The sequence below is a fragment of the Vreelandella halophila genome (genome assembly GCF_009856365.1).
Classification (GTDB): domain Bacteria; phylum Pseudomonadota; class Gammaproteobacteria; order Pseudomonadales; family Oleiphilaceae; genus Halospina; species Halospina utahensis_B.
The window spans coordinates 57672-115342 of the sequence record NZ_WMEX01000004.1 but is presented as its reverse complement, the minus strand read 5'-3'; the positions used below and the strand labels follow the sequence as shown (position 1 = coordinate 115342).

Below are 57671 nucleotides of genomic sequence, written 5' to 3'. Positions count from 1 at the left end.
CCAGATCGAACCCAGGGCCCTGATCGCCGTCAATGGCTACCAGTACAACGGTAAGGCGATTGATACCCGCGCGCGCGTCGAACAGCTCGCAGGCGCACTCCCCAGCCTCTCCGTTCAGATCCGGATCGACAACCAGCCCGACTGCCCCTGGGACGAGGCCGCCAACACCGTCGGATGGAAGGACGCCCTGATGGCCGAACCCGCCGCCGGGTTTACCCCCATGGCCTTTGACGACCCGCTCTACATCCTCTACTCCTCCGGCACCACCGGCGCGCCCAAGTGCATCGTCCACGGCATCGGCGGCACCCTTCTCCAGCATCTCAAGGAGCTGGGTCTGCACACCGATGTAGGCCCGGACGACGTGGTCTTCTACTACACCACCACCGGCTGGATGATGTGGAACTGGCTCGCCAGCACCCTGTCCCTGGGCGCCACCGCCGTCCTCTACGACGGCTCGCCGATGGCCCCCACGCCGGAGGTCCTCTGGAACCTGGCCGAGGAACACGGCATTACCGTCTTCGGCGCCAGCGCCAAATACTACGCCGCCTGCGGGAAACAGGGCCTGGAACCCGCGGAGACCCACGGCCTGGATCCGCTGAAGGCGATTCTTTCCACCGGCAGCCCTCTGGCCCATGAAAGCTTTGACTACATCTACCGGGACGTGAAACCGGACGTCTGCCTGTCCTCCATCTCCGGCGGCACCGATATTGTCTCCTGCTTCGCCCTCGGCAACCCGACCCTGCCGGTCTACCGGGGCGAACTCCAGTGCCTCGGCCTTGGCATGGACGTAGCCATCTATAACGACGAGGGGCAGCCGGTGGCCGGGCAGAAAGGCGAGCTGGTGTGCCGCGCGCCTTTTCCCTGCATGCCGGTCGGCTTCTGGAACGACCCTGAGGGCGAGCGCTTCCACAGCGCCTACTTCAACCGCTTCCCCAACACCTGGGCCCACGGAGACTTTGGTGAAATCCGCGAACACCCGGCGACAGAGGACACTCCCGCCCAGCGCGGCATGATCATCCACGGCCGGGCGGATGCGGTACTGAACCCGGGTGGGGTACGCATCGGAACCGCCGAGATCTACCGTCAGGTCGAAAAACTGGATGACGTCCTGGAATCCATCGCCGTGGGCCAGCAATGGGGTGACGATCAGCGCGTCGTGCTCTTCGTGCGACTCCGCGAGGACGTGGCGCTCAACGATGAGCTCTGCGAGCGCCTACGACACGTTATCCGGGAGAACACCACACCACGCCATGTGCCGGCGAAAATCATCCAGGTACCGGACATTCCACGCACGCTCAGCGGCAAGATCGTGGAGCTGGCGGTGCGCAACGTGATCCACGGTGAATCCGTGAAGAACCGTGAGGCGCTGGCCAACCCGAACGCGTTGGACCATTTCCGGAATCTGGCGCAACTGCGGGACTAGGCGCCCGCAGGCGGGGCGTGAGTTGTGCTGAGCGCCTCGCGGGTCTTGTCCGCGATACCGATGCCGGCGCCGGCCATGGCCTGGTAGGTTTCGGAAACGCCGGCTCGCTGCAGCGGTGCCGCCTCGTCGTCATGGAAGGTATTGGCAACAATCGGACCGGTGAACCCCATCTTCCGGAGGTTGCGGGCTGCGATCAGTTTCCCCTCCAGGTGTGGCATGGCAAGGATGACCGCCTGCAGGCCCTCCAGGTCCAGCCCCTGCCACAGTTCGATATCCTCGGCGTCCGCGTAGACCACGTTGTGGCCCCGGGTGCACTGGTTTGCCACCTTGTCCGGATCCGCGTCCATGCCCACAACGGTGAGTCCACCTGCACCAACAGCGGTGTACGCCGCCTGCCCGGTGCGCCCCATCCCAACAATCAGGATGTCCGCCTGGCCCAGTGACAGCGGCTGCTGGTCCGGGTGATCACTGGACCGCTCGAACCGCCTCAGCCAGGGCTCCATCCGGTCAAACAGCGGATGCGCGATGCGGTTGAGCGGTGCTGCCACCAGGAAGGAGACCGCGACTGTAATCGCGAGGGGCACCAGCCAGGCCTCAAGCACACTGGCAGCCACAATCAGCCCGAACTCACTGTAGCTCATCAGGCTGAGCGCCCCCAGAAAGGCATTGCGGCTGCGCAGGCGGAAAAGAATGAGCAGGAAGAAGAACAGGATGCCCTTGAGGGGCAGCAACAGCGCCATGCCGAGCGCGAACAGCAGCGCCTGCTGGTCCGGAAGACCCGACATACCGATCTGCAGGAAAAAACCGACCAGAAGGATTTCCTTCAGCCCCCACAGGGAATGGGACAGCTCCTGGGCCCGGGGATGATTCGCCAGCAGGACGCCCATTGCCAGGGCGCCCACCTCCGGACTGAGTCCCACCACCTCAAAGCCATAGCCCCCAACAGCAACCGCCAGGACCACGCCCATCAGAACCAGCAGCTCCTCGTGCCCGGCTACATCCATCAGCCAGTGCATGACCGGGCGCAGAAGCGGCAGTGCCAGCACCACCAGGGCCCAGGGCGAGGGTGTCTGCCCACCGGCCACGCTCAGCACCACAAGAGCAATGAGGTCCTGCAGGATGAGAATGCCGATGGCTACCCGCCCGTGGAAGGAGCGAAGCTCCCCTTTGGCCTCCAGAACCTTGGCCGCCAGCACGGTACTGGAGAATGCCAGGGCGGTTGCCAGCAGCAGCGCATTCGCCGTGCTGATCTCCAGAAGATAGAGGATTCCTGTTCCCAGGATGCCGACACTGATCATGAAATGCAGGATGGCGCCACCCACCACGGCTGGCTCCACCAGATGCCGGATCTTGAGCTTCAGCCCGACCGAGAACAGCAGCATGAGGACGCCGAGATGCGCCACATGATCCAGGAACGGCCCTGCCTGGGGCGGGAGCCCAAATGCCTGCCCCCAAAGGTTGAGCGCAAACCCGGCGGCGAGAAATCCAATCAGAGGCGGCAGACCGACCTGGCGCACCATGAGACCGAAAACAAACGCAAATGAAAGAGAGACAACTTCGATTAACATTGACTAGGCTGTGTCCTGATTATCACGGACGCGGGCTTCGGGTACCGCACTCAAAAGCCGGATTGTAGCATTGATGGCTGGATCATAACGGAGGCATCTCGCATGGAAATCTATCAGGAGTTCACGTTACTGCTGTTGATCGCCGTGGTTGTGGGTTATTTTTCCATGCTCCTGCGCCAGCCACTGCTTATTGCGTACCTGGCGGTCGGCATCATTGTAGGCCCCAGCATACTGGGCATTGTCTCCGCCCACACACAGATTGACCTTCTCGCCCACTGGGGCATCACCATTCTGCTGTTCGTCGTTGGTCTCAAACTGGATCTGAGGATTGTGCGTTCCCTGGGGCCTGTGGCCCTGGCGACGGGACTGGGTCAGCTTGCATTCACCATCCTGATCGGTTTCGGTCTGACGCTTCTGCTCGGCTTTTCCCCGATCGATGCGCTCTATATCGCCATCGCCCTGACCTTTTCCAGCACCATCATCATCGTCAAGCTCCTTTCCGACAAAGGCGAGCTGGAATCCCTGCATGGCCGCATCGCCATGGGCTTCCTGATCGTCCAGGACATCGCGGTTGTTCTCGCCATGCTGGGCCTGAACCTCACCATCCCCACCGCGGATGACCAGCTTATCCCGCCGCTTCAGGGCCTTGGCATCAGCGTGGTGTTCATGGTGGTCGTCCTGCCATTGCTGATGCGGTATGTGATTCCGGGGCTGATGCGCAGCCTGGCCCGCTCCGTCGAGATGCTGATGCTGTTCGCCATCGCGTGGGGGACCATGCTTGCGGCGGGAGCGGACATCCTGGGGCTTTCAAAGGAAGTCGGGGCGTTCATTGCCGGCTTCTCCCTGGCCAACACGGCCGTCAAGGACGTGATCACAAGCCGGCTGACGAGCCTGCGGGACTTCCTGCTCCTGTTCTTTTTCATCTACATGGGTGAACAGCTCAACCTGAGCCTTATTGGAGACAACCTCTTTCCTGCCCTGGTTCTCTCCCTGTTCGTTCTGATCGGCAATCCCCTGATCGTCATGGCCATTATGGGAGGCATGGGGTATCGGCGTCGTACTGGGTTCAAGGCGGGGCTGACCGTGGCTCAGATCAGCGAGTTCTCGATCATCTTCATAACCATGGGGCTGGGCCTCGGCCACATCGGCGATAACGTGCTCGGTGTGGTGACGCTGGTCGGTATCGTGACCATCACGACCTCAACCTACATGATTCTCTACTCCGAACAGCTTTTTGAGCGGGTTCGGGGGTGGCTCTCGCCGTTCGAGCGTACTCTGACCTACCGTGAACTCGACGACTATACACAGGGGCAGGCGGCTCCGATCATCATCATTGGACTGGGACGTCTGGGGCGACGCATTGCCGGTCAACTCATCGAACGCGGGGAAGACGTCATTGGTGTTGATATTGATCCGGGACGGGTCGAACGGGCCCAGACCGAGGGGATACATGCCGTCTTTGGTGACGCGGAGGACATTGAGTTCCTGTCCCATCTGCCGGTCCACACCGCGAAGTGGGTTGTCAGCACACTGCCCCGGCGCGAAGTGAACGAAATTCTGATGCAGGGGCTCGCCCTTTTTGCGAGATCCGGGCGCATCGCCATTGCCAGCTTCCGGGAGGATGACGAAATTAACTGGAAAAACAGGAACGTGGACTTGATTCTTCACCCGTATCGTGAAGCCGCGGAGCAGGCGGTCGCACAAATTACGCCCTGACCGTTCCAGCCAGTCAGCGCCAGAAACGCTGCATCTGAAGAAAGGTAACGGAGGCGGACCAGGTGATCAGCATGAAGCCGATCAGCGCCTCCACGCCAAAAATGAAACGGATGGGGCCAACAGGATAAACCTCCCCATACCCCAAAGTGGTATAGGTCACGGCGGAAAAGTAGATGTAGTCCATCACGCCGGACACATGGCCTCCGGTTACAGAACCCGCACCCTCAATCTGGGCCAGCGTCCAAGAGACCAAACCGAACAGCCAGATCTCAATGACGTGGGCTACAAAAAGCCCCAGAACCATCAGGACCATACATAGGGACTGGTGCAGGCTGGTGCCATCAAAGCGCCGCATGAGCGCCGTAGCGGCCATACAGTGGAGAACGACTGAGGCAATCAGCGCAACGAGTGTTGCAGCGCCAGCGATTGCGTGCGTCTGCGTCAGCATGAGTCCACTTTTCGGATCGTTGTAAACAGAAAAGCCGCACCCCGGAGGGTACGGCTTTCATCATAGCCTGATACGGGCGTTCCGTCAGACCACCTTCTTGAGTTCTTCCTCAAGCTGCGGTACCGCATCAAACAGGTCCGCTACAAGGCCGTAGTCCGCCACCTGGAAAATGGGCGCGTCCTCGTCCTTGTTGATGGCCACAATGAACTTGGAATCGCCCATGCCGGCCAGGTGCTGGATGGCACCGGAAATGCCGACGGCGATGTAGAGGTTCGGGGCCACGATCTTGCCGGTCTGGCCGACCTGCATGTCGTTTGGTACGAACCCAGCGTCGACGGCGGCACGGGACGCGCCGATGGCGGCGCCCAGAACGTCGGCGACAGACTCCAGCATCTTGAAGTTGTCGCCATTCTGCATGCCGCGACCACCGGAGATGACCACGTCGGCAGCTGCCAGATCCGGACGATCGGATTCGGCCAGCTCTTCGCTGACGAACTCGGAAAGGCCGGCGTCGTGCGCTGATTCCACGGATTCAACCGAAGCTGAACCGCCCTCAGCCGCAACCGGGTCAAAGCTGGTGGTCCGAACGGTGATCACCTTGACGCTGTCGCTGGACTGCACAGTCGCAATCGCGTTACCGGCGTAGATCGGGCGAACGAAGGTGTCCTCGGACTGCACACCGATGATGTCGGAAACCTGCGCCACGTCGAGCATGGCGGCAACACGCGGCATGGTGTCCTTGCCAACGGTGCCGGCGGAGGCGAACAGATGGCTGTAGCCCTTGCCCACTTCCGCGATCAGCAGACTGAGATTCTCGGCGAGGTCATGCCCGTAAGCGTCATTGTCGGCAGCGAGCACCTTGTTGACGCCGTCCGCCTTGGCGGCCTGTTCGGCAACACCGCCGATGTCCTTGCCGGCGACCAGGACGTCGATGTCACCACCAGCAGACTTGGCAGCGGCGATAACACTGAGTGTCGACCCGGCCAGCTCACCCTTGTTGTGATCTGCAATAACCAGTGTACTCATTTAAATCACCTTCGCTTCGTTCTTCAGTTTGTCGACCAGCTCCTCAACGCTCTCGACCTTGACACCGGGCTGACGCGGCTGCGGCTCTTCAACCTTGAGTGTCTTGAGCCGCGGCGCAACATCGACGCCCAGATCGGCCGGGCTGATGGTCTCGAGCGGCTTCTTCTTGGCCTTCATGATGTTGGGGAGCGAAGCGTAGCGCGGTTCGTTCAGGCGCAGATCCGTGGTAACCACGGCCGGCAGGTTCAGGGAAACGGTCATCAGGCCGCCGTCGATCTCACGGGTCACCTTGACCTTTTCACCTTCCACCTCGACCTCGGAGGCAAAGGTGCCCTGGGGCATCCCGGCCAGCTGGGCCAGCATCTGGCCAGTCTGGTTGTTATCGGTGTCGATAGACTGTTTGCCCATGATCACCAGGTTCGGCTCTTCCTTGTCCACGACGGCCTTGAGCATCTTGGCCGCATCCAGGGACTGGACATCTTCGTCCGTCTCGACCTGGATGGCGCGGTCAGCGCCCAGTGCCAGCGCGGTGCGCAGCTGCTCCTGGCTGACCTTGGGACCGATGGTCACGGCGACAATCTCGGTGGCAACGCCCTTCTCCTTGAGACGGACCGCTTCCTCAACGGCGATCTCGCAGAATGGGTTCATTGCCATCTTGACGTTGGACAGGTCCACGCCGGTGTTATCCGGCTTGACGCGAACCTTGACGTTGTAGTCAATCACTCGTTTTACAGCGACCAGAACCTTCATAGATTCCTCGTTTCCTGCCATGGGTTTAGAATGTTCATGCGGCGGGCGTCCCCGGCAAAAGCGCCCTAATACTGACGACAAAACCACAGGGGGTCAATAGCTCCAGGGACGGGATGCCATTGCTCAATGTCATTCAAACAAACGTTTGTTTGATTTCCATGATGATATATCCTGTGGCAACGTAAAGCCACAGATTGCCCATTGGAAATCCTGAGGAGACTATCGTGGAACGCGAATCGATGGAGTTTGACGTCCTGATCGTGGGGGCGGGCCCTGCTGGACTCTCGGCTGCCTGCCGTATCCAGCAGCTGGCCAACGAGGCGGAGCAGGAACTGACCGTCTGTGTTGTCGAGAAGGGATCCGAGGTCGGTGCCCACATCATCGCCGGCACCGTTTTCGAGCCGACCAGCCTCAATGAGCTCTTCCCCGACTGGAAGGAGCGCGGTGCCCCGCTGAACACGCCGGTCACCCGGGATGACATCTACTTCCTGCGCGGCGCCGACAGTGCCCGCAAGGCGCCCAACGCCTTTGTGCCAAAGAACATGCACAACCATGGCAACTACATCATCAGCCTGGCCAACCTGTGCCGCTGGCTCGGCGAGCAGGCCGAACAGCTGGGCGTCGAGATCTATCCGGGTTTCCCGGCCGCCGAAGTCCTGTACGAGGATGGCGTGGTCAAGGGCATCCTCACCGGCGAGTTCGGCGTCGACGCCGAGGGCAACCACAAGGACGGCTACATGCCACCCATGGAGCTGCGGGCGAAATACACTCTGTTCAGCGAAGGCTGCCGGGGGCACCTGGGCAAGGACCTGCTGCAGCAGTTCAACCTGGACGAGGGCAAGGACCCGCAGCACTACGGCCTTGGCATCAAGGAGCTGTGGGACATCGACCCGGCCAACCACGAACCCGGGCTGGTGGTGCACACCGCGGGCTGGCCGCTGTCCGAGAGCGGCTCCACCGGGGGTGGGTTCCTGTATCACCTGGAAAACGGCCAGGTCTATGTCGGGCTGATCACCGACCTGTCCTACTCCAACCCCTACGTCTCGCCGTTCGAGGAATTCCAGCGGATGAAGACGCACCCGACCATCAAACAGCACCTGGAAGGCGGCAAGCGGGTATCCTACGGGGCGCGGGCCATCACCAAGGGCGGCTACAACAGTCTGCCCCGGATGCATTTCCCCGGCGGGCTGCTGCTGGGCTGTGACGCGGGCACGCTGAACTCGTCCAAGATCAAGGGCTCGCACACCGCCATGAAGTCCGGGATGCTGGGCGCTGAAGCGGTTTTCGAGGCGATCCAGAAGGGCTCTGAAGGCGGCGACGACCTGACTGCCTTTGCGGAGAAGTTCGAGAACAGCTGGCTCTTCCGGGAACTGTTCGCCGAGCGCAACTTCAGCCCGGCCATGCACAAGTTCGGCACCGTGATCGGTGGCGGCATCGCCTACCTGGAGCAGAACATCCTGCGCCGGCCGCTGCCGATCACCTTCCACGACACCACGCCGGATCACGCGGCGCTTAAGCCGGCCTCTGAGTGTTCGAAGATCGACTACCCGAAGCCGGACAACAAGCTGACCTTCGACCGGCTGTCCTCGGCGTTCATGTCGAACACCAATCACGAGGAAGACCAGCCCTGCCACCTGCAGCTCAAGGATCCGGAGATTCCCATCCGGGATAACCTGCCGACCTACGACGAGCCGGCACAGCGTTACTGCCCGGTGGGCGTGTACGAGGTGGTGGATGCCGAGGACGGCAGCGGCAAGAAGTTCCAGATCAACGCGCAGAACTGCATCCACTGCAAGACCTGCGACATCAAGGACCCGGCCCAGAACATCCAGTGGGTGGTCCCCGAAGGGGGCGGTGGCCCCAACTATCCCAATATGTAAGGGGTAGGTACAAAAAAAGGCGACCCGCGGGTCGCCTTTTTTATGTCCGTTGCACTGAAAACGCTGCTGATTCAGTGCTTGGAGAAAGACTCAGTGCACGTGGCCGTGCTCTTTCTCTTCGTCGGACGGCTCACGCGTATCAACCACCTCAACATCGAAGTGCAGACGCTGGCCGGCGAGCGGATGGTTGGCATCGATGGTCACGGTCTCATCCTCAACGGATACCACGCGTACGATCTGCGGGCCGCCGGGCGTTTCCGCCTGGAACTGCATGCCGGGCTCGACCTTCTCAACGCCCTCAAAAGCGGAGCTCGGGACGGGCTGGACCAGTTCTTCGCGGACTTCGCCGTAAGCGTTCTCCGGATCCAGGGATACCTGGGCTTCGTCACCCTGGGCCTTGTCGGTCAGTGCTTCTTCCAGGCCACTGATGATGTTCTGGGCCCCTTCCAGATAGCTGAGCGGCTCACGCTCGCGGGAAGAATCCAGAACCTCACCCTCGTCGTTCTTGAGGGTGTAGTGGATGCTGACGACACGGGATTCGGTCATGTTGACTCCTTGCGTATAGGACAGAAACGTCGTAATAACAATAGTGCGGTGGATCGAAAGTGTTGCTGAACAGCGGCCTGTACAGAGGGACTTACGACGATCCGGGACGCAAGGGTGCTGCTCAATACAGGCACCCATACTCCATGATAGAAAATAATGGCGGCTTTGAAAACCGTGATCAGCCGATCCGGCCCAGGGAAAAGAAACTGCCCTGACTGACCACCCCGACGTGGGTTGCGCCGTTGATGGCCCGCTCCTCAGCCAGTTCCGTGAGGTGGTAGAAGGCACTGCGCTCGATCCGGGCCTGGAGCCCGCGCCGTACCATCACATAGGGCTGGGGTTCGCCGCTTTTATCATCCGTTCGAACGATCAGCGGGTGCGAGTCACCGATCGGGAAGCGGTCCTCCACATCCGTATGCAGCCAGAGAACGCGCCCACCCCCCTCACCTTCCTGCTCAACGCTGTGTGCGAGGAAGGGAACATCTTCCACCTGGATGCGGTACTTTTCGTGCGGTGTTAGAAGATAGTAGTAACCATCTGATTCACGCCGCATGATGGAGGCGAAAAGTCGGCGCAGCGCCAGCCGTTCAATTTCACGGCCCTGGTAGAACCAGCGGCCATTGCGGTTGATGAACAGTTCCAGGTCGTCCGTGAACGGCGGATCCCACTGATCCACCGGCGGGCCCTTTCCGGTTGTATCGTATTGGGCGACGTGTTCGAATTGTCGGGCCAGTTCCGCCTGGGAATCGGGTTCCCCCATCTGCAGCCCTCCGGCGCAATCAGTGCATGGAACAGGTCCGATACTAGCGGTGCGAGCCCTCCCCTTCAATGACGGACATGACGGAGACGGAGCATGACGGAGCGTTTTTCAGCCACGCAGCTGCTGAGTGAATTCCCGCTTGAGTCGGGGCTTGCCTATCTCAACCACGCGGCCGTGGCACCCTGGCCGCGGCGTGCCAGTGATGCCGTTGCCCGCTTCGCCCATGAGAACAGCCACCTGGGGGCCACTCACTATCCCCAGTGGCTCACGGTTGAGGACCAGCTCAGGCACAACCTGGCCCGGCTGATCAATGCACCGTCCGCGCAGGACATCGCCCTGTGCAAGAACACCTCCGAAGCGCTTTCCATGGTTGCGGCTGGCCTGGACTGGCATGAAGGGGATGAAATCATCATCACGAGCCAGGAATTCCCCTCCAACCGGATTGTGTGGGAGTCTCTTGTGAGCCGTGGCGTCCGCATACGGGTGGCGGATATCGACCGCCAGGACGTCACACCGGAAGGCGCGATTGAGGACCTGATCACTGACAGAACCCGCCTGATGTCGGTCAGCTCAGTCCAGTATGGCACCGGCCTGCGTCTTGACGCCGCCCATCTGGGCGCGCTCTGTGACAGCCATGGCATCCTGTTCTGTCTGGACGCCATCCAGAGTGCCGGTGCCGAGCCGCTGGATGTCCAGGCCGCGGGCGCCCATTTTGCCATGGCGGATGGCCACAAGTGGATGCTGGGACCCGAAGGCCTGGCCTTTTTCTATGTGGCACCGGAATGGCGGGAGTCACTGAAACTCTATGAATACGGTTGGCACATGGTTGCCGACCCCGGCAACTTCGACCGTAAGGACTGGGCCCCGGCTCCGGACGCACGGCGCTTTGAGTGCGGCAGCCCCAATCTGCTCGCAGCCCATGCCCTTGAGGCCAGCACCGGTCTGCTGCTTGAAGTGGGACTGGATCAGGTCAGGAGCCTGATTGACCAGCGCGTGAGCCGCCTGGCGAGCGGTCTGGATCGCATTAAGGGCATTACCCCCGTGACGCCCCGGGAGCCACAGCGCCGGCTTGGCATCTACACCGTACAGGTCGATGGGCTGGACAACCGCCATCTCTGTGACCGGCTGGCCCAGCACCGGGTTATCAGCGCCAGCCGCGGCGGCGGGGTACGGTTCTCGCCCCACTTCTATACCCCTTATGCCGCACTGGAGCAGGCCCTGGACACCCTGGAACGCCTCGTGCGCCAGGGCTGATCAGATGGCGGAACCCTCGCCCTGACGGGGCAGAATGAACTCCACGTCGCTGTTCTGGGTGGCATTCATGAGCGCTCCCACCACATCGGTGATGGAAGCTCCCCGGTAAAGGATCTGGTAGAGCCCCCGCACCAGGGGCATGTAGACGTCCAGCTCGATGGCTTTCTCGTGGACCAGCTCCAGAGTCCGGACCCCCTCTGCCACCTGCCCGAGCTCTGTCACGGCCTCATCCAGAGTGCTGCCCTGCCCGACGGCATAGCCGACCCGGTAATTGCGGCTCAGACTGGAGCTGCACGTCACGATCAGGTCCCCGACGCCGGCCAGCCCCAGGAACGTCATGGGGTTGGCCCCCATGCTCACGGCAAAGCGGCTCATTTCCGCCAGGCTGCGGGTAATCAGCATGGACTTGGTGTTCTCGCCCATACCCCTGGCATCGGCCAGGCCGGAAACCACCGCATAGATGTTCTTGAGTGCGCCGCCAAGCTCAACACCGTACACATCCAGGTTGGCATAGATACGGAAATAGGCGTTCCCCAGGGCCTGCTGGACACGCTCCCGCAGTTCCCGGTCCTCGGAAGCGATCACGGAAGCGGTAATCTCATGCTGGACGAGCTCGCCGGCCAGGTTGGGCCCGCTCAGGACCCCCACCCGGGTGCCGGGCAGCTCTTCCTTCAGTACCTGGCTCATGAGCCGGAAACCGTCGCGCTCAATCCCCTTGGTGAGGCTGACCACCATCTGCTGGTCGCGGAAATGGCCGGCAGCGTTTCGGATCACATCACGGAAGACCTTGCTGGGCAGTGCCACGAACACCAGCTCTGCCTGCTCGATAGCACCACCCATGTCGGTGGTGGGTTCAACCAGGGAGTCCAGCTCGAGTTCCGGGAAATACTGGTGGTTGATGCGGGTGTGGCGGATGGCCTCTGCCTGCTCGGCACTGCGCATCCAGAGTCGGACGGGATGCCCGTTCTCGGCCAGTACCTGGGCCATGGCGGTGCCGAAACTGCCACCACCCAACACAGTGGTCTGAATCGCGTTCTCCATGAAGCGGGCTTATTCGGTTTGTTCAGATGGGTTCAGGGGGCTTCGCATTCCAGGGCACGCACCAGATTCTGGAACTGTTCCTGATTGTGATGGTTCATGCTCATCAGGGTCCGGTGCGCATCCAGGACCTTGTCCCGCACTTCCTGCTCACTGGCGCGCATGAGCGGAATCTCCTCGAGTTCCTGGGGATCCCGTGCCGGTTCGCGCACGATCAGGAAGATGCGGTCGAAACCCATGGAATGGATGATGCGGGTGACGTCAGGGTTGGTGGTGATCAGCGTGGGCAGGAAGTGGCTGCGTTCCTCGGAGGCCATGGCGATTTTGGCCAGCAGCCCGAGTGTGGTGCTGTCGATCACTTCCGTCTCGGTGAGATCCACCACCACAGTCCGGAACTCTGGGTTTCCGAACATGTCATCAATGATCTGGTCCAGCGTTGAGCAAAGATTGAGACGTACTTCTCCGATGAACTTGAGTACGTAAATACCCCGCTCCTGAGCCTGCAGAATCTTGCAATCACTCATCAGCAGCACGTCCGTCGGTCACCGTCACTATGGCAATGTCATCGGGAAGTTCGTCCATTGCCTCGATCTGTAACGACTCACTGAGTCTTTCGACAGTGTGACGTCCAGATTGCACGAGTTCAAGTAACCGTTTTTCCTTCTCGTCCAGACTGGGGGCATCGATCACTTCAAGAATGCCGTCCGAGAACAGGATCAACCGGAAGCCGGGGTTCAGCCGCTCACTGTAATGGGCCCAGTCCGGCTTGTTGAACAGCCCTACAGGGAGGCCGCTGCCCTCAAGGAAGCGTGCGCCATTCCCATCCAGGAGGATCGGCATGGGGAAGTGGCCGCCCACGGAGTAACGCAGTTCACGGGCCTGGGTGTCCACCAGGCCCACAAAGAGGGTCACGTGTTTACCCAGACCGGTTTCCAGCAGTTCATGGTTGACCCTCTGAAGGAACCGCTCCGGATCCAGGATGTCCTCACTGGAGCCGCGCCGCAGATTGCGCTGGAGGCGGTTGGTGAGGTTTTTGAGCAGTACCGTTACGAAGGCGCTGCTGGCCCCGTGCCCGGACACATCGGCGATGTAGACCAGGCTCAGGTGCTCATCAAGCTTCATGTAATCCAGGAAATCACCGCTGAGGTACAACGATGGCTGGATGCAGTGCGTCATGTGTACCCCGGCCATTGACTGGTCCGGGTCGGGGAGCATCTTCATCTGTACCTTGCGCCCGGCACTCTGGTCCGCACGCAGCTCGGAGATCCCCTCGCGCAGGTTCAGATTCTTGCGTTCCAGTTCCTCACGGTAGACCTCGTTGAGTCGGGCCACCCGTATCCGTTCAAAAAGCTTGGCCAGCGCGTCGTCCACGGCATTCTTGTCATCCAGGGGCTTAAGCACCACTTCTGAGGCGCCTGCCCGCATGACTGAAACCACTTCATCCGCTGTGCTGGCACTACTCAGTGCGATCACGGGCGCCTCCACGCCGCCGCTCGTGGCCTCGCGCGCAAGATCGCTGATATGGGCAGCCGGCAGATCGGCAAAGATCAGATCCGGTGGTGTCGCACTCAGACTGGCAACCCCCTCCATCAGGCTTTCACATGCGGTCACGTAATACCCACGGACCTGAAGGTGGCGGCACAGCTCATTGCGGCTGTCAGCCTCCGGATCAATGATGAGAATGTGTTCCGTGCGGGTGGCCATGGGCACCGCTCCCAAAGACAGCGAATATCCCCCCGGCGCGGCGGTACGCGGGCGCGGCTGATGTGCTAGAGTCTGGCCCTGTTGCGCAACTTAGGCAAGCGGAAAGCCCGATGACGCGAAGTGCCCTGGATGACCTGCTCGGTGCCTACGACAAGCTGATCATGGACCCTGTCCATGGTGGCATACGGCTCCACCGCCATGAGGTGGATGTCATTGACCACCGTCTTTTCCAGCGCCTGCGCAACATCTGCCAGAATGACATTCTGAGTCTGGTGTTTCCCGGCGCCACCCACTCACGCTTCCTGCACAGTATTGGCGTGATGCACGTGGGTGACCGGATGTTCCGCGCCATGATGGACGCCTACCTGCGAGAACGCCAGCTCAGCCGCCATCCCGAACTGACATTTGAGCAGCTGGATGCGATCGACTACATGGCCAAGGTCATCCGTCTGGCCTGCCTGCTCCACGACAGTGGTCATTCCAGTTTCTCGCACCAGTTCAACCAGGCCGACCGCATCCAGCAGCTGATGCAGGCTCCGGGGCGCTTTGATCAGCTCTGGGCGGGCATCGATGCCAGCACCTTCTATCCTGAACTGCCAGATGTACTGGAGCACGAGCACTACTCGGTGCGCATTGCCTGGGAAGTGCTCTCGGATATGGACCTGCCGGGACGTTCCGGCATTGAGATCCAGGATGTGCTCGGCGTCATGGAGACCACCGAGCCCGCGCCCAGCGAACGCTTCCAGCAGCACGCCCACACCTTCTGGGCCTTTATCGCCGGCCCGGACGCTCACGCCGGCGCCCTTGAGACGAGCGCGGTCCCACGCCTGGTGATGGATCTGCTGTCCTCGGTGGTCTCTGGCGAGATCGATGCCGACCGCGCCGACTACATGCTGCGGGACGGCTTCCATTCCTCGGTGACCATTGGTGGTTTCAACCTGGATCACCTGCTGAACAACCTGCGCTTCGGCTGGAGCCTGGACTCCCCCTGGCTGGGACTGGCTGTCACCCAGAAAGGGCTGGGGGCACTCGAGGACTTCGTCTATTCCCGCTACCAGATGTACCGCAAGGTCTATGCCCACAAGACGGCGCTGGGCTTTGACTGGCTGCTGCGGGAAGCAATCAACGAAGTGCTTGAGGACAGGGACGTACTTGATTGGGTGGACAAGTGCCTTGGCGACATCCGTAACTTCGCGGACATTACGGACACTTTTTTCTGGGAAGCTTTCCGGCGCAAGGCCCGCGCCAACCCGGCCAGCTGTTCGCGCTGTGTGGTGGACCGGGTCCGTCTGAAGCACGTCGACACCCGGGAGGGGCTGGATCCCGAGGCCATTGAGGCCCACCGTCACTACCTCTCCAGTGCCCTTGAGGCCCCGGTTCAGGAGATTGTGACCTGCACCATGCATGCCCGTTTCTCCCACATTCGCGACCACTTCGACGGCATTCAGGTCCTTGCGCGCGACGCGGTGACCGGTAAGCGCCATCTGGAGCGCATTACGGACATGTCCACCTTCTTCCAGAAGTTCGCTGACAGCACCATCGTCCATTTCTACAGACTGCCCGAGCCTCTACGGGCATGATTGATTCTCCCAATCTCCCCTATTGCCCCACCCCCCCAGCCGCGTTTTTGATCCGCCCCTACTACACCGGCGTATAGGTCGTTGTATGATGGTCGCATCAGCGCAATAGCGGTTACAGAATCCCAAGGTCGGAATATCATGGCACAGGCACGCAATCTCCTTTACAGCTTCCTCAGGTGGTTCGACTCCGAAGCGGGCGCTGAACACATTGATGCCAGCAGCACCCGGCTCAACTGGATCCGGATCATCCCCTTCATTGGCCTGCACCTGGCATGCCTGGGGGTGATCTGGGTCGGCGTGAGTCCCTTTGCCGTCTGGTTCGCCATCGGTTTCTTCGTGCTGCGCATGTTCGCGATAACCGGCTTCTATCACCGGTACTTTGCCCATAAGACTTTCAGTACCAACCGCTTCTGGCAGTTCATCTTCGCGGTGATCGGCAGTAGCGCCGTGCAGCGTGGACCACTCTGGTGGGCCGCCCATCACCGCCATCATCACCAGCACTCGGATACCGACAAGGATCTCCACTCCCCAGAGCAGCAGGGGTTCTGGTGGTCCCACGTGGGCTGGTTTACCTGTGACGCGGCTTTCCTGACTGATTACCGCCGGGTTGGGGATTGGGCCCGCTACCCGGAGCTCCGGTTCCTGAACCGTTTTGACGCCATTGTTCCGCTGGCCTGCGTGGTTGGCATCTACGCGCTGGGTGAGGCTCTGGCCGCCTGGGCTCCGGCCCTTGGCACCAATGGCCCCCAGCTGACGATCTGGGGCTTCTTCATCTCAACCGTGGCGGTCTTCCACGGCACTGTCTCCATCAATTCCCTGGCCCACGTATGGGGCCGGAGGCGCTTCGAGACCTCTGACGACAGCCGCAACAATTTCTGGCTGGCCCTGCTCACCCTCGGCGAGGGCTGGCACAACAATCACCACCGCTGCCCGACATCCGCACGCCAGGGCTTTCGCTGGTGGGAGATCGACATCACCTTCTACCTGCTCTGGCTGATGGAAAAGGCCGGCATCATCCATAACCTGAAACCCATTCCCAAAGCGGTTTATCAGGAGACCCTGGAAAGGGATCGACAGAGGCATGGCCATGACGCTGAGCAGTAAACAGGTCGCGCGCTTCCAGTCGCTGTTCAATCGTGCACCTCCGGACATTGAGGCCCTGATGGAGGAGTGCTACCACGACCGAGTCCTGTTTCGGGACCCACTGGTGGAGCGCCGGGGTACGGAATCACTGGCGCAGTATCTGCGCTCGGCCTATGTCAATGTCACCAGCTGTGAGTTCGATTTCGGTGAGCCGGCAAGCAATGCCCACAGCGTCATGCTGCCCTGGAGTATGACGCTGGAGCACCCCAAACTGGCCCATGGCCGGTCTTTCATCGTCGAAGGGGTGAGCCTCCTGAAGGGGCAGGATGATCTGATCGTCTTCCACCGCGACTACTACGACGCGGGCGAGCTTCTCTACGAGAACATTCCGGTGCTCGGCCGGATCATTCAGTGGATCAGGAGTAGAGCGGTATGAGCAACGAGCACAACACCACCAATCTGACGGTGTGGCTCACCGGCGCTACTTCGGGCATCGGGCTGGCGGTTCTCGCCGAACTTGTCCGTCAGGGGCACCGGGTCATTGCAACCGGGCGCAACCGCGACAGGCTCAATGAGATCGTGGCTGAATACGGTAACGCGGTCACCCCCCTGGCGGGAGACGTGACCAGCCCCCAGGACTGCCGCTACTTCCGCGAACAGCTGCACGCCATGGCGCCCATTGACTGGGCCATTCTCAACGCGGGCACCTGTGAATACATGGATGTGTCGGATTTCGACGCGGAGTTGGTCTCCCGGGTGGTCAACACCAACATTGTCGGCACAGCCCGGGCGATTGAGGCCGTTCTGCCGGTACTCCGGACCAGCCGGAACCGGGAGCGCCACCCCCTGCTGGCAGTGGTCGGCTCCTCCGCCTGGTGGTTCCCGTTCACCCGTGCGGAAGCCTATGGCGCCTCCAAGGCGGGCCTGGCCTACCTTGCGGAATCGCTGCGCGCTGACCTGGCGGGAGAAGGGATCGACGTGTCACTGATCTCCCCCGGATTCGTGCGCACACCGCTTACCGATCAGAATGATTTCTCGATGCCCTTCCTGATGGAGGCGGAGGATGCCGCGCGCATCATGGTTCGGGACCTGACGCGACACAGGCCGGATATCCACTTCCCCAGACGGTTCACGCTGATGCTCAAGCTGTTCGCCTGTCTGCCACGGTCACTGCGGGACCGTATGGCGGCGGCCATGTCCCGTAACGCCAAGGAATCAAACGACTGATCACTTCCATGACTGAACCACAGCGAATTGCCGTCATCGGCAGTGGCATCTCGGGACTTGTCTGCGCCTGGCTGTTGAGCCGCCGGCACGAGGTTCATCTCTACGAGGCCGAGCATCAACTGGGTGGCCACACCAACACCGAACACGTTGAGGCCGACGGCCGGAGCTGGCCGGTGAATACCGGCTTCATCGTCTACAACGACTGGACTTACCCGGGGTTCATCCGGATCATGGATCAGCTGGGCATTGCCTCGGAAACCTCGACCATGAGCTTCAGCGTGCACGGAGGCGCCACGGGTCTCGAGTACAACGGCACCAGCCTGAACGCGCTGTTTGCCCAGCGCCGCAATCTGGTCAATCCATGGTTCCTGGGAATGGTCGGCGAAATCCTGCGCTTCAACCGTCTTACCCGGGACGACCTGGCCAACGACCGGATCGCAGAGACGGAAACACTGGGTCATTACCTGCAGCGCCATGGGTTTTCGCGGTATTTCCGGCAGCATTACATCATTCCCATGGGAGCCGCGATCTGGTCCGCTTCGGAGAGCGATATGGACCGTTTCCCGGTGCGTTTCTTCCTGCGGTTCTTTAACAACCACGGCATGCTGTCCGTCTCCGACAGGCCTGAATGGCGGGTCATCCAGGGCGGCTCCGAGGCCTATATCCCGGCGATGACCGCGCCCCTGGGGCAACGAGTTTACACCAATACGCCGGTTAATACCGTCACCCGGGACGCGGAAGGGGTCACACTGACCTCGAGGCGCGGCAATGAACGTTTTGACCAGGTCATTATCGCCAGCCATGCCGATCAGGCACTGGCTATGCTGTCGGACGCCACGGAAGCGGAAAACACCATCCTGGGCGCACTGCCCTACCAGCCCAATGACGTGGTCCTGCATACAGACCCCTCGGTACTGCCCCGCAGCCGCCGTGCCTGGGCCGCCTGGAACTACCATCTGCCAGAGTCGGCGGATGAGCCGGTTTCCGTCACCTACAACATGAACATCCTGCAGAATTTCCGCGACGCCCCAGAGACTTTCTGCGTGACGCTGAACCGCACGCATGCCATTGACCCCTCCCGCATCATCAAGCGGTTCAGCTATTCGCACCCGCGCTTCACCCTGGAGGGCATCAATGCCCAAAGCCGCTATGAACGGATCGGGGGCCACCATCGTACTCATTATTGTGGTGCCTATTGGTTCAACGGGTTCCACGAGGATGGCGTGCGCAGCGCCCTGCGCGTTTGTGAAGCACTGGGAGAAACACTGGAATGAGTGCTGAGCCTCTCAAGAGCGGATTTCTCGAAGGCAGCATCCGCCACCGGCGAATGATGCCGGTAAGGCATGACTTTGAGTATCCCATGGGGATGTACGCCGTGCGCCTGGACGAATGGGACAGGCTGGAGGGTCTTAACCCCGGCATTTCAACAAGGCGCCCGAACCGGGTCTGGTTCCGGCGCCGCGACTATTTCCAGCCCGGTAACGGATCACTGGACGGGGCCGTACGCCGTCATGTTGAGATTGCCACCGGCAACCGCCCCACCGGGCCGATCGAGCTCATCACCCATCCGCGTTACTGGGGCTGGATCTTCAATCCGGTGAGCTTCTACTTCTGCTACGCCCGGGACGCGGACGCCCAGAGGAACCCGGTGCCCGAGGCCATACTGGCCCAGATCACCAATACGCCCTGGGAGCAACGCCACAGCTACGTGCTTTCGGGCGGCAGTATCACGGAAACAGGTAACGGGTGGCAGAGCCGTCGCTACCGTTTCGCCAAGCAGTTCCATGTCTCACCCTTCAACCCCATGGAACAGGATTACGAATGGCTGTTCGGGTTCCATCCCGAAGCGCTGCGTGTGCACATGACGGTACGTGGCCATGAGGGCCGGGTCTTCGATGCCACACTGGCCACCGACCGTCAGCCCCTCACCCCGGAAGTGGCGGGACGTGCGCTGCGGCGCTTCCCGGCGGAGACCCTGAAAGCCAGCCTTGGCATTCACCTCAACGCCCTCCGGCTCTGGCGTAAGGGGGCGGTCTTCCACGATCACCCCCAGTGGGAGGGTGCCTCCGCCAGCAATCTGGAACCGGCACTGGGCGTGCCAGCCAATGCATCATCGGATCAGTTTGGAACGGTAACATCATGGAAAACCTGAAAATAACAGCACCGCGCTCATCACTGGCGCCCGTCGATCACTGGGCTCGCGTCCTGGTTACGGCAACGCTGCGCAATCTCGAACAGGGTCAGCTGCGCGTGGTTGAAGGCGACCGTGAGAGCTGGTTCGGCAGCGACGACGGTCTACACCATCCGGTGCAGTTGACCGTACACGACGCCTCCGCCTGGCGGGACATGGTCTCCGGTGGCAGCATCGGCGCCGCCGAGGCCTATGTGGCCGGAGATTGGGACTCCCCCGACCTGACGGGTCTTCTGCGCTTCTTTGCCCGTAACAACGACCGCATGAACGGGTTCGAGGACCGGGTCTCCTGGGTAACCCGGCCGGCCCGGCGCTCCCTCCACTGGCTCAACCGCAACACACGCACCGGCGCGCGCAAGAACATCGAGGCACACTACGACCTCGGCAATGACCTCTTCGAGCGCTTCCTCGACCCAACCATGATGTACTCCGCCGCCATCTTCCCCTCTGCGGAAAGTACTCTGGAAGAGGCCTCCCGCTACAAGCTGGACCGGATCTGCCAGAAGCTGGATCTGCGCCCAGGGGACCAGGTGGTGGAAATCGGCACCGGCTGGGGCGGTTTCGCCCTCCACGCGGCACAGCACTATGGCTGCCATGTGACCACCACAACGATCTCCGCCCAGCAGTACGAATGGGCCCGGGAACAGATTGCGGCTCAGGGTCTGGATAACCGCATAACGCTGCTCTACGAGGATTACCGCAACCTTGAAGGGACCTACGATAAACTCGTCTCCATCGAAATGATCGAGGCGGTGGGGCCGCAGTTTCTTGGCGAATACATGGAACAGCTCAGCGCGCTGCTCAAACCGGACGGCCTCGCCCTGATCCAGGCAATCACACTCCCTGAGCAGCGATACGAGCGTGCCCTGAAGAACGTGGACTTCATCCAGCGCTACATTTTCCCGGGCAGCTTCATCCCATCGCTGGGCGCCATACTGGGCGCAGTACGGGACCACTCGGACCTGGTCTTCAGCCATGCAGAGGACATTGGCCTGCATTACGCACGCACCCTCGCCTGCTGGCGGGAGCGCTTTGAGGCCAACCGTGACGCCATCCGCAGCCTCGGGTACTCTGACGCGTTCATCCGCCTGTGGCGGTACTACTTCGCCTATTGCGAGGCTGGATTCGCGGAGCGGCGCATCGGCAACATCCAGCTGCTGATGGGCAAGCCAGACAACCGCCGCTCCTGCATCGTGGCCGCCGGCGACCTCACCGATGGGAGAACCTGAGCATGCGCAGTCTCGCGAACTTCATCCTCTTCCAGCTCGGGTGGTTCGTGGCCGTGCTGTATCCCGGCCAGCTGGCGGCTCTCGCCGGCGTGGCCGTGGTCGCTGCTCACCTGATGTTCATCAGCGCCTTTCCGCAGCGCGAATTCCGCTTCATCCTCATGGCCACCGTGCTCGGCAGCGTATTGGATGTTCTCCACCAGAACCTCGGCATTCTCAGCTTCCCCGGCCACGAAGGCGCCTATGCCAGCGGCATGATTCCGGTATGGCTGGTCATGCTTTGGGCGGTTTTTGCCACCGCCGTGAACCACTGCCTCTACTGGATGCGTCATTACCGGCTGGTACTCTTTGGTCTGCCACCGTTCGCGGGCGCTCTCGCTTACGCTGCGGCTGAAAGCGTCGGCACCATCGAGATCGGTTACGGCCTCTGGGGCATCGTGGCCATCGGCGTTGGCTGGGGGCTGATATACCCTGTGCTGGTGCGTATCAGCCAGTGGCTGGAATCCATTGAGGAAGTGCCTCTCTATGAACAACGCTGGTAACCGCTTTCTGGCCGGATTGCTGCTGGCCGGGATCACGATCACGGCATCGGCGGAGAAGGAAATCCGCTTCAGCGGTAGCGCCGAATCCCTTGATTCCGGGAAAATCGTCTATACCGAGCAGCACCGTCAGACCGGCGAATGCCGTAATGGGTTCTGGGCGCCCCGTGAACACCAAGTGACCTACCGCGACCCGGAGGGTGACATCATCGCCCAGAAAACCCTGGATTATGGTGATACCCCCTCGCGTCCGAGCTTCACGCTGGAAGATCAGCGCTTCGGTGAGCGCATGCAGGTTCGCAACCCGGAAAATGGACGGGTGCGGATCCGCTACCGTGCCAGCAGCGGAGACGAGTCCAGCTATCGCATCAAGGCCCCGGATAATGGCGTGATCGACGCCGGATTTGAGGTTATGGTGCGCCAGAACTGGGAAACCCTGGTCGAGGACGGTGAGGATGTCCGCATCCAGTTCCTGGTTCCCACCAGGGGCAAGTTCTACGCTTTCGATGCCGAACCCGCACAAATGAAGGCCCTGGATGGGGAGCATGTGTTCCGCATCAGCGTGGCGGGCTGGGTCTCCAGCTGGTTCGTGGACCCCCTTCACCTTGCCTTCAACGATAAGCGCCAGCTCACTGATTTCCATGGGCTCACCAACATTCTTCGCAATCCCGAGGACAATCACAGGGCGCACATCCGCTATGAGCATGAAAACACGCCCGGCTGCCACTGAGCCCCTGCACCCGTGGTCGAGCTGTGGTAGGGTATGGCGCCGTTGTACACCGACTTCGCACACATGCAGAAAGACCCGGACCTCATGCGCTTCGTTACCTTTAACGTGAATGGCATCCGCGCACGGATGCACCAGCTCGAGCAGCTCGTGAACGATTACCAGCCCGATGTGATCGGGCTTCAGGAAACAAAGGTTGCGGATGACCAGTTTCCCGCCGCGGAGGTGGAACAGCTGGGGTATCACGTGAACTGGTTCGGCCAGAAAGGCCACTACGGTGTGGCGCTGATGAGCCGGAACGAGCCGGTACGTGTCCAGCGTGGCTACCCGTGGGACGACGACGATGCCCAGCGCCGGCTGATCACGGCGGACATTCCGGTGGGGGATGAAACAGTGACGGTCATCAATGGCTATTTCCCACAGGGGGAAAGCCGGGATCACCCCACCAAGTTCCCCGCCAAGGAGCGGTTCTACCAGGATCTCCAGCGCCTGCTGCGGGAGCAGTATTCACCCGAACACCCGCTGATGGTGATGGGGGATCTCAATATCTCCTCCACCGATCTTGATGTGGGCATTGGTGAGGACAACCGCAAGCGCTGGCTGCGCGAAGGCAAGTGCTCCTTCCTGCCGGAAGAACGGGAATGGCTGCAGCAGGTCAAGAGCTGGGGGCTGAACGATGTCTACCGCCATCTCTACCCCGAGACCGATGACGACTTCAGCTGGTTTGACTACCGCAGCCGTGGGTTTGAGCGGGATCCCAAGCGTGGCCTGCGGATCGACCTGATCCTGGCGACGGATGCCCTGGCCCAGCGCGTGACAGACGGTGGTATTTCCTACAGTATCCGGAGTATGACCAAGCCCTCCGACCACTGTCCGGTATGGGCTGACTTTCGCCGGTAAACCGAGCACTGGGATGGTGCGGCCGCATGAAGCGCAAGACCCGTGATCGGATCCTCGACGCCAGCCTTGAGCTGTTCAACGCGGACGGGGAGTCCAACGTGACCACGCTGCAGATCGCTGACGAGATCGACATCAGCCCGGGCAACCTGTATTACCACTTCAAGAGCAAGAGTGAGATCGTCACCGAGCTCTACGACCGCTATGAACACGAGATCCAGGAGCTGCTTGCGGTACCGGAGGTCGAAATCTCGGTGGACGACCAGTGGCTGTTCCTGCATCTGCTGTTCGAAACCATCGCCCGCTACCGCTTTCTCTACCAGGACCTGGTCAATGTCCTCTCCCGCTACCCGGTCCTGCAGCCGCGCTTCCAGCGCATTGTGAAACAGAAGTACCAGGCCACGCGCCGTATCTGCGCCAGTTTCCGTGAACAGGGCATCCTCTCGGCAAGCGACCGGGAAGTGGAGGCGCTGTGCCACCAGATCGTGCTGACCCTGACCTACTGGCTGAGCTTCGAGATGCTGTCACACCTGAACCAGAAGGATTCGGTGGATCTGGGGCGGGGTGTCTACCAGGTCATGGTTCTGGTCGCCCCCTACCTGCGCGCCGAGGAGCGCGAGGCACTGGAGGCGATGAGCGAGGACTATCTCTAGGCGGGCTCAGTCACCGCGCTGCTGTTCCAGCTCTCTGCGCAGCTTTTCCACCTCGTCCTGCAGGTGCTGTACCTGATGCTCCAGGTCACGGACCCGTCCAGGCGCAGGAATACCCAGCCGATCCAGTGCCTTTGAAACACGTTCGTCAAACACGGATTCCAGCCGGTTCCAGGTACCGGAAGCGCGTTCCCGAACTCCGTCCACACTGTCCTCAACGGCTTTCACCTGCCGGTTGACGACCCCACGGGTGCGTTCCTCAATGTCCTCGCCCTCCTTGACCAGACGCTCGAAGAACCGGCCTGCGTCCTCCTCCGCCTTGGTATAGGCTCCCAGCCCCGCCAGCCAGATCTGGCGGGCGGAATCCTTGATCCGCTCGGCCATCTGCTGCTGTTCATGGCTGGTTTCAGTGCTGGGGTCTTCGTCTTTATTTTCCGCCATGGGCTTGGACTCCGGCGCATGCTTTCTGTGAGAATCCCATTATACCTGAACCCGGGGCCCGGCATGAAACTGAGACAGTATCTGAAGAAACGGATTGTGCCCGAGGCGGTCGACCGTCAGGTGGATCGCATGCGCAAGGTCACCGGCAGCCTTGGCCATGATCCCTGGGGCTTTCAGGAGGACGCCGCCAAGATCGGTATGACACTGGTCCGGCCCATCCACGATTACTGGTTCCGGGTGGACAGCCGGGGTGAAGAGTGCGTACCGGACGAAGGGCCAGTACTGCTGGTGGCCAACCACAGCGGCCAGCTGCCCCTGGATGGCCTCATGATCGGGTACACCCTCGCCAACCGGGCGAGGAACCCCCGCCTGCCCCGCGCCATGATCGAACGCTTCTTCCCCACCGTGCCCTGGCTGGGCAACCTGCTGAACCAGGTAGGGGCCGTTCTCGGTGACCCTGCCAATTGCGCCCGCATGCTGGAAAACGGCGAAGCGGTGATCATCTTCCCGGAGGGCATCCGGGGCTCCGGCAAGCCCTACCGCGAGCGCTACCAGCTCAAGCGCTTTGGCAGCGGCTTCATGCGTCTGGCGATGGAGCACAACGCCACCGTTGTTCCTGTCGGGGTTGTGGGCTGTGAGGAAACCATGCCGGCGTTCGGTAACGTCCGTCCTCTGGCACGCTGGCTCGGTGTCCCCTATGTGCCCGTCGCCGCACCTGTGGTTCTCCCGAGCCGGGTGCTGCTGCGCTTCGGCGAACCCATGCACTTCCAGCCGGACCCGGAAATGACCGAAGAGACCATGGCACGGCATGTGGACAGGGTCCGCAGTGCCATCAGTGATCTGATCGACCAGGGCCTGAGCGAACGGGAGCGGGTGTTTTGAGCGGTTCAGCGGAGAACAGGCCCACCCTGCTGGTTACCGGTGCCGGCGGTGCCCTGGCCCAGCAGGTCATACAGCGCCTGCGGGCGGATTACCGGATCGTTGCCGTGGACTTCCGCGAGGAGGTCTGGCTCGGCCCCGACGTCGCCAGTTACCGGGTGGACTTCCAGAAACGTGGTTTCGAGGATCTATTCCGGCGCTACCGCTTTGACGGCGTTGTCCACCTCGGTCGCATCATGTCCAGCCAGGGGACCCGGATGAGCCGCTACAACGCCAATGTGCTGGGCACCGACCGGCTGCTGTCGCTCAGTGACCGCTATGGCGTACGCCGGGTCATCGTCCTGTCCACCTATCATGTCTACGGTGCCAATGCGTTCAATCCCGCACTGATCGACGAATCCTACCCACTCAAGAGCGCCGGGCTGAGCATGGATCTGGTGGATTCCGTGGAGCTGGAGAACCTGGCCACCATCTATCTCTGGCGGAACCCGGATCTCAACATCACCATCCTGCGGCCGTGCAACATCGTGGGCCCAGGTGTGCGCAACACCATCAGCAATCTCCTGGCCTCGCACAATGCGCCGGTCATGGCCGGTTTCTCGCCCATGATGCAGTTCATCCACAGCGAGGACATGGCTCGCGCGATCGAAACGGCCTACCGCCAGCCGCACACGGGCATCTTCAATGTCGCACCCCAGGACTGGGTGGACTACCGCGATGCACTGGAGGCCTGCGGCTGTCGGCCGATTCCCGTTCCCTCCATCCCCCCGATGCTGCCCCGCACCCTGCTTCGGGCTCTCAATATGAGACGTTTCCCACCCTATCTGATGGATTTTTTCAAGTATCCTGTCATTATTGATGGTCGCCAGTTCGCCCAGCGTTTCCAGTTCGAGCCGGAACGCCGCCTGGAGACGATTTTCCGTTACTATCGCGAGCTTCGGTACCAGTCCTGAACGCCCGCGACTCCGAATGAGCAAAGGGAGTAACAGTTGCTGGAGTTCGGTGTTGTCAGCCACCTTGCGGCGGCGGTGGTCTATAGTGTCCTCGCAGGCTTTACCGCCTGCCGCTACCTGCGTCGGGGTACCGACAGGGCCCTGTTTCTGGCCGCGAGCCTAACCGCACTCTGGGCCATTGCTATCGTGGCGCAGACCCTTTGGGGCTGGCCCGAATTCGCCCTGCGCTATGTTATCGAACTCGCCCGTAACAGCGCCTGGATCCTGGTGCTCTTCGCGCTGATCCGCGATGCCCGGGATCACAGCCTGTTCTCCCGCCGGCTGTTGCTGTTTGCCAGTGGTGCTCTGCTCACGATTCTGGCCGTCCTCATCGTTTCCGCCCTGACAGGATGGGCACTGGATATAAACCTGCTGTCAGCGCGGGCGATGCTGTTCGCACAGCTTGCCATTTCGCTGCTGGGAATCAGCGTGCTGGAACAGATCTGGCGCAATGCCTCGGCCTATGGGCGTTCCAGTATCCGCTATCTGTGCTTCGGCATCACTGGCGTTTTCCTCTATGAATTCCTTCTCTATGCGGATGCACTGCTCTTCAACCGTATGGCCAGCGGACTCTGGGACGCCCGTGGCGCGGTCAACGCCCTGCTGACGCCCCTTTTCGCCGTCAACCTGATCAACGCCCGGCGTCAGCCCGTCCAGCTGCAGCTGTCACGCACCTTTGTCTTTCACGCCGGCACGCTGGTCTTCGCGGGCATCTATCTGCTGATCGTCGCGATCGGGGGCTACTATGTCCGGCTTGCCGGGGGGGAGTGGGGGGAAGGCCTGCAGGTGGTGTTCATCGCTGCCTTCGTGCTCCTGTTTGTGCTGCTGATGGCCTCCAGCTGGTTCCGGGCACGGGTCATGATGTTCGTCAGCCAGAATTTCTTTGACTACAAGTACGATTACCGCGACGAGTGGCTGAAGATGACCGAGACCTTCAGCAACCTCAACGAGGACCCCCCCTTGCCGGAACGGGCCATCCGCACCCTTGCCGGACTTGTCGAAAGTCGCACCGGAGCCCTGTGGCTGCGGGACGATGAAGGCCATTTCTCATTCCAGGCATCCGTGGGGCTGGTGCCGCCCAAACACACACAGATCGACGGAGATGCGGAACTGACGGCATTCTTTCGCGAGCGTGAATGGATCCTGGACATGGACGAATACTCCGTCGATCCCGTGCGCTACAACCTGCTCGAGATTCCCGATGCCATTCTCGGTTTCAACGACCAGTGGCTCATCATTCCTCTCTACCTCGGGCGGGAGCTCTATGGCATCGCCCTCGTTGGCTCTCCCTATACCCGGGTTGAGCTCAACTGGGAGAATTTCGACCTGATCCGCGTGGTGGGCCGCCAGCTGAGCAACTTCCTCGCCCAGGCGGACGCCCAGAGCCGCCTTTCCAGAGCGCTGCAGTTCGAGGCCGTCAACAAGGCTTCCGCGTTCATGGTGCACGACCTCAAGACACTGATCGCCCAACTTTCCCTGCTGGTCAGCAACGCCCCCAAACACCGCGACAACCCCCAGTTCATCGATGACATGATCGCCACCACCGATCACGCCGTAAATAAGATGTCGCGACTTGTCGAACACATCCGTCAACCGGAAACCGCGGAACGGGAAACCGAACTGGATGTTGCCGCCCTCGCTCAGCAGGTGGTGGATCAGCGCGGTAACCAGGAACCCGCGCCGGTCTATGAGGGTCCCTTATCCAATGTGATTGTCCGGGCCGATCCACAGCAGCTGCAGAACGTACTCTCCCATCTGGTGCAGAACGCCCAGGATGCGACGCGCCGGGACGGCGAAGTGAGCCTCACCCTCAAGGCGGGCAGCGGGGCCGCGGTGCTGTTTGTGCAGGATACCGGCGACGGCATGAGTGAAACCTTTATCAGGGACTCGCTCTTCCGTCCTTTCCAGAGCACCAAGGGCCTGACCGGAATGGGTATCGGGGCCTACCAGGCCCAGGAATACGTCAAACAGATCGGGGGCGCCATGGACGTCACCAGCGAACCCGGAGTGGGCTCCTGCTTCACCATCCGGCTGCCCCTGGCCTCGCCTGATGCCCATTCAGAGCCCTAAATGCTGCAGAAATCACGTTAATGATCATTCACTATTGGCATCAGCAGGCAGAAAGCATACGCTCAGCCTGAGGGGCGCTGATCGCGCTGACCGCAGTAAGGAAAATCCATGCAGGGAAATGCCGAAGCACGTCGTCTGCTCATCATAGAAGATGACCCTGGCCTGCAGAGCCAGATGCGGTGGTGTTTTGACGGAAGTACCGAGGTCACCGTCGCAGAGGACCGCGAGGAGGCCATGGCCGCCCTTCGCCGATGTGAACCGCAGGTTGTGACTCTGGATCTGGGACTGCCACCGGATCCCGGTGGCGCCAGCGAAGGCTTCCGTCTTCTAGAGGATATCCTTGGCCTGGCACCTGCCACCAAGGTTATTGTCGTAACCGGGCGCGAAGACCGTGAGAACGCGGTGAGAGCCGTGGGCATGGGCGCCGCGGACTTCTATCAGAAGCCGCTGGACAGCGATATCCTCAACTTTGTCGTCAGCCGCGCTTTCCGCCTCCACGAACTTGAGCGGGAGAACGAACGGCTGGCTGTTGGTCATAATGGCGCCCGCCTCAAGGGCATTATTGCTTCAAGCCCTCAGATGATCGCCACCTGCCGAACGATCGAGAAGATCGCACCTGCGGACGTGACCACACTCATCACCGGTGAAACCGGAACCGGCAAAGAGGTGCTGGCACGTGCACTGCACGATCTCAGCCCCCGGCTCAACAAGCCCTTTGCGGCCATCAACTGCGCGGCCATCCCGGAGAACCTGCTCGAAAGCGAGCTGTTCGGCCATGAGAAAGGCGCCTTCACAGGTGCCAGCCAGAGTAAACAGGGAAAGGTGGAGATGGCACACGGTGGCACGCTCTTCCTGGACGAGATTGGCGATATGCCGCTGTCGCTGCAGGTCAAGATGCTGCGCTTCCTGCAGGAGCGGGTCATCGAGCGTGTTGGTGGCGTGCGTTCCATCCCGGTGGATGTGCGGGTGGTGGCCGCCACTCATCAGGATCTTGAGACCCTGATCCGCAATCAGCAGTTCCGTGAGGATCTCTATTACCGCCTGAGCGAGATCACCGTACCAGTTCCCCCCTTGAGGGCACGTGAAGGCGATGCTGTTCTGATCGCCCAGTCCCTTCTCAGGGAGTTTGCTGGCCAGATGAACCGGACCACCCTGACCTTCTCGGAAGATGCGCTGCGCGCAGTGCGGGCCTATAACTGGCCAGGCAACGTCCGTGAGATGATCAACAAGGTCAAGCGCGCCACCATCATGGCCGAAGGTAAGCGCATCACAGCCGCTGATCTGGAGCTCGACGCCGCGGACGACAGCACCGGTTCCGCCCTGAACCTGCGCCAGGTCCGTGAGGAGGCGGAGCGGCGCGCCATTACCCAGGCACTGCTGTGCGCCGACTACAACATGGCGCAGGCAGCACGGCTTCTGGGCGTTACGCGACCAACACTCTATAACCTCACCGACAAGTACAGCATCGCGACTTCGGTCGCTCAGGGGGTCCAATGAAATCTATCCAGCCATGGCTTCCGCTGGCCCTGCTTCTGGCTCTTCTGGCCGGTTGCAGCAACGACGACCAGATGAGCCAGGAGGAAGTCGAGTTTCTGAGTCATATGGATCAGGCGCAGTTCTTCCGCGAACAGGGTGAGCTCCAGGCCAGCACCCAGGAGGCCCGCAATGCTATGGAGCTGAAGCCGGACCAGTTCGAGCCCTGGTTCCTGGTCATCAGAAACCTGATTACTGCGGGGGATGGAGACACCGCGGAACGCCAGCTTGATGAGCTCGCTGAAAGGATTGATACGGAAGACCCAGAGAACCGGGATCACCTCAACCGCATGGCGCTCGCCCGCGCCCAGGCACGATTGATCCGCGAGGACTGGGACGGTGCTATTGAGGCTCTCGATTCCCTCCGGGAGCCTGAGCGCAACCAGCAGATTACCGCGCACCGGCTCGCTGGCGATGCCCACCGTCAGGCGGGTGATGCCGACGCCGCCCGCAAAGCGTACAAGCGGGCCCTGGATACCAACCCGGGCGCCATCATGGCCCATCTGGGGTTTTCCCGGCTCGCCTGGCAGCAGGGTGATAAAGAGGCCGCCCGGGAACATCTGGCAGCCGCCAGGGAGCAGGACGCCGATGACTCCGAGGTGTGGCTCTGGCGCGCCCGCATCGCCCATCAGGAAGGCCGGTTCGAGGAGGCTGCGGAAGCCTACACCCAGGCCCTTGAGGGCATCGGACGTTACGATGTGATGACCCGTCGCAAATACGAAACCATTTCCCTGCTGATCGACGTGCTGCGTGAGAACGGCAATGCCTCCCAGGCATTCGTCTACGAGGAAATGCTGGCGAATTCCGCTCCGGGAACCATCCGGTCTGGTATGCGGGCTGCCCGCGAGGCCTATGGTGAGGGTAACCTTTCCATTGCTGCCGGCCATCTTGAGGAGGTACTTGCTCAGGCACCAGGTCATGACGACGCCGGCATCCTGCTGGGCATCATCCGGTTCCAGCAGGGTCGTATGGATGATGCCGAGTCACTTCTGTCGGAATACCAGGATAAGGTGGACTCCGGTGAGCTTACCAAGATGCTGGCCGCGGCCCGGATCCAGCTCCAGCGTCCTGAAGAAGCGCGCCGGATGCTGGAGGAGCTGGATCCCGAAGGCAACGACCCCGGAGTGGTCGCACTGATCGGCGTCGCCGCGCTCAGCAGCGGTGAGGACCAGCTCGGTCGTGCCATGATTGAGCAATCCCTGGCGATGGCGCCGGACAACACCGACCTGCGGGTACGGTTTGCCCGATACCTCGCCTCCGAGGGCAACAATCAGGAGGCGCGGACACAGCTTGAAACCGCCATTGAGCGCGCACCGGATGCGGAACAGCCACGGGCGTTTCTTGCCCGCTTCCTGGCTGAGCAAGGCGAGCACGAAGCCGCCCGGAAGGTAGTGGACCAGTGGCGCGGTGATCAGCCTGACAGTGTCCTTGCCCAAAACCTGGCTGGCGACATAGCACAGCTCCGCGGGGATTCGGACGCGGCGCGGCAACATTATCAGGAGGCCATCGGAATGGATGAGTCTCCCGCCAGCCACCATGCCCTGGGTGCACTCCATGCCCGGGATGGCAACGCGAAGCCTGCCCTGGAGCACCTGCGTCGGGCTGTTGAGCTCGCCCCGGACAGCCCACGCTACCTTCGGGATCTTGTGTCCGTTGCCGCGAATCACGATGCTGAAGACGCCACGCGGGATTTTCTTGCCCGCGTGGCCGACGAAAGTGATTCAGCAACAGCCCCCCATCGCTATCTGCTGCAAGTGGCACTGGAAAGTGGTGATGATGAACGGGCCTCCGAGCTGGTTGCCGCCATCGAGAACCGGCTCGATGACAGCGGCCAGAAGGTCTCTGTGATTGCAGGCGCCTATCTCGCTGCTGCCCGCACCACCGCCGACCGTGGCAATGACGGCCGCACCCGGGAACTCGTGCGCCAGGGCCGCCAGCGCTATACGGAACATGAAGGACTTGCGCTGTTTGAGGCACGGCTTCAGTTTGAGGCGGAGCGTGCCTCGGATGCCCGGGACATTCTCCGCTCGATAAAGACCCAGCACCCCGGCTCTCCCCGGCCCTTCCTGCTGGAGGCGGACTATATGGCCAGCGAGGGCAACTACTCCCAGGCAGCGGACCTGTACCAGCTCGCCCGGGACAAATCCGATTCGCCTCAGACTGTCGCACGCCAGGTGCGCGTGCTGCGTGAGGCGGAGCGCGGTCGCCGTGCCATTGAGGTGCTTGAGGCAGCCACCGAAAAGTTCCCCCAGTCCTCAAGGCTGTACCTCGAACTGGCAATGCTGGAGCAGAGTACCGGCAACCGGGAAGCGGCGCGTAGCGCCTACGAACGGACCCTGCAGCTGGCGCCCGAGAACGCCGTTGCCCTGAACAACCTTGCCTGGCTCCTTCATGAGGACGAACCGGAGCGGGCACTGGAACTGGCGGAAAAAGCCTATAATGCCAATCCGGAAGCCGCCTCCATTGTGGATACCTACGGCTGGATACTCTTCCGCAACGGGGATCTTGAGCGGAGTATCGAGATCCTGGAATCCGCCCATGAGCTGGCGCCCGAGGCCGCGGAGATCCGGGAGCATCTTGCTGCCGTGCACCGGGAAGCCGGAAATAATGCCCGGGCCGAGGAACTCACCCGCTGACGCCCTGGGCAGCCCCCGGGAATGCACACTTCGGACAAAGCGGAACCGGAGAGACCGGGAACGGTTCCCTACCCCTTTGGCAGCGGCTCAATGTTCAGACTGGAAATGGTGCGGCTGGCCGGACTTGAACCGGCACGCCCGAAGGCAGGGGATTTTAAGTCCCCAGTGTCTACCCATTCCACCACAGCCGCAGAAGGATCAGGAAAGGCGGGAGGATTGTATAAACCCCTGGAAGGAAACGCAATCAGAGGTTCAGAAACAGAAAACCCCGCGGCGGTAACCGCGGGGTTTCAACACAATCACGCAGCGGTGTTTATGCTTCCGGCGGACGGAAAGCCACCTGCTGAATGAAGTCCACCTGATTGAGGATGAACGGACGCTGCATGTCGCCGTAGCGTTCAACGTTAACGAAGCCCGCGTCCTCGAGCAGGTGCGTTACGTAGTTCTGACGCAGCGGATACATGTTGAGCTGGAAAGTGCTGCCGTCCTTGAACGTGTAGTGGAACTGCGCCAGACCGCGATGCAGCTGGGCGGGGCCCACATCCACACCGTCACCGCAATAGTTGTACGCATGCTTGGAGCTGTAGCCCTCGTCCAGCATGGTGTCGTAGTTGCGATGATCGATGATCAGCATGCCACCCGGGCGCAGTGTCCGGAACATGGCGTGCAGGGCATCGCGGCGCTGCTCGTGGTCGAACAGGTGGGTAAAGGAGTTACCCAGGCACACGATGGCGTCATATTGTTCCTTGCCCAGAGTATCGTCCAGGGTCAGCCAGTCAGCTACGCAGGATTTATTGAAAGTCGCACCGCGTGCCTTGGCGTTCTCCCGCGCCTTTTCGAGCATGTTCTCTGAGCCGTCAGTGGCGGTGACCTTGAAGCCCCCCAGAGCCAGGGCTACGGCGTTGACGCCGGTACCGCAGGCAACGTCGGCGACGTCTTTTGCGCCGTGGGCGTTGAGCAGCCGTCCGTAGAAGGGTCCATCGCGTTCCAGGCGATCGTCCCAGCCGACCAGGTCATCCCAGTATTCGGCGAAACTGGGGGTATACTGCTCGTACTGTTCGCCGGCATTCGCGTTTTCTACAGCTGTCATGATTCGTTTCTCCTTGAAAATTGGTCCGCAGGAACATCCGCTTGAATCAGATAGGGAGTCCTGCCGTGGTTAACCGTACGCAGGTATTGCATACCGCTTCCCCATCGGTAGGTGGTTGGCACCACCGCCTGAAGGACCAGGCTGGCCAGCGATGGGAACGGGAACGCCGGGCGGGTTTGATGCCGGCGTCCGACCACGACCAAGACGAACTGTACGCAGATTTCCGTTGACGGTACAGATTCAGAAACGTAAAAAAGATACCATTACAGTTTTCGGTTTTCCCCTATGGCAGCATCAGGGGGCGATGTAGTTAAGGAGTACAGATGGGCAAGTGGCTCTACGAGGATGTGGCGGGACAGATCGCCCAGCAGATTGAGGACAGTGTCTACAGCCCGGGGGACCGGCTGCCGGGTATACGCAAACTGTCACAGCAGTTCGGGGTCAGCCTGGCCACCGCCGTGGAAGCGTGCCAGCTTCTGGAGGATCGCGGCATCATCCGTGCGCGGCCCCGTTCCGGATTCTACGTTCAGGAACCGGATGCCGCCCCTGTGGAGTGGCGCAAGCCTGAGAGTACTGAGGACGGACCCACGCTGGTCACAGGCCAGGCCCGCGTACTGGAGCTGATCCGCCAGTATGGTGACCCTGCCCTGCTTCCCCTGGGAACCGCCGTGCCCGATCCCGAGCTGCTGCCACTTACGGCCCTGGACCGCTGTATCGGGCATGCACGGCGGGTCCACAGGAACCGTGTGGCCGGCTATGACTTCCCTCCCGGAGATGAATCCCTGCGTGTGCAGATCGCCCGGCGGATGGCGGATGCCGGCTGCCACATCAGCCCGGATGACGTGGTCATCACCAGTGGCTGCCAGGAAGCAATCTCCCTGAGCCTGCGCGCCGTGGCCAATCCCGGAGACGTGATCGCTATTGAGTCACCCACCTTCTACGGCATTCTTCAGGCCATAGAATCCCAGGGCATGCGGGCTCTGGAGTTACCGACCGAGCCCGGTGGCGGCATCCACCCGGAGACCCTGGAAAGCGCCATCGAGCGATGGCCGATACAGGCCTGTGTGGCCATGCCCAACTACGGCAATCCGCTGGGCCACCTCGCCTCCAATGAACGCAAGGAAGCGACTGTCCGGCTGCTTGCGGACAATGGCATTCCCCTGATCGAGGACGACATCTACGGCGAGCTGGGGTTCTCCGGTGATCGGCCCTGGGCGGCCAAGGCCTGGGACACGGACGGGGGTGTTCTGTACTGCAGTTCCTTTTCCAAGACACTGGGAACCGGAATGAGGATCGGCTGGGCTGTACCCGGGCGCTTCCGCGACCAGCTCACCTACCTCAAGTACGCGACCAACCAGGCCGCCCCAACCCTGCAGACGCTCGCGCTCGCCCGGTTCCTGGACCAGGGCGGCTACGACCGTTACCTGCGGCGTATCCGGCGGATCTATCAGCGCCAGGTCAACCGTGTTGCGCGCGGCATACAGGAGCACTTCCCCCGGGGCACCCGGGTCAGCCGACCACGGGGCGGATTCGTGCTCTGGGTGGAACTGCCGGAGCACGCCAACACCCTTAACCTGCAACAGCACGCACTGGAAGAAGGCATCAGCATCGCCCCGGGTCCGCTGTTCTCCTCAACGGAACGGTTCCAGCGCTATCTCAGGGTGAACTGTGGCGTTGCGGATGCGGACCGCGTGGACGCAGCCATCGCACGACTGGGGCGACTTACACGGAAAAGGGGGTGACATCGGATTAATGGAGGCGCGGGTCGGAATCGAACCGGCGTAAACGGAGTTGCAGTCCGTCGCATGACCACTCTGCCACCGCGCCTGAAACAGGGAAGGAAACTGGAGCGGGAAACGAGATTCGAACTCGCGACATCCACCTTGGCAAGGTGGTGCTCTACCAGCTGAGCTATTCCCGCTCTCTGATGGGGCTGTGTGCTGCCCTCGACAACGGGTGTGTATTTTACTGACGCCGCATCTGTCGTCAATAGCTGTTTTCAGGTGACTGATTTAACACCAGCCGGCCAAAATCCGGAAGACAGGCAAAGGCTTCCCATAAGAAAATTGCATAGAGCAGGATAAGCCTCCGGCCCTACTCCCTCGCGCCAGCAGTAACCATCATAACGCCGCGTCGCTAGCGTCAGCCCGCATTCAAACAAGCCGAGGGAGTTCTTATGCCACAGCATCCGTTCATCATTCACCAGCAGCCCGCAGCCGTGCACATCGACGACGGCCGTTCAACGATGGAGGTCAGCCCGCTATGGCTGCGGGAGCGGACGCAGGCGCCTGACCAGTTGGAACCAATGACACAGCAGCGTCTGTTCGATTCCCACGCCATCGACGACGCGCTGACCCTGAAAAAGGCTGAACCTGTGGGCACCGACCGCGTTTCACTGTCGTTCAGCGATGGTCATGAAGAAGTGTATGACCTGACCGCCCTGGCCCAGGAGCTGGGCAATACAGCGCCTTTCCCAGCCGCGGAGCCCTGGGATTCCAGCCTGGACCAGCAGCGCGTGCGCTTTGATTGGGTGCGTGTCCAGCAGGATAACGCCTACTTCAAGGCATCTCTGTCAGCCTACCTGCAGTATGGCTACCTGATCCTGTACAACGTGCCGACGGACCCAGAGCGCATCCTGGAGGTGGGGAGCCATTTCGGCTACGTCAAGGAAACCAACTTCGGGCGCTATTTCGAAGTCTATTCACGGCCCACTGGTAATGACCTGGCCTACCGTAGCGTGGCTCTGGGACCGCACACTGATAATCCCTACCGTAATCCGGTCCCCGGTATCCAGCTGCTGCACTGCCTGGTAAACGAAACCAGCGGCGGCCTTTCCACGCTTGCGGACAGCCTCAAAGTGCTGGAGCAGCTGCGCGCCGAAACCCCGGAAGGCTATGAGCTGCTCAAGCGCACGCCGGTTCGCTTTCGTTTTGTGGATGCAGGCACCGAGCTGACCACCCAACGCACCATGATCCAGACGGATGATCACGGCAACCCGACGGGCGTGCATTACAGTCCGCGCCTGGATGCCCTGCCGCTTCTTTCGGATGCGGACACACGCCTGTTCCACCAGGCACGCCAGCGCCTGGGTCAGCTGTTTTCCGACCCCGCTTACGAAGCACGCTTCACGCTCAATGCCGGCGAGCTGATGATGTTCGACAACAGCCGGGTACTGCACGGGCGCACCAGCTATGACCCCAGTGAGGGGCACCGCCACCTCCAGGGCTGCTACCTGGACGCTGACGGGCCGCGAGAGCGCTATGCAAGTCTTCAGAAACTGCATCAAACCACAGAAGAGGTCGCATAAATGCAACAGGTTTCCTTTCGTCAGATGAAAGACGGCACCCGCGAGGATTACGTGCTGCTGGATGAGCTGGAAGAGGCGTTCAATCAGGGACTGGTGGATCGCTTGATGCAGGCGCTACGCAATCTGGAAAACACCCTCAGCGGTTACCAGGTCTCACGCCTCGAGCATTCGCTGCAAACGGCCGCGCGCGCCGAGGCCGATGGCGCGGACGACGACATGATTGCAGGCGCTCTCCTCCACGATCTGGGCGATGAGCTCGCACCCTACAACCATTCTCAGCTCGCGGCCTCGATCATCCGACCCTACGTGCGCGCGGAGGTGACCTGGGTGGTGCGGCACCATGGCCTCTTCCAGAAAGTCTATTATGCGCATCATTTCGGCGAGGACCCCTATGAGCGCGATCGCTACAGGGACCACCCGTGGTACCAGAGTTGCATCGATTTCTGCGAGCGCTACGATCAGGCCTCTTTCGACCCGGATTACCCAACACCCACGCTGGACCATTTTGAACCGCTGTTGCGGCGGGTTTTCTCGCGCGCGCCTTTTGATCCGGCCGTGATCGGTCAAGAGGAACCGGCTTAAAGGTAAGCCCCTGTTGTCACGCACTGCATGAGTGGCAGGCGCCCTGTATTTGCGCGCAGCTGCCACTACATTCCCCCCAAACCGGGCATGCAGCGGGATCGTCGGCCCGATGACCGACTTTAAAGAGGACACAATTATCGCTACCTCAAACGACGCTCCAACGCCTAATCTGCAGGAAGACAACCCCCACGCGGTTATCACCACAGACTACAAGGTGACCGAACTTACCCAGGGCGGTCTGTTCCGTGGCATGCACAAACGCATGACCATTGGCGCAACCCTGCTCATCCTGCTCTTCGTTCTGTTCACCGGCTTGTCAGGTAGCGCCGACACCGTATTTGGCGCAGCCCGAACCTGGATTGAAACAACTTTCAGCGGCTATTACCTGGTGACAGTCATGGCGCTGCTTGCGGTCTGCGCTGTTCTGATCTTCACCCGTTACGGCAGTATCCGCCTGGGAACGGATGACAGCCGTCCGGAGTTCGGGAACTTTTCCTGGTTTTCCATGCTGTTCTCAGCGGGTATTGGGATCGGGATTCTGTTTTTCGGAGTGGCAGAGCCGATTTTCTATTTTGATAATACCGGCGCTTTCGATTACCCGAATAATCCTCATGCCGATATGGCCGGCGCCACGTCACTCAATCAGGAGCGCGCCATTGATGCCCTTCGGGTCACCGTATTCCACTGGGGTCTCCATGGCTGGGCCATCTACGTGATCGTCGGTATGTCCCTGGCGTACTTTGCATTCCGTAAAGGTCTTCCACTGGCACTGCGCTCAGCACTCTATCCGTTTATTGGTGAACGGATCTTCGGACCTGTAGGCCATGTTTTCGACATTTTCGGGGTGCTCGGCTGCGTATTCGGCGTTGCAACCTCACTGGGTCTTGGCGTCAGCCAGATGAGTGTCGGACTGGAGCGACTGTTTGGAATCAGCGACGGTTTGACTACCCAGCTCATACTGATCCTGGTGATTTCCACCCTGTCGATTCTGTCGGCGGCGTTGGGCGTCAAAAAAGGCATCCGGATCATTTCCGAGATGAATATCTGGGTCTCGGTAATGGTGGTCGGTGTTTTCCTGGTTGGGGGCCCTACGCTTTGGTTGCTAACCACCTTTTTTCAGACCCTCTTCGACTATGCCGTCAACGTGGTTCCCATGGGTCTGTGGAAAGCGGACTCCCCGGAGACCGGAGAATGGCAGCGGGCCTGGACCATCTTCTATTGGGGCTGGTGGCTGGCCTGGGCACCTTTCGTGGGTCTTTTCATTGCCCGGATCTCCAAAGGCCGAACGCTTCGTGAATTCGTTCTGGGCGTTCTGTTCGTGCCAACTCTGATCGCTTTTGCATGGCTGGTGATCTTTGGAGGTACCGCCATTCACCAGGAGCTGTCTGCTTCCGGCGGAGCTGGCGCGGCAGGCATTATTGAACTGGTCAATGGCTGGAAGCTTCCCGCAGCGCTGTTCGCCACGGCTGATGGCATCGCCGGTACCGGTTTGTTTGGCTGGCTGCTTTCGGCAATGATGGTGTTCCTGTTGATGAGTTGGTTCATCACATCGTCGGATTCGGGCACCCTGGTGGTAACGACCATCCTCTCGTTGGGTGACGAGGAGCCACCACATGTTTTCCGCGTTTACTGGGGTGCAATGATTGGGCTGGTGGCTGCCGTACTGCTGGTGCTGGGTGGACTTTCCGCTCTGCAGACGGCATTGATTGCCGCCGCACTCCCCGTCAGCTTCGTCATCATCCTGATGACCCTTGGCGTGTTGCTATCGCTGGTTCAGGAACCGCGGCAGCCGCTTGCGCAGACAGGTGAGCACGCCTAATACCTGGCATCGACTGGCTGATACGGCTGCATGGCAGCCATCAGCCAGTCGCAGATAGGCTGCACCACCGCGCTGCGGTGGTGTTTCGCGCTCAGCCAGTAGCCATACTCCGTGCGCTTTATTCGCGGCCCCAACGCAATCAGCTGCCCGGTTTTCAGGTACTCCTCCACCAGGATAGACCACCCCAGCGCCACCCCCTGGCGCGCCAGCGTCGCGTGCAATAGCAGCGCATAGTTGTGATAGGCGAAATAATCTTCCCTTGGCGCTAGTTCAATCCCGACCTGATCACACCACTGCAGCCAGTCGAGCCAGCGCGGTTCGTGGATATCCTGGTGCAGCAGTGTGACGTGGTCCAGATCGGATGCCTTTAGCTCACTGCCCAGGGCGTTACTGCGGGCGTAGTCAGGGCTGGTTACAGGGAAGACCTCTTCCCTGGCGAGGAGCTGGCTTTCTTCCTGGGGCAGATAGGGGCCGAAACGAATGGCAATATCTGCTGCCTGCAGCTCAGGGTCGTCCGCCCGGTCAATAGGCTTGAGTGTGAATGTGACCTCGGGGAACGCCTGCTTCATCGCCGGAAGATGTGGCAGCAACCACAGGTGCAGAAATCCCGAGCCGGCCGCAATCACAACCGAGGGCGCCGGCCCTTCTCCCTCACGCAACAGCCGGTCGCAAGCGCCCCGAATCCCGCTCAGGCCAGATGAAACCTCCCGACGGAAACGCTCTCCCTTGGCCGTGAGCTGAAGCTTTCCACCCTTACGGTCAAACAGAGGCATGCCCGCCCACTCCTCCAGTGCGCGAATGCGCTGCGAGATCGCAGGTTGAGTCGTGCGCTCCTCATCAGCAGCAGCCGTCATGGAGCCCAGCCGCGCAGTTGCCTCAAAAGCCACCAGTGACTGCAGCGATGGCAGCGATTGGCTGTTTTGAGTTCGCTTCATGGTGGATCACGCCCCGTAATGCAGACAAAGAACATGATAATAATCAATGCAAAAGCTAAATCCTACCCAACGCGATCAGACGGATAGACGCGCATACCCGAAATCATCAAAAACCGGACACTCCGATTTGCCACAGAGAACCTAATCGCAATAATGTGAGAATATTCTAATGCACACTGAAACCAGGCCATCCAATGACTCACTGTATCCGCATACTCGCATTCCTGCTGCTGCTCCCCGCAGTTGCCATCCCATCCGAGCCGGTTCAGGTTCACGAGCGAGATCAACGCATAGAGGGCGCCCGGTCAGTCGTCAATCAGCTGGCAACCGAACTTGCTTCTGAGCTCAGGTCCGCGATGAAGGAAGAAGGTCCAGAGGCGGCAATCCGGGTGTGCAGAGATCGCGCACCGGCCATTAAATCCCGGCTTTCCCGCAAAACCGGCTGGCGGATAACCCGGGTCGGGACCCGGGTACGGAATCCGCTTCTGGGTATGCCAGATGCCCATGAGTCGCGGGTACTCACCCGGTTCCAGGAGCAACTGGATCAGGGAGCGACAATGAAAAACCTTGAACATAGTAGTATTCAGAAAGTGGCCGACTCCCGCTATCTGCGCTACATGAAACCGATCGGCGTCAAACCCCAGTGCATGGGCTGTCATGGACCGGAAGAGAACCAGTCCGAAGCCATCAGGGCCGCGCTTGAAAAACAGTATCCGGCTGACCAGGCGACAGGCTACGAGCCTGGTGATCTGAGAGGAGCGTTTTCCGTCATTCAGGATCTTGACAGACCCTACGAGGAGCCCTGAGTCGGTACCGGCGCCCGGAGTAACCGTGACCGGGCGCCGCGCTACATTCCGTTACAAACTCCAGTGTCCGCTGCCTGATCGATGTGCGTAGTTAACAGTGCACACTTCAATAATTCAGGAGCAGTAATGGAACGCGTTAACTTTGGTTCGGAAGATATCGGCAACAAGCTTGCTGAGATGAGTGATCGTGACATCGACCAGCTGGCCTTTGGCGCCATCAACCTTGATGCCAATGGCAAAATTCTCAGCTATAACAAAGCAGAAGGCGAGATCACCGGACGTAAGCCGGAAGAGGTGATCGGCAAGAACTTCTTCACGGAAGTCGCTCCCTGCACCAAGACGGACGACTTTTTCGGGAAATTTCAGGAAGGCGTGAAGAGCGGCAACCTGAGCACCATGTTCGAGTACACCTTTGACTATCAGATGAAGCCGACGAAGGTGAAGGTGCACATGAAAAAGTCCCTCGATGGGAATAGCTACTGGGTTTTCGTCAAGCGCGTCTGATGCAGCTCGGAACCCACCCCACCCTGGCGGTACTGAGCCACCTGATCGGCAGCGAACTGGCCAGCCAGCGAGGCGCCAGCAGTGCCGATCTGGTGAGCAAAGCCACCGCCGGGAACTCTCTCAGAGACGGCCCACTGGCGGTTGACTCAATAGAACAACTGGCGCTGGCTCGAGTGGTCAACGAGTTTTTTGACCTGGAAGCCAGTGGCCTTGATGAATGGCTGCTGCGAAAAGACGCCGTTGAGGATTGGGTGGCTCTGATCCGGGAAGGCCTCGCTGATGGCACTACCCATATTGGATTCCGCTCCGGGGGCACGACGGGAGAGCCAAGGCTTAATCGTCTGCCGCTAGCCCATCTTGAAAGCGAGGTCTCACTGCTTGCCAGCGCGTTTTCAGACCGGTGCCGTATAGTCGGGGTCGCTCCCCCGCATCATATCTATGGCTTCATCTGGGGACCACTGCTCGCTGACGTGCTGCAGGTGCCCTATTGCCATGGTGACACGGCACAGCAATTTGCACTGGACCCGGAGCCCGGCGATCTTGTCGTGGCATACCCGGAGTGGTGGCGTTATCGCAGTGGTCGCCATACTGAGTTCAACACTGACGTTGCTGGAGTAACCTCTACCGCGCCCTGCCCGCCGGAGGTGATCCGAGCGCTCCAAAATCAGAAGCTTGATTCCATGACCGAAGTGTATGGCTCATCCGAGACAGGAGGTATTGGGTGGCGATCAGACCCGGATTCGCCCTTCACCCTCCTGGAACACTGGGAACGCGCCGCTGACGGCAATACCCGCAGCCTGTTTCTCCGGCCCCTGGCAGCCACGGTTGCCGCTCCTGACGAACTCCACTGGTACGACCAGCGGACGCTGGTACCCACGGGAAGACAGGACGGAGCGGTACAGGTTGCCGGGACCAATGTTGACCCCGCCTCCATCGGACGAATGCTCGCAGATCACCCCGGTGTTGTGGAGTGCTCAATCCGGCCCTTCGACACAGGTAGCGGGATCCGGCTCAAGGCGTTCGTGGTGCCGGTGGAAGGTGCTGACCGGGAGACACTTGAAGAGACCCTGCGCCAATGGGTGAATGCCAACCTCGCAACACCGGAGCGGCCAGTGCGGTTTGATTTCGGAACAGCGCTACCGCGCAATGAAATGGGGAAACTGAGTGACTGGTGACGGAATTCATTGGCCGGGGCATGGCACAACCACCGAGGACGTGGAGCGCATCGCGCTTGGGGAAGCGCTGTCTCTCGGTGAAAACGCCTGGCACCGGATCGGCAAGAGCCACGAACGGCTCAGCCGTTACCTGGAAGAACAGCGCCTCATCTATGGTGTAACCACAGGCTACGGGCCCCTGGCGGATACCCTTGTAGGCGGTGACTACAGCGAGGCCCTTCAACGGAATCTTATTGCCCACCTCAGTGCTGGCGTGGGAGAGCCCCTCTCTCAGGAGCAGACGCGTGCCACCATGGCGGCGCGCATCAGTGCCCTCGGCCTGGGCGCCTCCGGCATTTCTCCATCCGCCCTCAATCAGCTTCTGCGCTGCCTTAACGCAGGCGCGCTTCCGGTCGTTCCCGCCATGGGTACTGTTGGCGCAAGCGGTGATCTGACCCCATTGGCCCACATCGCCGGAGCTCTCATGGGCAAAGGGTGGATCCGGCACGCTAACGGCGGGGCTGAACCTGCGGCGGAAGTTCTTGAACGCCTGGGACTGAAACCGCTGGAACCCGCCGGTAAAGATGCCATTGCCCTGGTCAATGGCACCTCCGCCATGACGGGTATTGCCGCACTCAATGACCGTCTGGCGGAACGAGCCCTGCGCTGGAGCACCCTGATCACCGTGGCTCACGCCCAGGCTCTGCGTGGACGCCGTGAGGCCTGGCACAGTGCCTTTGGCGAACTGCGGCCACATCCGGGCCAAAAGAAGTTGCATCGTTGGCTGGCCATTCTGGATGATGCCCCACCTGATGCAATGACCGATGAGGGCCAGGTCTCAACAGACGCCCTGCACCAGCTCAGTGCGCCCATTCAGGATCCCTACAGTCTCCGTTGTGCGCCCCAGCTTCTTGGGGCTGTTGCGGACCAGATTGATTGGCATACGCAGACCGTGACCACGGAACTCAATAGTGTGACCGACAACCCTGTCCTCCCGGACACTTTCGATCAGGCACTTCATGGCGGCAACTTCTACGGCCAGCACGTAGCCCTGGCCTCGGATGCGTTGGCCAACGCCGTCATCACGCTGGCGGTCCACGCGGAGCGGCGCATTGCCCGCCTGGCCAACCCCCGTCTGAACCAGGACCTGCCCGCTTTCCTGACGGGCTCGGAAACGGGACTGAACAGCGGATTCATGGGAGCACAGGTTACGGCAAGCGCCCTGCTAGCGGAGATGCGCACCCAGGCGGCACCCGCTTCGATCCAGTCCATCCCGACCAACGGCGACAACCAGGATGTGGTGACCATGGGAACCATCGGGGCGCGCAGAACGCATCACCTGCTGGCCCTGCTCTACCGGCTTCTGGCGATCGATGCCCTGATGGCGGTCCAGGCCCTTGAGCTGCGTGCGGAGCCTGATCTGCGTTCCCAGGCAACAGCGCAGATGATGGTATGGGTCCGTGCCCATTCCCCCTTGCTCACCTCCGACCGGGCGCTGTCTGAAGACATTGAAAAAACAGCCGACGCCATGCGGTGCCCATGGACGCTACCGGCCCACCTGGCGTTGAGCAATCAGGTGGATTGAAAACGCCTATCCATTTAATGCTTCCTGGTGGTTGAACACGAGATGCCCAGACACCATTATTCCAATGAGGCGTAATATTATGAACAAGAAAACCAAGGAGCACCCATGTCGACCAACCGCATAGGCATTGAAGAAAGCAAGGCTCAGGGCCTGGCTGACCAGCTGAACGAACTGCTGGCCCACTACCAGATCTTCTACATGAACGTCCGCGGCTATCACTGGAACATCAAAGGCGATAAATTCTTCGAACTGCACACCAAGTTCGAGGAACTCTACACGGATTTGCTCCTCAAGGTGGATGAGATCGCTGAGCGCATCCTGACTCTCGGCTACCGCCCGATTCACGCCTACTCGGAGTACATGAACCTGTCCCGGATTCCAGAACGGACGAACGTAACCGACGGGCACCAGTGCGTGAAGGAGATCCTCGACGGGCTTTCTGTGCTCATCAAGCTGGAACGGGACATCCTGGAAGCCTCCGGAGAGGCCAGCGATGAGGGTACCAACTCACTGATGAGTGACTACATCACTGAACAGGAGAAAACCGCCTGGATGTACAGCAGCTTCCTGGGGGAATAGCCACGCTGCCACCGAATCGCACATCCCATGAACAGGGAGATTGTTCCTTGTTCTGGTAGCCCTGTTATTTCCAGGCCCTCAGACACTCTGAGGGCTGGTTGCGCTCATCGCCCCGTCGCCCCATTGGCATCAAAACCTGCGGACCGAGCAACAACCGCTGAGCTGCCCTGGAACTGCCGTTCAGACGGACGGCAGACCCGAAAGGGCCATGGCGAGTTCCCCATCGCTGTACTCATGGTCGCTGAGCTCGCCTGCGAAATAGGACGTGTAAGCCGCCATATCAAAGTGCCCGTGGCCGCACAGGTTGAACAGGATGGTCTCGGCTCTGCCCTCTTCCCGACAGCGGATAGCCTCGTCGATGGCACCCCGCACCGCGTGGTTCGCTTCCGGCGCCGGCACAATCCCCTCATTACGCGCGAACAGAATCCCTGCCTCGAAACAGGCCTTCTGGGGATAGGCAACCGCCTCGAACAGGCCCAGCTGTTTAGCGTGCGAAACCAGCGGCGCCATGCCGTGATAGCGCAGCCCGCCGGCGTGGAAACCGGGCGGCGTAAAGCCTGACCCCAGGGTGTGCATGCGCGTCAGCGGGGTCATCTTCGCCGTATCACCATAATCATAGGCGTACTGGCCACGGGTCAGTGTCGGGCATGATGAGGGTTCCACGGCAACCACACGCGGGCTTTCACCACCACGCAGTGACTGGCCGATGAACGGGAAGGCAAAACCGGCAAAGTTGGAGCCGCCACCGGTGCAGCCCACAATCACATCGGGCGAATCCCCGGCCATGGCCATCTGCTCCATGGTTTCCTGGCCGATCACCGTCTGGTGCAGCAGGACATGGTTCAGCACCGAGCCCAGCGCGTACTTGGTGCCTGGATCCTGGGCTGCCAGCTCCACCGCCTCGGAGATGGCGATACCTAGGCTACCGGTATGGTCCGGATTGTCCGCGAGTACGCTGCGGCCGAACTCAGTCTCATTCGACGGAGAGGCAATACAGCGCGCCCCGTAGGTTTCCATGACTGCCCGCCGATAGGGTTTCTGATCGTAGGAAACCCGCACCTGGAAGACCTGCACGTCCATATCCATGAGCGCACCGGCGTAGGCCAGCGAGGTGCCCCACTGCCCCGCCCCGGTCTCCGTGGTGAGACGGCGGATACCCGCCTCGCGGTTGAAAAAGGCCTGGGGTATGGCGCTGTTGGGCTTGTGGCTGCCGGCAGGGCTCACGCCCTCGTACTTGTAGTAGATCTTCGCCGGGGTTCCCAGCGCCTTTTCCAGAGCATGGGCACGATACAGGGGCGCGGGCCGCCATTGACGGTAAACGTCCCTGACCGGCTCAGGGATCGGCACCTCCCGCTCTGTGGTTACCTCCTGCTCAATCAGCGACGCAGGAAACAGCGGCTCCAGATCCGCTGGCGTCACCGGCTCATGGGTTGCCGGATTGAGCACGGGCGGCAACGGCTCCGGCAGATCCGCCTGGAGGTTGTACCAATGGGTGGGAATGCGGCTTTCGTCGAGCAGGAACTTGGTGGTCATTGCAGGTCCCGAGTCAATGGAAAAACGGCGCTATGATACCCCGTCTGGTTTGCGGGCGTCATGGGCTTAAGCCGCAATTGATCAGGGTGACGACACCAGACTGTCCCGGGAAATATCCCCGATGGACCTGGCACCGGTCAGCGTCATCGCCACACGCATCTCACTCTCTATGAGCCCCAGAAGGTGGGCAACGCCCTGCTCTCCCGCCGCCGCCAGCGCATAGATATAGGCTCGGCCGAGCAGAACACCGTCAGCCCCCTGGGCAAGCATGCGCACCACATCCAGTCCGGATCGGATACCGGAATCCGCCAGCAGCGTGAGCTCATCCCCGACCGCATCCGCGATCATCGGCATGGCGCGGGCGCTGGACAGGGCACCGTCGAGCTGGCGGCCGCCATGGTTGGAGACGACAATGCCGTCGGCGCCGAACCGCACCGCATCCCGGGCGTCCTCGGGATCCAGGATGCCCTTGATCACCATGGAGCCCTTCCAGAACTCGCGGATCCACTCAAGATCCTTCCAGCCGATGGACGGATCAAAGTTCCTGCCGAGCCAGCCCACATAGTCCTCGAGGCTGATCGTCTCACCGAGATAGGCGGAGACATTGCCCAGATCATGGGGGCGCCCACGAACCCCCACATGCCAGGCCCAGGCGGGATGGGTGGCGGCCTGCAGCATACGGCGGGCCCCTGAGTACGGGCCGGACATGCCGGAATGGGCATCGCGGTAACGGGCGCCGGGCACAGGCATGTCCACGGTGAACACCAGGGTCCGCACACCGGCCTCCCAGGCCCGTTCCAGCACGTTCTTCATGAAGCCGCGGTCCCGGAGCACGTAAAGCTGGAACCAGAGTGCCCGATCCGAGGCCTGCTGCACCTCCTCGATCGGGCACACCGACACGGTGGACAGCGTAAAGGGAACCCCCTTTGCGGCCGAGGCCCGGGCGGCCTGGGCCTCGCCGCGCCGGGCATACATGCCCGTCAGCCCCACTGGCGCCAGAGCCACTGGCAGACTCAGATCCTCACCAAAAAGACGGGTTGAGAGGTCGACGTCACCGACTTCCTGCAGCACCCGCTGGCGCAGTGACAGCTCACGCAGGTCCTGGGTATTGCGCTGCAGGGTGTATTCGTCGTAGCTGGCGCCATCGATGTAGTGGAACAGGAAGGGCGGCAGCCGCCGGCGTGCCGCCTCACGGTAATCCTGGGTCGAGGAAATGATCATGGGAATACAGTCCTTGTCATGCTTACCGGTGTTCGGACGGGTCACCCCTGAGCCGCACGCCGAGGCCGGAATGGCGCTCCACGGCCTGGCTGATGCCGGCACGCCAGACGGCCTCACCCCCGATGACCATCAATCGGGAACGGGCCCGGGTAATCCCAGTGTAGATCAGCTCCCGGCTGAGAATCGCGGACGGCCGCTCCGGCAGCACCAGGGCCACGGAATCAAACTCCGACCCCTGTGTCTTGTGGATGGTCATGGCGTAGACCGTTTCATGGTCGGGCAGTCGCCCCGGCGCCATGGGAATAAACCCCTCCTCAGCCGGGAACCAGGCCAGCAGCGGGGGCGCCTCGCCTTCCCGCTCCGCCTTGTCCGGCCAGATCAGGCCGATATCGCCATTGTAGAGGCCAAGCCCGTAATGGTTGCGCGTGATCATGATGGGCTGGCCGCGGAAGAAACGTTGCCGCTCCGGGTTGAGCGCAGCGGTAATACGCTCATTGATTGACTGGACACCATTGGGACCAACGCGGGCGGGACAGAGGATCCGGAAGGCCTGCAGCCGCGCGAAGGCCTCCTTCAGGTCGGTCGCTTCCGTGATGGGCCGGTAGTTCTGCTCCGTCCAGGCAGCAAGCTGTTCGGACAGCTCACCGCCGCCCTGCCAGACCACGTCCTCGTGAGCGCCCCGGAGAACATTGAGAGTACCCTCCTCATGGCCGCTGATGGCAGCAGCGGCAAGCTGGCCGATACCACTGCTGCCACCGAACCGCCGGCTCTCCCTCAGGAAACTCAGGTAGTCCACACCACCCGAACCGTCGTCGGCGGCGTCAAGCTCAATGCCGAGGGCAGCGAGCTGTTGGCAGCGTTCGGGGCTGTAGGCCTTTACATCCCGGGGTGCCAGGTCCGCCAGCACCGACCCCGCGGCAACCGAGGGCAGCTGGTCGGCGTCGCCCAGCAGGATCACCCGGCACTCCGGGGGCAGTGCACGGAACAACCGCGCCATCAGCGGCAGGTCCACCATGGAGATCTCATCCACCACCAGTATGTCCACATTGAGCGGGTTATCGTCATTATGGCGGAATCGGTGGCTGTTCGGGATCACGCCCAGCAACCGGTGCAGCGTGGTGGCCTCCTGGGGGATGGCCTCCATAACCCGGGGTTCCAAATCCGACGCCAGTCCGGAGCGTGCCTTCACCACGGACTCGGCCAGGCGCTGGGCCGCCTTGCCGGTGGGCGCCGCAAGGTGCACCCGGGGCATTTCCCCACCGGACGCGGACATCTCGATCAGAAGTGCCAGAAGCCGGGTGACCGTATGCGTTTTTCCGGTGCCGGGCCCACCGGCAATCACACTGAAACGCTGGAACAGTGCGTTAGCCGCGGCCACCTTCTGCCAGTCAGGCGCGGCTTGCCCTGCCTCACCGGGGAAGAGCCGCTCAAGGGTCGCCCGGGCGCTGGGCGTATCCGCACTGCCAGTGACCGCCAGTCGTTCGCGGATGGACGCTGCCACTTCGGTCTCGAAACGCCAGTAACGACGCAGGTAGAAACGATCCCGCTCAAACACCACGGGGGCATCATCATCCGGGCTGATCGCCAATGCCGAGAGGCCCTGACGCCACTCTGCCAGCTCCGGGAACCGGATGCCCGGGAAGGTGTCACTCTGCCAGCGGGTCTGACCCGCCCAGTACGGCAGGTGCAGGCAGGTATGGCCCTCCTGCAGTGCCTCGCTGACGGCCATCAGGGTATGTCGGAACCAGTCCTCCCGGCAGCCAATCCACTCGCACAGCGCATCCGCCAGCGCCTGGTCGATGGCTTCCGGGGCCTCGCCTTCCCGCACCGGGTTGAGAACCGCGCTCATACCGCCTCCTCCCGGCCCTCAAAAAGGGCATCCAGGGCGAGCAGTGCGCTCAGATCCGGCTCCCGTGCGTGGACACCGGTATCACGGCCCGGCGCCATTCCACGCAGGTAAAGGTAGTGCACGCCCCCGAGATGCTGCCCAGGATCGTAGTCCGGGATGCGGATCCGCAGGAAACGGTGGAGTGCCAGCATATAGAGCAGGTACTGGAGGTCGTAGAAGCTCTCGCGCATATTGGCGGTCAGTGCCTCCGGGTTGTAATGGCCAAAGCCGTTGCCCAGGTGATTGGACTTGTAGTCCACGATGTAATAGCGCCCCTGCCACTCGTAGACCAGGTCGATAAAGCCCTGGAGCATGCCGTTGAGGCTGGCCGGTGGTGGCAGCGTGACCGCAGCATCAACGCCTCTGTGGCGTGCCAGGATGCGGCCCAGGGGTGGGTGCTGATCCGCGTTCATGGGAAAGTAGAATTCGCTTTCCCGCAGGGTCTTCTCCGGCGCCAACGCTCCCAGGGTTGCACCGCTGGGCAGCTTTACGGCCAGCAGCTCCCGCAGCCAGGCTTTGATCGGCTCACGTGTGGTTTCAGCAGGGGCCATCAGGCCCGGGTAGCGCCTTTCGGCCTGGTCCAGAACCCCATCCAGGTCCGGGTTACTGAAATCCAGCCACTCCAGCACGTCGTGCAGAAGGTTGCCAGCTTCGGCACCTTTCTGGAGGCAAAAGCGGATGTTGTCCGCTTCCGCATGGGGCTGGGTCTCTTCCTGTTCGTCCTGATCGCGGTCCCGGGCGCTGGTGCCGCCGTGGCGGGCATTGCGCGTGAGCGCGGAGAAGGAGGAAAGCCACCAGTCCCTTTCAATACGTCCATGGAACTCAGCCGCGGCCAGCCCGTCATGGGAAGCCGGCGCCGGAGCACTGCTCACCGGCTCATCGGTGCTGGTGATTGTCAGTACGCCACAGGCTCCTTCGCCATACTGTTGCCGTACTGCACCTTCCAGCGCCTCAAAACTGCTGACCCCAAGGCAGCGCGCCAGCGACGAAGACGCCAGCTGATCAAATGCCGCGGCCAGCATGTAGACCCGCCGTTCGCCCCGCGTGGCGGCCACGTAAAGGAGACGGATGCTCTCCGCTGCTTCCTCCTCCGCTGCAAGATCAAGCTGTTCGTCCGATGGGTTCAGCGCCAGGTGCGTGCTGTGGTCACGGGGATCGTGGTAACGCACCAGCATATCCCGACCGCGGCCGCCCTGTTTGCCATAGCTGACGAACGGCAGGAACACGATGGGATACTCCAGCCCCTTGGCTCCGTGCATGGTCACCACCCGCACCAGGTGGCCGTCGCTTTCCAGCCGGAGTTCGGTGTTCTGGACGGTGCTGTCCGTGCGCGCCTGCTCAAACCAGTGCAGCAGCGCCTCGGGCTGGCGGTGCTGCTGGCTGGCCTCCTGCAGCAGCTCCATCAGGTGCATGAGGTTGGTGAGGCTGCGCTCATGCCGATGCGGTTCCGGCCGTGCCCGCCACTGAACAAGCTGCAGCGCCATGCTCATGAAACCCTTGCGGTGCCAGCGCTCGCGCAGGGCCGTAACGTCGTCCAGAAGCCGGGCCCAGTCCCGTTCGCTGTTGCGCAGATCAAACAGCTCCCGGGTGCTGTAACCGAACAGCATGGTCGCCAGCGCCGCCATCAGCTGGCGGTCATCCTCGAGGTTCAGGATGCCCCGCAGGGCCCGAAGCAGATCGAGGGATTCCGGGCTTTCCAGCACATTGTCCCGGGCACTCAGGTAGACCGAATCCAGCCCCCGGGCGGTCAGCGCTTCCTGCATGAGGGCGGCTTCCGTGCGGTCCCGGACCAGGACAGCGATATCCCCGGGGGCCACGGTTTCACCATCAACCTCTGCGTCAGACAACAGCCTCAGGATTTCACGGGCCGTCCATTGCGCCAGGGGTTGACGCCCCTCCTTGGTATAGCCGGTGCCCTTGCTGCTGAGCCCTTCCATGTCATCCGCAACCGGCAGCAGCCCCCACTGGAAAGCCGCCCGTCCCGCCGGTCCGTGAACCGGCTCCCGGTCGGGCCTGCCGGCACTGACTGGCGGGTACTGGATGCCATAACCGAAGATCCGGTCATGGGGGATGGCATCGCGTGGATCCCCGGGGACGGCCCCGCCATGGAAGAGCCGGTTATAGCCCCGGATCACTTCCGGCGCCGAGCGGTAATTGGCGCCCATGACCCACTGGTGATCCGCGTCATTGCGGGCGGTGAGATAGGCAAAGACATCCCCGCCACGGAAACCGTAGATGGCCTGTTTGGGGTCGCCGATCATGCACAGCATCCGGCCCTGTTCCCTGGCCTCACCGTAGATCCCCTGGAGGATGGCGTACTGGTCCGGGTCCGTATCCTGGAATTCATCCACCAGTGCCACCGGGAACTGTTCTCCCAGGCTCCGGGCCAGGGCCGGTCCGCGCTCCTCCGAGGCCAGCTGTTCACTCAGGCGGCGGATCAGATCACTGAAATCCAGCTGGTCCAGCCGATCCTTACTGGCGGCCAGGTGCGCCCGCGCGAAGGTCACGCCCTTCCAGGCCCACCAGGCCTCACGCGCCCGCTGGAGGCCGGCCATGCCGCTGGCGAGCTCATACAGCGCGGGCATGCTCTGTTGTTTCTTCGCGCTGCTGAACGCCTCCTTCAGGAACCTGCCCTGGAAAACGTCCGGGATACTGCCATCCCAGTCACAACCGCTGAGGCGCTCAAGCTCCTCCTGAACGGCCTGCCAGTGGGCCTTGGTATCCGCCGTTTTCCGGGCGGCAACATTCAGCGCCGCGAAGGCCTCCCGTTCCTCCGGCCACTGGCGGCGGAATCCCTGCCAGGCTGTCGCCAGATCCGGCACCTCCGGTTCCGGAAGCGTCTCGGTGCCCTTGATGGTGGCTTCCCAGACCTTTGCGAAGGCGTCGGGCGTGGGCTGATAGGCGTAAAGCTGCTGGAAATACGGCCCCTGTGCCTCCTGGCGGTACCAGTCCTCCAGCGCTTCACGCACCAGTGCGCTGCTGTCCACTTCCATGGCCGCCTCAAAGCTTATGCCACTGGTAAAGGCTTCCTGCGTCAGGGCTCGCCGACAGAAACTGTGAATGGTGTAGATGGCCGCCTCGTCCATGTGCAGGGCAGCGTTGCGCAGGCGGGCCTTCACCCGGTCTGTGTCCGGGAAACGTGCCCGCAGCGCCACATAGAAGGGCTCCTCCAGCTCCTCCCAGTAATCATGGGCACGCTGGATTTCGCCCGCCAGACGTCCCTTCAGCTCGGCGGTGGCGGCACGTGTGAAAGTCATCACCAGCAGCTGCTGCACCTCCAGTTCGCGCTCCAGCAGCAGGCGCAGATAGAGGCGTGTGATGTTGTAGGTCTTGCCAGTGCCCGCACTGGCCTCGATCAGGTGTATGCCTTCCAGCGGCAGATGGGTAACGTCCAGCTCCTGCATCACACCGCCTCCGTGGTGTCGGTGATCGTCACGGCGGCCATCAACGGACCGTACCGGCGGTCGATAGCAGCCAGAAGGGATTCTGTATCAGTGTCTTCATCAAAGAACCATCCGACATAGGCATCATCCTTGACCCCGGGGAAGCCGTTCCAGCTGTCGCCCAGCCAGGCCTTGCGCAGCGCCCGGAGCCGTTTCGTCCCATCCGCATCAGCGTCCATGGTGGCCAGCTCACGCATCAGGTCGGCGTGCAGGCGCGAGGGCTCACACAGGCTCTCCCGCCAGGCTTCCACCAGCGCCGTCAGCTGGGATTCCGCCTCCCCTCGCCCCATGGCTTCCAGCTGCATTACGCGGAGAGCGCCGTCCCTGCCCCGGTGAATACCGACCGAGGACCGCTCCGCCCCAAGGTTGGCCATCAGGTGATGGCACCAGAGCCGCAGCAGATCCTTGCCTTTCGGATTCGCCATGCGCCACAGAACCAGACGGCCATCCGCTGCCATTGTCAGCTCTGCGGCCAACGTCAGGCCATCAATGCTGTATTCCACTGCGGCGGTCTGGACGTCTGCGGCTCCTGAATCCATCAGAGCCTGCGCGAAACCACTGGCCTGTTCCCGCCAGTCCGCCAGTTCCGAGGCCATCGGCGCATGGTCCGGAAGCTCCCCGGAAAGACGTGCGCGTTCCAGCACCGGGGTGTCATCGACACCCTGAAGCTCGCAGTGGATCAGTGCCTCCTGGATCAGATAACGGCTGAGATGATTGGCCGCAAAGGGCTCCACATCCTCGAGTTCAGGCAGCTCGGATTCCTCCAGATAGAGGCCAAGGCGTTGCCGGGCATGGTGACGGGCCGGGTTCTCCAGGGCCCGGACCAGCTGCTCCAGGGTCAGCTGGTCGGGTTCAGGATCAGGCGGCGGCAGGCGCTGTGCCTGCTCCCGCTCCTCCCCGGACTCGGTAAGGCGGAGCCACCCCGGGTCAAAGCTCGGCTCCGGGCCCTGGTAGTTGGCCGGGCTGAACGGCTGCAGCGGCAATGCCCTGATGGCGTCGCGGCGCCAGCCGGTAGCGCCTTCCAGATAGTTCATCAGTTCCGTGAGCACCAGGGATGGCTGACGCTCCGCATTCGTATTGAGATCCCGCCCCTGGTAGCTCAGATAGAGATGGTCCCTGGCCGAGAGTATGGCTTCCAGGAACAGGTAACGGTCATCTCCGCGGCGCGAGCGGTCCCCCGGGCGCGGGCGATCATTGGCCATCAGATCAAAACCCAGAGGTGGGCGCTGGCGCGGGAATTCGCCGTCGTTCAGTCCCAGGATCGCCACGACCCGGAATGGAATGGAGCGCATGGGCACCATGGAGCAGACAGTGATCTGCCCTGTCATGAACTGGCGACCGGTCCGGGCCGGGCTCTGCAGGTTCTGTTCAAGGGCATGGCGTATGACCGTGAGCGGCACCGGGTCCGTGAATGCCGCGTAGCTGGCGTACTGCCCAAGCTCCCGGATCACCTCCCGGAGCTGTTCATGGATCCATTCATGGCTTCGTTCGGTGCTGAACAGCGCCTGGCGTAGCCGCTCATGCAGGAACGTCTGCCAGTCACTGATTGTGCGCGCCCGGGCCATATCCCGCCGTAGCGCCTTGAGCGCCCTCAGGAAGGCGATCAGACGGCCGAGCACCACGGCATCCCCGCCTTCCACCTGGGGCAGCAAAAGGCGGTCCCGCAGCACCACTTCCTCATCACCCCAGGCAAACCCGATCAGCAGCCGTTCCAGCCCCTGATCCCAGCTATAGCGTTCCCCGGCGCCCTCCCCGAGCCACTGCTGCTTGTGTTCGGCATCCAGCCCCCAGTGGATCGCAGCAGCGTTGAGCCACTGGCTGAGCTGGGTTACCTGTTCAGTATCGAGCCCGAATCGCTGCTGTATGGCCGGCACCTGGAGCCAGCTGATAACACGGCTCACTTCAAAGCGCGCATCCGGCAGTGACAGCAGTTCAATGAATGCAGCCACTGCCGGGTCCGCATCCCCCGGATTGCGGTCGGCAATGGAACTGGGCAACGGCGGCACCCTTTCGGACAACGCCTCGCCGCGACCGGCGAACACCGCCTCCACGAAGGGCGCATACTGCTCCACATTGGGGCACATCACCACCACGTCCCGTGGCGCAAGTTCCGGATCGTTATTGAAACGGTGCAGGAGCCAGTCATGCAGCGCCTGGACCTCACGCAGCGCGCTGTGGGCACTGACAATACTGATGCTGCTGTCACAGTGGTCGCTGGGGGCTTCACGGCCATCCCGGAGATGCAGCACGTCACTCTGAAGTCGGGCCAGAAGGTCATCATTGTCCGGCTCAGTGAACAGCGGCATTTCCTCGTCCGCCACCTCGCTGAGCAGGCGCACGAACTGCTGCCCCTGGTGGCCGAGGCCGGTCAGGAGCGGATTGCCGATATCCAGAACCAGGCCGCTGTCATCGTCGTGCTCATCCAGCCAGCGTGCCCGCTGGCGGGCGGCCTGCCGATCGCTGATGGCATCCCCCCAGTACTCATCCGAGGGGTTAAGGTAAAGGATGTGGAAATCCACCCCCGCCTTCCGGGACATCTCACTGATGAATTCCAGCCACAGGGGCGCCAGGCTGTTAATGCCAAAGATGAACAGACGTTCTGGTAACGCTTCCGCTGGTTCGGTCACGTGCTCCCGGGCCTCATCCATGAGTCGTAGCGGGTGATCCGGAATCTCCGCGACCAGCGCCTGCCAGAGCCGGGCCTGCCAGTGATCCGCCTGCCCTGCGTCCCAATCCCGGATCCAATCCGGCCGGTACATCAGGTACTGCTCGTAAAGGTCCGCGAGTTCTCCGGCCAGCTGGAAGCGGCGCAAAGGCTGCTGGCGTGGGCTCTGCTGCTGCCAGTAGCGTGTCGGTTCGGTAAAGGCAGGGTCCCTGGTCACCGCCTCTGAAGCCAGCAGCGCATACAGTCGCCAGACCAGGATCTCACGCTGATAGGGCGATACCTCCGGCATGCGGTCGGAGCCCAGGATCCGGCGGATGAGGGTCCAGAAGTAGCGCACCGGCAGCGGGTATTCCAGGTTCATCGCCACCCGCCGGGTGGGTTCCGCAGCCAGTTCCATGTTGAGCCAGTGCGCCATGCCGGGATGCTGGACCATGATCACATCCGGCTGCAGCGGGTTGCTCACCGGCATCGCGAGGAGCCTGGCGAGCGGGCCAACAAGGTGTTCCAGCTGGTTGCCGGGGAAGGTGTGGATCATCCGGTTGCTCCTGGCGGCCGTCCATCAACGTCGGGTGCGATGGGCAGGATAGCCCATGCGCTGCCGCGACCATAGTCGCGGCGTCGTGCGACAGGCACTGTCGCTCTTCCCCATAACCAGTCACCAGGCAGTACCCGGTAAAGGATTTTTTGCATCATAGGAATCACTGAAGTAATTTATGCGATCAACCAGTATCCAATACGGGAAGCGGTGGCATGGAAACCGGAAAACCGCAGGCGACCACGGATACCCGCCAGCAACTGGATGACCTGAGGGCGGCGGTGGACAGCCTTGGCTCGTTCATTTTCATTAAGGACCTTCAGGGGCGCTATACTTATGTCAACGAGCGCGTCCGCAACCTGTTCGGCCTTCCGGAAGAAGCCATACTGGGGCGCGACGACAGCACCTTCTTCTCGCTGGATCAGTCCCGGGATCTGCGCGAGAACGACGAACAGGTCCTGCGCCAGGGGCGTGCGATTGAGACCCAGGAGCGCAACGTCATCGCCGCCACCGGTGAGGAACGCTGGTTCTGGACCGTGAAGCGGCCTCTTGTCAGCGCCGACGGCAGTATCCACGGCATGAGCGGCGCCTGCACCGATATAACCGAGAAGGTACAGCTGGAACGGGCGCTGCGGGAGAAACAGGCCCTTCTTGAAACCGTCCTCGACCATGCCCCCGCCTGTATCTACCTGAAGGATACCGACCGGCGCTACGTCTACCTGAATCACAGGACAGCGGCCCTCTACGGCCATGATCCCGATGCCATCGTCGGCGCACGGGACGAGGACTTACTTTCCCATGAGACAGCGGAAAACTGCCGGGGGCTGGACGACCGGGTGCTCGCCACGTACGCCCCGCAGCAGGGCGAGGAGACCTTTACAGCAGCGGATGGTCGCATACGGGTCTATGAGACCGAGAAAGTGCCTCTGCTCAGTGAGGACGGCACCTTCACCGGCTTTATTGGCTTCTCCCGGGACATGACCGAAACGCGCCAGCTCCAGCAGCGGCTTGAGCGCATGGCCCACGAAGACCAGCTTACCGGCCTCCCCAACCGGCGCCGGACAGAGCAGGTGCTGGAGGAGGAGCTCAACCGGGCCCACCGCAGCGGTCAGCCGCTGTCACTGCTCGCGCTGGACCTTGATCATTTCAAGTCCGTCAATGATCACTACGGGCATGAGATGGGTGACCAGGTTCTGGTTCAGCTGGGTGTCATCCTGAGCGAACGCCTGCGTTCAACCGAC

47 protein-coding genes and 3 tRNA genes (2 of these 50 cut by a window edge) are annotated in these 57671 nt (G+C 61.6%); 30 read left to right on the top strand and 20 right to left on the bottom strand.

Features of this window, described 5'->3' with window-relative positions; all coding sequences use genetic code 11:
- Positions 1–1423, top strand: partial view of an acetoacetate--CoA ligase gene (locus GLW01_RS08190; RefSeq protein WP_160898751.1) — the 3' portion only. Its footprint begins 551 nt before the window's first position; 1423 of the gene's 1974 nt are visible here — the last part of the coding sequence; the start codon falls outside the window, past its left edge; the stop codon is at positions 1421–1423.
- Here the strand turns inward: GLW01_RS08190 and GLW01_RS08185 are convergent.
- The gene (locus tag GLW01_RS08185; RefSeq protein WP_160898750.1) at positions 1420–2991 is read right to left on the bottom strand and encodes a cation:proton antiporter family protein; all 1572 of its coding nucleotides are present in this window, start codon (positions 2989–2991) and stop codon (positions 1420–1422) included. The two genes, GLW01_RS08190 and GLW01_RS08185, sit on opposite strands and share 4 nt — an antisense overlap.
- Before the next feature lie 102 nt (positions 2992–3093).
- Between GLW01_RS08185 and GLW01_RS08180 the strand changes: the two genes are divergently transcribed.
- Positions 3094–4707: a cation:proton antiporter gene (locus GLW01_RS08180; protein ID WP_160898749.1), complete on the top strand. Its 1614-nt coding sequence runs from the start codon at positions 3094–3096 to the stop codon at positions 4705–4707.
- Between the two features lie 13 nt (positions 4708–4720).
- On the opposite strand, the gene GLW01_RS08175 is transcribed toward GLW01_RS08180, so the two are convergent.
- The 3 genes from GLW01_RS08175 to GLW01_RS08165 all read right to left on the bottom strand — a co-directional run bounded on the left by GLW01_RS08175 (position 4721) and on the right by GLW01_RS08165 (position 6931).
- Entirely contained in the window at positions 4721–5155 is a 435-nt protein-coding gene (locus GLW01_RS08175) for a potassium channel family protein (RefSeq protein WP_160898748.1), read from the bottom strand.
- Positions 5156–5239: 84 nt separating this feature from the next.
- A complete protein-coding gene (locus GLW01_RS08170) occupies positions 5240–6181 on the bottom strand; it encodes an electron transfer flavoprotein subunit alpha/FixB family protein (protein WP_151439518.1) in 942 nt (313 codons plus the stop codon).
- Positions 6182–6931, bottom strand: coding sequence for an electron transfer flavoprotein subunit beta/FixA family protein (locus GLW01_RS08165; protein ID WP_151439519.1), 750 nt, complete (start codon positions 6929–6931; stop codon positions 6182–6184).
- A 224-nt stretch (positions 6932–7155) separates the two neighbouring features.
- Here GLW01_RS08165 and GLW01_RS08160 point away from each other — a divergent pair, with 224 nt between their 5' ends.
- Positions 7156–8811 (top strand): electron transfer flavoprotein-ubiquinone oxidoreductase, encoded by a 1656-nt coding sequence (locus tag GLW01_RS08160; RefSeq protein WP_160898747.1) that lies wholly within the window; start codon positions 7156–7158, stop codon positions 8809–8811.
- Positions 8812–8901: 90 nt separating this feature from the next.
- Here the strand turns inward: GLW01_RS08160 and GLW01_RS08155 are convergent, their stop codons facing one another.
- Positions 8902–9357 carry an FKBP-type peptidyl-prolyl cis-trans isomerase gene (locus GLW01_RS08155; RefSeq protein WP_095616885.1) on the bottom strand — a complete coding sequence of 152 codons (456 nt, stop codon included), beginning with the start codon at positions 9355–9357 and terminating at the stop codon, positions 8902–8904.
- A gap of 178 nt (positions 9358–9535) precedes the next feature.
- Complete coding sequence (locus GLW01_RS08150; protein ID WP_151439521.1) at positions 9536–10117, bottom strand: DUF1285 domain-containing protein; 582 nt, start codon at positions 10115–10117, stop codon at positions 9536–9538.
- Between the two features lie 93 nt (positions 10118–10210).
- Here GLW01_RS08150 and GLW01_RS08145 point away from each other — a divergent pair, with 93 nt between their 5' ends.
- Entirely contained in the window at positions 10211–11371 is a 1161-nt protein-coding gene (locus GLW01_RS08145) for an aminotransferase class V-fold PLP-dependent enzyme (protein ID WP_160898746.1), read from the top strand.
- Here GLW01_RS08145 and GLW01_RS08140 read toward each other — a convergent pair whose 3' ends face one another.
- Genes GLW01_RS08140 through GLW01_RS08130 form a run of 3 tightly spaced genes read right to left on the bottom strand, consistent with a single transcriptional unit; the run spans position 11372 to position 14113 of the window.
- Positions 11372–12412: an NAD(P)H-dependent glycerol-3-phosphate dehydrogenase gene (locus GLW01_RS08140; RefSeq protein WP_151439523.1), complete on the bottom strand. Its 1041-nt coding sequence runs from the start codon at positions 12410–12412 to the stop codon at positions 11372–11374. It lies immediately after the preceding gene.
- Between the two features lie 32 nt (positions 12413–12444).
- On the bottom strand, positions 12445–12933 hold the full coding sequence (locus tag GLW01_RS08135; RefSeq protein ID WP_151439524.1) for an STAS domain-containing protein: 489 nt from the start codon (positions 12931–12933) through the stop codon (positions 12445–12447).
- A complete protein-coding gene (locus GLW01_RS08130) occupies positions 12926–14113 on the bottom strand; it encodes a PP2C family protein-serine/threonine phosphatase (protein ID WP_160898745.1) in 1188 nt (395 codons plus the stop codon). Before GLW01_RS08130 ends, GLW01_RS08135 begins: the two co-directional genes overlap by 8 nt.
- Before the next feature lie 110 nt (positions 14114–14223).
- Here GLW01_RS08130 and GLW01_RS08125 point away from each other — a divergent pair, with 110 nt between their 5' ends.
- The 11 genes from GLW01_RS08125 (at position 14224) to GLW01_RS08075 (ending at position 24236) form a co-directional block, all read left to right on the top strand.
- Entirely contained in the window at positions 14224–15693 is a 1470-nt protein-coding gene (locus GLW01_RS08125; protein ID WP_160898744.1) for an HD domain-containing protein, read from the top strand.
- Between the two features lie 138 nt (positions 15694–15831).
- A complete protein-coding gene (locus GLW01_RS08120; protein ID WP_160898743.1) occupies positions 15832–16797 on the top strand; it encodes an acyl-CoA desaturase in 966 nt (321 codons plus the stop codon).
- Complete coding sequence (locus GLW01_RS08115) at positions 16781–17212, top strand: nuclear transport factor 2 family protein (RefSeq protein WP_160898742.1); 432 nt, start codon at positions 16781–16783, stop codon at positions 17210–17212. Before GLW01_RS08120 ends, GLW01_RS08115 begins: the two co-directional genes overlap by 17 nt.
- A complete protein-coding gene (locus GLW01_RS08110) occupies positions 17209–18003 on the top strand; it encodes an SDR family NAD(P)-dependent oxidoreductase (RefSeq protein ID WP_151439529.1) in 795 nt (264 codons plus the stop codon). The genes GLW01_RS08115 and GLW01_RS08110 overlap by 4 nt, the downstream gene beginning before the upstream one ends.
- Positions 18004–18011: 8 nt before the next feature.
- On the top strand, positions 18012–19277 hold the full coding sequence (locus tag GLW01_RS08105; RefSeq protein ID WP_160898741.1) for an NAD(P)/FAD-dependent oxidoreductase: 1266 nt from the start codon (positions 18012–18014) through the stop codon (positions 19275–19277).
- Entirely contained in the window at positions 19274–20155 is an 882-nt protein-coding gene (locus GLW01_RS08100; protein WP_160898740.1) for a DUF1365 domain-containing protein, read from the top strand. The genes GLW01_RS08105 and GLW01_RS08100 overlap by 4 nt, the downstream gene beginning before the upstream one ends.
- Complete coding sequence (locus GLW01_RS08095) at positions 20143–21423, top strand: SAM-dependent methyltransferase (RefSeq protein ID WP_160898739.1); 1281 nt, start codon at positions 20143–20145, stop codon at positions 21421–21423. The genes GLW01_RS08100 and GLW01_RS08095 overlap by 13 nt, the downstream gene beginning before the upstream one ends.
- Before the next feature lie 2 nt (positions 21424–21425).
- A complete protein-coding gene (locus tag GLW01_RS08090) occupies positions 21426–21962 on the top strand; it encodes a DUF2878 domain-containing protein (RefSeq protein ID WP_151439533.1) in 537 nt (178 codons plus the stop codon).
- On the top strand, positions 21946–22689 hold the full coding sequence (locus tag GLW01_RS08085) for a hypothetical protein (protein ID WP_160898738.1): 744 nt from the start codon (positions 21946–21948) through the stop codon (positions 22687–22689). Before GLW01_RS08090 ends, GLW01_RS08085 begins: the two co-directional genes overlap by 17 nt.
- Positions 22690–22773: 84 nt before the next feature.
- The gene (gene xthA / locus GLW01_RS08080) at positions 22774–23586 is read left to right on the top strand and encodes an exodeoxyribonuclease III (RefSeq protein ID WP_151439659.1); all 813 of its coding nucleotides are present in this window, start codon (positions 22774–22776) and stop codon (positions 23584–23586) included.
- 26 nt (positions 23587–23612) lie between these two features.
- Positions 23613–24236: a TetR/AcrR family transcriptional regulator gene (locus GLW01_RS08075; protein ID WP_151439535.1), complete on the top strand. Its 624-nt coding sequence runs from the start codon at positions 23613–23615 to the stop codon at positions 24234–24236.
- 6 nt (positions 24237–24242) lie between these two features.
- Here GLW01_RS08075 and GLW01_RS08070 read toward each other — a convergent pair whose 3' ends face one another.
- Positions 24243–24674 (bottom strand): phasin family protein, encoded by a 432-nt coding sequence (locus GLW01_RS08070; protein ID WP_151439536.1) that lies wholly within the window; start codon positions 24672–24674, stop codon positions 24243–24245.
- A 63-nt stretch (positions 24675–24737) separates the two neighbouring features.
- Between GLW01_RS08070 and GLW01_RS08065 the strand changes: the two genes are divergently transcribed.
- The 5 genes from GLW01_RS08065 to GLW01_RS08045 all read left to right on the top strand — a co-directional run bounded on the left by GLW01_RS08065 (position 24738) and on the right by GLW01_RS08045 (position 32784).
- Positions 24738–25556, top strand: coding sequence for a lysophospholipid acyltransferase family protein (locus tag GLW01_RS08065; RefSeq protein WP_160898737.1), 819 nt, complete (start codon positions 24738–24740; stop codon positions 25554–25556).
- A complete protein-coding gene (locus GLW01_RS08060) occupies positions 25553–26506 on the top strand; it encodes an SDR family oxidoreductase (RefSeq protein ID WP_151439538.1) in 954 nt (317 codons plus the stop codon). The genes GLW01_RS08065 and GLW01_RS08060 overlap by 4 nt, the downstream gene beginning before the upstream one ends.
- A 36-nt stretch (positions 26507–26542) precedes the next feature.
- Positions 26543–28615, top strand: a complete 2073-nt coding sequence (gene prsK / locus GLW01_RS08055; protein ID WP_151439539.1) for an XrtA/PEP-CTERM system histidine kinase PrsK — start codon at positions 26543–26545, stop codon at positions 28613–28615.
- A 108-nt stretch (positions 28616–28723) separates the two neighbouring features.
- Entirely contained in the window at positions 28724–30112 is a 1389-nt protein-coding gene (prsR, locus tag GLW01_RS08050) for a PEP-CTERM-box response regulator transcription factor (RefSeq protein ID WP_151439540.1), read from the top strand.
- The gene (locus tag GLW01_RS08045) at positions 30109–32784 is read left to right on the top strand and encodes a tetratricopeptide repeat protein (RefSeq protein WP_160898736.1); all 2676 of its coding nucleotides are present in this window, start codon (positions 30109–30111) and stop codon (positions 32782–32784) included. The genes prsR and GLW01_RS08045 overlap by 4 nt, the downstream gene beginning before the upstream one ends.
- Before the next feature lie 106 nt (positions 32785–32890).
- Here the strand turns inward: GLW01_RS08045 and GLW01_RS08040 are convergent.
- Together GLW01_RS08040 and GLW01_RS08035 are read right to left on the bottom strand one after the other, a co-directional pair.
- A tRNA-Leu gene (locus GLW01_RS08040) sits at positions 32891–32975 on the bottom strand.
- A gap of 122 nt (positions 32976–33097) precedes the next feature.
- Positions 33098–33874 (bottom strand): class I SAM-dependent methyltransferase, encoded by a 777-nt coding sequence (locus GLW01_RS08035; RefSeq protein WP_151439542.1) that lies wholly within the window; start codon positions 33872–33874, stop codon positions 33098–33100.
- 323 nt (positions 33875–34197) lie between these two features.
- Here GLW01_RS08035 and GLW01_RS08030 point away from each other — a divergent pair, with 323 nt between their 5' ends.
- A complete protein-coding gene (locus tag GLW01_RS08030) occupies positions 34198–35616 on the top strand; it encodes a PLP-dependent aminotransferase family protein (RefSeq protein WP_151439543.1) in 1419 nt (472 codons plus the stop codon).
- Positions 35617–35627: 11 nt separating this feature from the next.
- On the opposite strand, the gene GLW01_RS08025 is transcribed toward GLW01_RS08030, so the two are convergent.
- Positions 35628–35701: transfer RNA gene (locus GLW01_RS08025), tRNA-Cys, on the bottom strand.
- An 18-nt stretch (positions 35702–35719) separates the two neighbouring features.
- Positions 35720–35795 (bottom strand) — tRNA-Gly (locus GLW01_RS08020).
- A 255-nt stretch (positions 35796–36050) separates the two neighbouring features.
- Here GLW01_RS08020 and GLW01_RS08015 point away from each other — a divergent pair.
- The 3 genes from GLW01_RS08015 to GLW01_RS08005 all read left to right on the top strand — a co-directional run bounded on the left by GLW01_RS08015 (position 36051) and on the right by GLW01_RS08005 (position 39582).
- Entirely contained in the window at positions 36051–37181 is a 1131-nt protein-coding gene (locus tag GLW01_RS08015) for a TauD/TfdA family dioxygenase (protein WP_160898735.1), read from the top strand.
- Entirely contained in the window at positions 37182–37763 is a 582-nt protein-coding gene (locus GLW01_RS08010) for an HD domain-containing protein (protein ID WP_151439545.1), read from the top strand.
- 250 nt (positions 37764–38013) lie between these two features.
- Complete coding sequence (locus GLW01_RS08005; RefSeq protein WP_160898908.1) at positions 38014–39582, top strand: BCCT family transporter; 1569 nt, start codon at positions 38014–38016, stop codon at positions 39580–39582.
- On the opposite strand, the gene GLW01_RS08000 is transcribed toward GLW01_RS08005, so the two are convergent.
- Positions 39579–40517, bottom strand: a complete 939-nt coding sequence (locus GLW01_RS08000) for a LysR substrate-binding domain-containing protein (RefSeq protein ID WP_151439546.1) — start codon at positions 40515–40517, stop codon at positions 39579–39581. The two genes, GLW01_RS08005 and GLW01_RS08000, sit on opposite strands and share 4 nt — an antisense overlap.
- A 194-nt stretch (positions 40518–40711) precedes the next feature.
- Between GLW01_RS08000 and GLW01_RS07995 the strand changes: the two genes are divergently transcribed.
- From GLW01_RS07995 to GLW01_RS07975, 5 genes are all read left to right on the top strand, one after another.
- Complete coding sequence (locus GLW01_RS07995; RefSeq protein ID WP_160898733.1) at positions 40712–41323, top strand: Tll0287-like domain-containing protein; 612 nt, start codon at positions 40712–40714, stop codon at positions 41321–41323.
- 126 nt (positions 41324–41449) lie between these two features.
- On the top strand, positions 41450–41827 hold the full coding sequence (pyp, locus tag GLW01_RS07990) for a photoactive yellow protein (RefSeq protein ID WP_151439548.1): 378 nt from the start codon (positions 41450–41452) through the stop codon (positions 41825–41827).
- Positions 41827–43002, top strand: a complete 1176-nt coding sequence (locus GLW01_RS07985; protein ID WP_160898732.1) for an AMP-binding enzyme — start codon at positions 41827–41829, stop codon at positions 43000–43002. The genes pyp and GLW01_RS07985 overlap by 1 nt, the downstream gene beginning before the upstream one ends.
- Positions 42992–44566, top strand: a complete 1575-nt coding sequence (locus tag GLW01_RS07980; RefSeq protein WP_340162444.1) for an HAL/PAL/TAL family ammonia-lyase — start codon at positions 42992–42994, stop codon at positions 44564–44566. Before GLW01_RS07985 ends, GLW01_RS07980 begins: the two co-directional genes overlap by 11 nt.
- A 105-nt stretch (positions 44567–44671) precedes the next feature.
- Positions 44672–45145 (top strand): Dps family protein, encoded by a 474-nt coding sequence (locus tag GLW01_RS07975; RefSeq protein WP_151439550.1) that lies wholly within the window; start codon positions 44672–44674, stop codon positions 45143–45145.
- A 180-nt stretch (positions 45146–45325) separates the two neighbouring features.
- Here GLW01_RS07975 and GLW01_RS07970 read toward each other — a convergent pair whose 3' ends face one another.
- The 5 genes from GLW01_RS07970 to recC all read right to left on the bottom strand — a co-directional run bounded on the left by GLW01_RS07970 (position 45326) and on the right by recC (position 56430).
- A complete protein-coding gene (locus GLW01_RS07970; RefSeq protein WP_151439551.1) occupies positions 45326–46678 on the bottom strand; it encodes a TrpB-like pyridoxal phosphate-dependent enzyme in 1353 nt (450 codons plus the stop codon).
- An 81-nt stretch (positions 46679–46759) separates the two neighbouring features.
- The gene (gene lldD / locus GLW01_RS07965) at positions 46760–47899 is read right to left on the bottom strand and encodes an FMN-dependent L-lactate dehydrogenase LldD (protein WP_151439552.1); all 1140 of its coding nucleotides are present in this window, start codon (positions 47897–47899) and stop codon (positions 46760–46762) included.
- A gap of 22 nt (positions 47900–47921) precedes the next feature.
- Complete coding sequence (gene recD, locus GLW01_RS07960; RefSeq protein WP_160898731.1) at positions 47922–49748, bottom strand: exodeoxyribonuclease V subunit alpha; 1827 nt, start codon at positions 49746–49748, stop codon at positions 47922–47924.
- Positions 49745–53191, bottom strand: a complete 3447-nt coding sequence (locus tag GLW01_RS07955; protein WP_160898730.1) for a UvrD-helicase domain-containing protein — start codon at positions 53189–53191, stop codon at positions 49745–49747. The genes recD and GLW01_RS07955 overlap by 4 nt, the downstream gene beginning before the upstream one ends.
- Complete coding sequence (recC, locus tag GLW01_RS07950; RefSeq protein ID WP_160898729.1) at positions 53191–56430, bottom strand: exodeoxyribonuclease V subunit gamma; 3240 nt, start codon at positions 56428–56430, stop codon at positions 53191–53193. The genes GLW01_RS07955 and recC overlap by 1 nt, the downstream gene beginning before the upstream one ends.
- A 215-nt stretch (positions 56431–56645) precedes the next feature.
- On the opposite strand from recC, the gene GLW01_RS07945 reads away from it, so the two are divergent.
- Positions 56646–57671: the 5' portion of a sensor domain-containing diguanylate cyclase gene (locus tag GLW01_RS07945; RefSeq protein WP_160898728.1), read on the top strand. It continues 276 nt past the right edge of the window; the window shows 1026 of its 1302 coding nt (coding positions 1–1026); the start codon lies at positions 56646–56648; its stop codon lies beyond the right edge, outside the window.

What these genes read in the sequence shown, in the direction of transcription:
- prsR (WP_151439540.1), top strand. Translation starts at nt 28,724, where the DNA reads ATGCAGGGAAATGCCGAAGCACGTCGTCTGCTCATCATAGAAGATGAC.
- GLW01_RS07995 (WP_160898733.1), top strand. Translation starts at nt 40,712, where the DNA reads ATGACTCACTGTATCCGCATACTCGCATTCCTGCTGCTGCTCCCCGCA.
- GLW01_RS08090 (WP_151439533.1), top strand. Translation starts at nt 21,426, where the DNA reads ATGCGCAGTCTCGCGAACTTCATCCTCTTCCAGCTCGGGTGGTTCGTG.
- GLW01_RS07985 (WP_160898732.1), top strand. Translation starts at nt 41,827, where the DNA reads ATGCAGCTCGGAACCCACCCCACCCTGGCGGTACTGAGCCACCTGATC.
- GLW01_RS07975 (WP_151439550.1), top strand. Translation starts at nt 44,672, where the DNA reads ATGTCGACCAACCGCATAGGCATTGAAGAAAGCAAGGCTCAGGGCCTG.
- GLW01_RS08165 (WP_151439519.1), bottom strand. Translation starts at nt 6,931, where the DNA reads ATGAAGGTTCTGGTCGCTGTAAAACGAGTGATTGACTACAACGTCAAG.
- GLW01_RS08155 (WP_095616885.1), bottom strand. Translation starts at nt 9,357, where the DNA reads ATGACCGAATCCCGTGTCGTCAGCATCCACTACACCCTCAAGAACGAC.
- GLW01_RS08140 (WP_151439523.1), bottom strand. Translation starts at nt 12,412, where the DNA reads ATGGAGAACGCGATTCAGACCACTGTGTTGGGTGGTGGCAGTTTCGGC.
- GLW01_RS08105 (WP_160898741.1), top strand. Translation starts at nt 18,012, where the DNA reads ATGACTGAACCACAGCGAATTGCCGTCATCGGCAGTGGCATCTCGGGA.
- GLW01_RS08170 (WP_151439518.1), bottom strand. Translation starts at nt 6,181, where the DNA reads ATGAGTACACTGGTTATTGCAGATCACAACAAGGGTGAGCTGGCCGGG.
- GLW01_RS08185 (WP_160898750.1), bottom strand. Translation starts at nt 2,991, where the DNA reads ATGTTAATCGAAGTTGTCTCTCTTTCATTTGCGTTTGTTTTCGGTCTC.
- pyp (WP_151439548.1), top strand. Translation starts at nt 41,450, where the DNA reads ATGGAACGCGTTAACTTTGGTTCGGAAGATATCGGCAACAAGCTTGCT.
- GLW01_RS08030 (WP_151439543.1), top strand. Translation starts at nt 34,198, where the DNA reads ATGGGCAAGTGGCTCTACGAGGATGTGGCGGGACAGATCGCCCAGCAG.
- GLW01_RS08150 (WP_151439521.1), bottom strand. Translation starts at nt 10,117, where the DNA reads ATGGGGGAACCCGATTCCCAGGCGGAACTGGCCCGACAATTCGAACAC.
- GLW01_RS08120 (WP_160898743.1), top strand. Translation starts at nt 15,832, where the DNA reads ATGGCACAGGCACGCAATCTCCTTTACAGCTTCCTCAGGTGGTTCGAC.
- GLW01_RS08115 (WP_160898742.1), top strand. Translation starts at nt 16,781, where the DNA reads ATGACGCTGAGCAGTAAACAGGTCGCGCGCTTCCAGTCGCTGTTCAAT.
- GLW01_RS08175 (WP_160898748.1), bottom strand. Translation starts at nt 5,155, where the DNA reads ATGCTGACGCAGACGCACGCAATCGCTGGCGCTGCAACACTCGTTGCG.
- GLW01_RS08010 (WP_151439545.1), top strand. Translation starts at nt 37,182, where the DNA reads ATGCAACAGGTTTCCTTTCGTCAGATGAAAGACGGCACCCGCGAGGAT.
- GLW01_RS08100 (WP_160898740.1), top strand. Translation starts at nt 19,274, where the DNA reads ATGAGTGCTGAGCCTCTCAAGAGCGGATTTCTCGAAGGCAGCATCCGC.
- GLW01_RS08110 (WP_151439529.1), top strand. Translation starts at nt 17,209, where the DNA reads ATGAGCAACGAGCACAACACCACCAATCTGACGGTGTGGCTCACCGGC.
- GLW01_RS08000 (WP_151439546.1), bottom strand. Translation starts at nt 40,517, where the DNA reads ATGAAGCGAACTCAAAACAGCCAATCGCTGCCATCGCTGCAGTCACTG.
- GLW01_RS08035 (WP_151439542.1), bottom strand. Translation starts at nt 33,874, where the DNA reads ATGACAGCTGTAGAAAACGCGAATGCCGGCGAACAGTACGAGCAGTAT.
- GLW01_RS08075 (WP_151439535.1), top strand. Translation starts at nt 23,613, where the DNA reads ATGAAGCGCAAGACCCGTGATCGGATCCTCGACGCCAGCCTTGAGCTG.
- GLW01_RS08045 (WP_160898736.1), top strand. Translation starts at nt 30,109, where the DNA reads ATGAAATCTATCCAGCCATGGCTTCCGCTGGCCCTGCTTCTGGCTCTT.
- GLW01_RS08005 (WP_160898908.1), top strand. Translation starts at nt 38,014, where the DNA reads ATGCACAAACGCATGACCATTGGCGCAACCCTGCTCATCCTGCTCTTC.
- GLW01_RS08070 (WP_151439536.1), bottom strand. Translation starts at nt 24,674, where the DNA reads ATGGCGGAAAATAAAGACGAAGACCCCAGCACTGAAACCAGCCATGAA.
- GLW01_RS08145 (WP_160898746.1), top strand. Translation starts at nt 10,211, where the DNA reads ATGACGGAGCGTTTTTCAGCCACGCAGCTGCTGAGTGAATTCCCGCTT.
- recC (WP_160898729.1), bottom strand. Translation starts at nt 56,430, where the DNA reads ATGATCCACACCTTCCCCGGCAACCAGCTGGAACACCTTGTTGGCCCG.
- GLW01_RS07955 (WP_160898730.1), bottom strand. Translation starts at nt 53,191, where the DNA reads ATGCAGGAGCTGGACGTTACCCATCTGCCGCTGGAAGGCATACACCTG.
- GLW01_RS08095 (WP_160898739.1), top strand. Translation starts at nt 20,143, where the DNA reads ATGGAAAACCTGAAAATAACAGCACCGCGCTCATCACTGGCGCCCGTC.
- GLW01_RS08125 (WP_160898744.1), top strand. Translation starts at nt 14,224, where the DNA reads ATGACGCGAAGTGCCCTGGATGACCTGCTCGGTGCCTACGACAAGCTG.
- GLW01_RS08065 (WP_160898737.1), top strand. Translation starts at nt 24,738, where the DNA reads ATGAAACTGAGACAGTATCTGAAGAAACGGATTGTGCCCGAGGCGGTC.
- lldD (WP_151439552.1), bottom strand. Translation starts at nt 47,899, where the DNA reads ATGATCATTTCCTCGACCCAGGATTACCGTGAGGCGGCACGCCGGCGG.
- GLW01_RS08180 (WP_160898749.1), top strand. Translation starts at nt 3,094, where the DNA reads ATGGAAATCTATCAGGAGTTCACGTTACTGCTGTTGATCGCCGTGGTT.
- GLW01_RS08085 (WP_160898738.1), top strand. Translation starts at nt 21,946, where the DNA reads ATGAACAACGCTGGTAACCGCTTTCTGGCCGGATTGCTGCTGGCCGGG.
- recD (WP_160898731.1), bottom strand. Translation starts at nt 49,748, where the DNA reads ATGAGCGCGGTTCTCAACCCGGTGCGGGAAGGCGAGGCCCCGGAAGCC.
- GLW01_RS08015 (WP_160898735.1), top strand. Translation starts at nt 36,051, where the DNA reads ATGCCACAGCATCCGTTCATCATTCACCAGCAGCCCGCAGCCGTGCAC.
- GLW01_RS08130 (WP_160898745.1), bottom strand. Translation starts at nt 14,113, where the DNA reads ATGGCCACCCGCACGGAACACATTCTCATCATTGATCCGGAGGCTGAC.
- xthA (WP_151439659.1), top strand. Translation starts at nt 22,774, where the DNA reads ATGCGCTTCGTTACCTTTAACGTGAATGGCATCCGCGCACGGATGCAC.
- GLW01_RS07970 (WP_151439551.1), bottom strand. Translation starts at nt 46,678, where the DNA reads ATGACCACCAAGTTCCTGCTCGACGAAAGCCGCATTCCCACCCATTGG.
- GLW01_RS08135 (WP_151439524.1), bottom strand. Translation starts at nt 12,933, where the DNA reads ATGAGTGATTGCAAGATTCTGCAGGCTCAGGAGCGGGGTATTTACGTA.